Here is a 57671-nt window from a genome sequence, read left to right on the forward strand (position 1 = left end):
GAGGGCCGGCACGGCTGCCGGCCCTCGCAGGTGCTGCTCCTCGGACCCGCCCGGTCGCACGTACCGCGACCCGCGGGGTGGAGATCAGTGAGTGGTGGTGGTGGTGGTCTGCAGGTCCTTCTTGCGGGGCCAGAACTTCGCCCCCACCAACCCACCGGCCGCGGCGGCGATGAACGTCAGACCCAGGCCCAGCACCGCGTAGGAGGCGGCGGACTGCGCCGCCTCGCGGGCCTGGGTCTGTTCAGCCGCGGAGACGTCCGGCACGTCGGAGGCGTCGACCCCGGAAACCGCGCTGGAGACCGTCGCGGGGTCGATCAGCTGGGAGGCGATGTTGCCCGCGGAACCCAGGAGCGCCCCGCCGCCGAGCAGGGTCAGGGCCAGGAAGGCGACGATGCTCAGGGCCCACACGAGGATCCCGTGCAGCAGGCCCGAGCTCAACCCGCGCCACATGGCGGTCGCGGCAGCGGTCAGACCACCGAGGAACAACGCGCCCAGGGCGATCAGCCCCGTCACGACGCCGCCGGTGGTCCCCGAGACCCCGTCGGAGTCGAGGACACCGAGGGCGAGGAAGATCATCGTGCCGAGCAAGAAGGTGGGCAGGGCCACGACGACCCCCGCCCACACCGGGCCCCAGCGCACCTGGTCACCGCGCTGAGCCGGGACGTTGACGTTGATGTCGTGGTCCGCACCGAAACCCGCGCCGCTGCGGTGCACGGAGAGGCGATCGTCCGCCGTGGTGGTGGGGTGCTCGCCCTGCGCCGCGGTGGCGCCTGCGAGTTGGCTCGACCTGCTGTTGCCGGCGTCGTGACTGGGCGTCGTCATGGTCATTCTCCTCGTGCTTGTCGTGGTGGTCTCGTCCAGGCCTGCGGAGAAGTACCCCGAACCGATCAGGGCGGTAGTCGGTGCAAGCGGGTCGATGAACATCCTCGAGGGAGAAAAGCGTGGGAGCGAGTCGGGAACCGCTCCTGCACGCGTCCACGAACTCGCGCTTCCAGCGCTGGCGGAGCTCGACCCACCACACGACCGCCCCGCTCTGAGACGCCGGTGGGAGCCTGCGGGCGCAGTGGCCACAGCCACCGGGATCCCGTCGTTCCCGGGGCCCGTGGTGCGTGGGCGGACGCCATCCGGGTGACGAGCGGCCGAGGAACCGCCCTGCGGAGCCGTAGCGATCACCACCACCCGGCCCAGCGCGTGGGAACGCACCAGCGGCCGGCCCGGTGGAGTCGAGGATCCCACCGACTGGTGCACCCGCGGACCGCCGAGCACTACGACCACGCCCGTGAGCGGTGCCCGGCCCGCCCGCCCCCTCCCCCCGGAGGGCACGGGCGGGTCCGGCCGTGCTCCCCGCGCGTCCGCGCCTCCCCTCCGGGCGCGGTGGCGCGGGTCAGCCCCGGGTCGCGCCCGGGGACGTGCGCAGCGCGGCGCCGTCGCGAAGGTCGAGCACGCGCGGCGCGCTCGCGAGCAGCGGGGCGGTGCCGTGCGCGGCGTGCGCCGCTTCGAGGACGTCGGTGATCTCGCGGCCGATCAGCTCCTGCCGCTCCAGCAGGGCGTCGCGCAGCGCGGCCACGAGGTGGCGGTGCCGGTCGAGCAGCTCTCGCACGGCGTCGCGCTGCTCGGTGAGCAGCGCCTCCACCATCCGCCGGCCCTCGCTGTCGCCCAGGACGCGCGAGACGAGGTTGCCGTCGGCCAGGGCGCCGTTCTGCACGGCCGTGAAGGACACCAGGGTCCCGGCCATGCCGGCCGCGCCGACCATCTGCGCGGCCGTGGCGGTGGCCGCCTGCAGGTCGCCGGCGGGGCCGGTGGACACGTCGCCGAAGAACAGCTCCTCGGCGACCTGGCCGCCGAACGCGATCTGGACCATGGCGGCCAGCTCGGCGCGCGAGCGGGTGTAGACGTCCTCGGCGTCGCCGTGGGCGAGCAGCCCCAGGGCGTCGGCGCGCTTGACGATGGTGAGGATCTCCAGGCGCCGCTGCGGCGCCACGAGCCAGGCCACGGTCGCGTGGCCGGCCTCGTGGGTGGCGATGAGCCGCTCCTCGTGCTCGGTGTAGCCGACGGGCTGGCCCAGGCCCACCTCGGTGACCAGGCGGGCGTGCTCGACGTCGGCCCACGACATGCCCTGCGCGTCGCGGCGCACCGCGTTGACCAGCGCCTCGTCGAGGAGGTTCTCGATCATCACGGGGCTGTACCCGTTGGTGATGCCCGCCAGGGCGTCGCGGCGCTCGTCCTCGTCCAGCTGCGGCTCGTGGGCCTTGGCCGCCAGGAAGTGGTCGACCAGCTCGCGCCGGCCGGCCTTGTCGGGCAGACCGAAGGTCAGGCGCCGGTCGAAGCGGCCGGGGCGCAGCAGGGCGGGGTCGAGGGCGTCGGCGCGGTTGGTGGCGGCGATGACGAGCACCTCGGCGGGCTCGCTGCGCGGGCGGGCCAGGCGCCGGGAGGCGGGCAGGAAGCGGTTGACGACGTCCACGGCCCAGCCCTGCAGCCGCTCGCCGGTGGTGGGCTCGTCGAAGGACTGCATCTGCACGAGCAGCTCGTTGACGACGCCGCTGGCGCCCTCGCTGCTGGCCAGGCGCTCGACGCGCACGGGCGCCCCGGCGCCGGGCGCACCCATCGCCAGCCCGGTCAGGCCGCCGCACCCCAGCACGCCGGTGGCGGGGACCGGGGCGAGGGGGGTGGCGGCGGCCATGCCACCGCGGGCGGCGGCGATGGCGTCGATCTCCTCGATGAAGGCGATGGCGCCGCCCTCGGCGCGGGCCGCCTTGCGCAGCGCCCGGAAGTAGGAGCGCACCTTCCGCGCGGTGGCGCCGTACCACATGGACTGGAAGGAGGTGGCGGAGACGAACAGGAACGGCACGCCCGCCTCGTGGGCCATGGCCTTGGCCATGTGGGTCTTGCCGGTGCCGGGCGACCCCTCGAACAGCAGGCCGCGGCGCGGCCGGCCGCCCATGTCGCGGCGGAAGCTGCGCGCGGACAGGAACAGGTCGAGGCTGCGCTCGACGTCCTCCTTCACGGGCGCCAGTCCCTTGACGTCGTCGAGGGTGACGTCGATCTGCTCGGGCCGGTACACCACGTGCGGCGAGCGCCCGGCGACGAGGGTCTGCCCCAGCAGCACCGCGATGAGCACCGCGAAGAAGAGCCCGGACATCAGGTACAGCGGGTCGATCGAGGGCAGGGCCGGAAGCAGGGACCTGCCGGTGGCCAGCCTCACGGCCCCGGCGGCCAGCACGACGGCCACGGCCGCGGCCAGCGCGGCGGCGCGCCGGCGCCGGCGGCGCTCGCGCAGCCGGCCCACGTCCCCGGCGTCGCGACCGGCCCGCCGGGCGGTGGCGCCCCGGCTCGTCCCGGACTGCCCGCGCGGTGTCCCCACCAGGTCGGCCACGGCCGCTCCTCTCCTCGGGCGGCCCGGACGGCGTACCGGGCCAGGGCTCCACCCAACCCCCGCCGGGTCCGGCGCGCGCACCTCGGTGACCGGTTCGGAGGATCGGGTTCACCCGACCGGCGCAACGGAGCGTCCAAGTGCGATCACCGCTCGCCGCCCGGGCGCGGGGCTCAGGAGGTGGCGACGCCGGCGAAGAGGTCGGTCTCGCGGCCCTGCTCGTCGAAGGGGCCGGCGGCCACGCCGTGCACGAGGCGGAAGTGCTCGCGGGGCCCCAGGGCCTGCGGCACCCCGTTGGACAGGCGCATCGTGGGCACCTCGGCGTCCAGGTCGAGGGTGACCTGGGTGGCGTGGGCGCGCAGCGCGGCGATCTTCGCGGGCAGCTGCTCCCCGCCGTCGACGACGGTGCTCACCTGCGCGTCCGGCACGGCGACGGAGGGCAGCGGCCCCTCGGGGTCGGCGGCGCCGGGCGCGCCCGTGCGGGCCAGGCGGCGCAGCGCGTCGCGCGCCTCGCTCTCCGGCTGGACGATCTCGTACACCTTCGCCACCTGCCACGGCACGACGGGCGCGGGGTCGCCGTCGCGGCCCTCGCCGGCGGCCAGGACCAGCGCCCGCGCGGTGGCCTCGGCGACGCGCACGTGGTCGGGGTGGCCGTAGCCGCCGCCGGGTTCGTAGGTGACGACGACCTGGGGCCGCACCTCGCGCAGCACCTCGGCGATGCGCTCGGCGACCTCCTCGGGGTCGGCGGCGGTGAGCGCGCGCGGGTCGACGTCCTCGCCGGAGGCCGCGCGCCCCGGCGCGGCCCAGACCATCCCGGAGTCGCGGTAGCCGCTGCCGTCGGGTCGGGTGAGGAAGCGGTGGTCCTCCACCCCGAGGGCCTCCATGGCGGCGGCCAGCTCCCCGGTGCGGTGCTCGGCGAGCTCGTCGGGCGTCAGGTGGGCCAGTTCCGCCGGGATGACCTCGCCGAGCTCCCCGCGGGTGGCGGTCAGCAGCACGACCTGCGCGCCGGCGTCGGCGTAGCGGGCCATGGTCAGGCCCGTGCCGATGGACTCGTCGTCCGGGTGGGCGTGCACGAGCAGCAGCCGGTGCGGCTGGTCGAGGCCCTCCATCGACGCCAGCTCGGCGGGGTCCAGCTCGCGCGCGGCGTCGTCGACGAGCTCAGCGGCGATCTCCAGCGGGTCGCGCCCCGCGGTGGCGGCCCCGGCGGCGCCCTCGGGGGTGTCGTCGGGTTCCGCGGGGGGTTCGGGGATCGTCGTCATGCTCCAACCCTGTGCCGCGACGGCGCCCGGTGCAAGACGCATGATCGCGGCGCGGGGCGGCGGGGAGCCCACCGGGAACGCCGCGGGGCGGTGACCCGTCGTCCGGACCACCGCCCCGCGGCGCGCGGTGCGTCAGCCCTTCTTGGCCTTCGAGGCCGTCTTGGCGCGCGCGGACGCCTCCAGGACGACCTTGCGGATGCGCACGGCCTCCGGCGTCACCTCGACGCACTCGTCCTCGCGGCAGAACTCCAGCGACTGCTCCAGCGACAGGTGGCGCGGCGGGATGAGGCGCTCGAACTCGTCGGAGGTCGAGGACCGCATGTTGGTGAGCTTCTTCTCCTTGGTGATGTTGACGTCCATGTCGTCGGCGCGGGAGTTCTCCCCGACGATCATGCCCTCGTACACCTCGGAGGTCGGCTCGATGAACATCTGCCCGCGCTCCTGCAGGTTCGTCATCGCGAACGCGGTCGCGGCGCCGGCGCGGTCGGCGACCAGCGAGCCGGACTGGCGGGTGCGGATGTCCCCGGCCCAGTGGTCGTACTTCGCGAAGATCGCGTGCGCGATGCCGGTGCCGCGGGTGTCGGTGAGGAACTCGGTCCGGAAGCCGATGAGCCCGCGGGAGGGGACGTAGAACTCCATGCGCACCCAGCCGGTGCCGTGGTTGGTCATCGTCTCCATGCGGCCCTTGCGGGCGGCGAGCAGCTGGGTGACGGCCCCCAGGTACTCCTCGGGGCAGTCGATCGTCAGGTTCTCGAAGGGCTCGAGGGTCTTGCCGTTCTCGTCCTTGCGCAGGACGACCTGCGGCTTGCCGACGGTCAGCTCGTAGCCCTCGCGGCGCATCTGCTCGACGAGGATCGCCAGGGCCAGCTCGCCGCGGCCCTGCACCTCCCACGCGTCGGGGCGCTCGGTCGGCAGGACGCGGATCGAGACGTTGCCGACCAGCTCCTTCTCCAGGCGGTCCTTGACCAGGCGCGCGGTGACCTTGGCGCCCTTGACGCGACCGGCCATGGGCGAGGTGTTGATGCCGATGACCATCGAGATGGCGGGCTCGTCCACCGTGATGAGCGGCAGCGGGCGCGGGTCCTCCGGGTCGGCGAGGGTCTCGCCGATGGTGATGCCCTCGATGCCGGCCACGGCGACGATGTCCCCGGGGCCGGCCTTCTCGCCGGGCACGCGGGTGACGGCCTCGGTGACCAGCAGCTCGGTGACCTTGACGCGCTCGATGGTGCCGTCGTGCTTGCACCAGGCGACCTGCTGGCCCTTGACGAGCTCGCCGGAGAAGATCCGCAGCAGGGCCAGGCGCCCCAGGAACGGCGAGGCGTCGAGGTTGGTGACGTGCGCCTGCAGCGGGGTCTCGGGGTCGTAGACCGGCGCGGGGATGGTGTCGATGATCGTCTGGAACAGCGGGACGAGGTCCTCGGAGTCCGGCAGGCCGCCGTTCTCGGGCTGGTTGAGCGAGGCGCGGCCGTTCTTCGCCGAGGCGTAGACGACGGGGACCTCGAGCAGCTTGTCGGCGTCGATGCCCTCGACGTCGGCGGCCAGGTCCAGCAGCAGGTCGTACGTCTCCTCCACGACGGCGGCGATGCGCGCGTCGGGGCGGTCGACCTTGTTGACGAGGATGACGACGGGCATCCCGGCGGCCAGCGCCTTGCGCAGCACGAACCGGGTCTGCGGCAGGGGGCCCTCGGAGGCGTCGACGAGGAGCACGACGCCGTCGACCATGGACAGGCCGCGCTCGACCTCGCCGCCGAAGTCGGCGTGGCCGGGGGTGTCGATGATGTTGATGGTCATGCCGCCCTCGGGGGCACCCGGGCCGGCGTACCGGACCGAGGTGTTCTTCGCGAGGATGGTGATGCCCTTCTCGCGCTCGAGGTCGCCGGAGTCCATGACGCGGTCGGCGACGTCGGCGTTGGCCCGGAACGCGCCGGACTGCCAGAGCATCGCGTCCACGAGCGTCGTCTTGCCGTGGTCGACGTGGGCGACGATCGCGACGTTGCGCAGGTCGTCGCGGGTGCTCAGGGGCATGGTTGCTGCTCGATCCGGTGCAGAGGGGTGCGGACGCCCCAGTGTAGCCGCCAGGGGCGGCCCACCGGTTCGCCACGGTGATCCTTGCACTTTGCAACAAGGCTCTGACCTGCGAAGACGCTCATCGACTAGTGCGTTTGAACCACCGCTCGATGGGTAGGAAGAAGCATCTCGTGCCACCCTGTGGGTCATGTCCGCACCACCTGACCACCGATCGTCCACCTCCGGAGCGACCGACGAGCAGCCCTCCGCGGGCCACAGCCGCTACCCGGTCGACAAGGTCGTGTTCGGCGTCAGCGCCGTCGCGGTCCTGGTCTTCCTCGGTCTCGCCCTGGCCTTCCCCGAGGGCTTCGCCGACGTCTCCGGCGCGGTCCTGACCTGGCTGACCACCAACTTCGGCTGGGCCTTCGTGCTCGGCGCCACCGGCTTCGTGGCCTTCGCCGCCTGGCTCATGCTCTCCAAGCACGGCAGGACCCGCCTGGGTCGCGACGAGGACCGCCCGGAGTTCTCCACCGCCTCGTGGTTCGCCATGATGTTCAGCGCCGGCATGGGCATCGGCCTGCTGTTCTACGGCGTCAGCGAGCCGATCTCGCACACCCTCACCCCGCCCGAGGGCGGCATCGAGCCCGGCACCCTGGACGCCGAGCGCTACGCGATGATCTACGCGATGTTCCACTGGGCGCTGCACCCGTGGTCCATCTACGCCGTCGTGGGGCTCGCGCTGGCCTACGCCTGGTACCGCAAGGGCCGCACCGGCGGCTTCTCCGCCCCCTTCGCGCCGCTGCTGCGCGGGCGCACCGGCCCGGCGAAGGTCATCGACGTCCTGGCCATCTTCGCCACCCTCTTCGGCACGGCCACCTCGCTCGGCCTCGGCGCGGCGCAGATCAACGGCGGCCTGGACCAGGTGTTCGGCGTCGAGATCGACACCTCGACCCAGGTCTGGATCGTCGTGGTCCTCACCGCCTGCTTCGTGCTGTCCGCCTTCAGCGGCATCGAGCGCGGCATCAAGTGGCTGTCGAACACCAACATGGTCCTGTCGGTCCTGCTGCTGCTGTTCCTCTTCGTCGTCGGGCCGACGGTCTTCATCCTGAACCTGGCCCCCTCCACGGCGGGCAACTACCTCTCCCAGCTGCCGCGGATCTCCTTCCGCACCGGCGCCTACGGCGGCGACGAGTGGCTGAGCGGCTGGACGATCTTCTACTGGGCCTGGTGGATGTCCTGGGCGCCCTTCGTCGGCACCTTCCTGGCCCGCATCTCCCGGGGCCGCACCATCCGCGAGTTCGTGCTCGGCGTGGTCGCCGCCCCCAGCGCCATCGCCCTGGTCTGGTTCTCCGTCCTGGGCGGGACCGCGCTGTACGCGCAGTTCCAGGAGGGCGTCGAGATCAGCGAACTGGCGCAGGAGAGCCAGTTCTTCACCGTGCTGGGCTCCCTGCCCCTGGGCGCCGTCAGCTCGGTCGTGGTCGTGCTGATGATCGTCATCTACTTCGTCACCAGCGCCGACTCGGCGAGCATCGTCATGGGCTCGCTCAGCTCGAACGGCGCCGGCGAGCCGAACCGCTGGGTGACGGTCGCGTGGGCGCTGCTCACCGGCGCCACGGCCGCCATCCTGCTGGGTGTCGGCGGCTCGACCGGTGGCGGGATCCAGGCGCTGAAGAACGTCGCGATCATCGTGGCGGCACCGTTCCTGGTCGTGATGATCGGCCTGTGCGTGGCCCTGGCGAAGGACCTGCGCGCCGACCACCGCGAGCGGGTCGCCGACGCCGCGCACCTGGACGCGGCGCACCCGGACGCGGCGCGTGCGGGCACGGCCGCGGCGGAGGACGCCGGGCGCCGCTGACCGGGCCTCAGCCCGCCGTCGCGGCCAGCCGCTGCACGAGGGGCACGTCGCCCGGGAGCCAGTCGACGGACGACCACCGCCCCGGCGGCAGCCAGCGCAGCTCGTCGTGGTCCTGCAGCGGGGCGGGGTCACCGAGCGCCACGCGGGCCCACCACACCCGCATCACGAGGTCCCCGCCGAGCGGCCACGCGCCGCCGGCGGGGCCCGGGACCTCCGCGCCCAGCTCCGCGCCCACCCCCAGCTCCTCGCGCAGCTCCCGGTGCAGCGCGGCCGCGGGCTCCTCCCCCGGTTCCACCTTGCCGCCGGGCAGCTCCCAGCGGCCGGCGAGCGCCGGCGGGGCGCTGCGCCGGGCGGCCAGCAGCAGCCGCGGCGCCGCGAGGTCGTCCACCAGCGCCGCGGCCACGACGAGCCTCACGCGGGCCTCACGCGGCGTCCTGCTCGGGGAACGGCAGCGGCTCGGCGCCCCGCTGGGCCAGCAGGTCCTCGAGGACCTGCGTCTCGCTGCTCTGGCTGGCGAGGATCGCCTCGGCCAGCTCGCGCAGCTGTTCGTCCCCCACGAGCTCGGCGCCGGCCTCGGCCATCTGCAGGCCACCGGCGTGGTGGCGCAGCATCAGCTGCAGGAAGACGACCTCGAACTCCTCGCCGCTCAGCTGCGCCAGCCGGGCCATCTCCTCGGCGCTGGCCATGCCGGGCATGGTCACCACGCCCGCCTCCCCTTCCTGCTGCCCGTGCGCGGCGTGCTCCTCGGTGCCCGCCATCCACGCCATCGCCGGGGCGGACCCGGTGAGGGGGTGACCCCACTCGATCAGCAGCGCCTGCATGCGGCCCAGCTGGTTGCCCTGGGTGGAGGCGATGTCGACGGCGAGCTGGCGCACCTCGGCGGAGGGCGCCTCCTGGATCGCCTCGTAGGCCATCGCGATCGCCTGCTGGTGGTGGGTGCCCATGTCGCGGGCGAAGCCCACGTCGGCGGACTGCTCACCGGGGGCGTCCGGCAGGGCGCGGCCCGCGAGGACGCCGGCGACCAGGGCCACCAGCACGACGGCGACCAGGACGAGGACACGGCTGGCGCCGGGGCGGGTGCGGGGGCTCACGCGCTCAGCCCGTGGGGGTGCCCACGCCGTTGCTGCACAGCGCACCGGGCTCGGGCGTCTGCGCACCCTGCACGTACTCGGACAGGAAGGCCCCGATGCGCGGGTCGTCCGCGCTGTCGACCGTCAGCTGGTGGTTCCAGGCGGACAGCACGATCGGCGAGGGCAGGCCCTCGTACGGCGAGAGCAGGGTGTAGTCCCTGCCCTCCACGGTCTCGGTCAGCTGCTCCACCTGCTCGGCGGGCAGGTCGGACGCGTAGGTGATCCACACGGCGCCGTGCTCCATGCTGTGCACGGCGTTCTCGTTCGGGACCGGCGCGTCGTAGATCCCGCAGTTCAGCCAGACGGGGTCGTGCTCACCGCCCACCGGGGGGGTCTCCGCGTACGTCACCGGTTCCTCGGTGTGCTGGCTGCCGACGTAGTCGAAGGTCTGCACGGCCTCCAGCGACGGCGGGTCCGGCTGGGCCGCGATCACGGCGGCGACCCCGGCACCGGCGCCGAGCACCAGCACGGTGGGCACGGCGATCAGCGCGACCTTCCGCCGCCGGGCGCGCGCCCGCTCCGCCCGCTGCATGGCGGCCACCCGCGCCGCCCGGTCCCGGCCCGCGGCCGGCCCGGTGCGCTCGTCCTTCGTCTCGCCCATCGACTCCCTCTCCCCGTGAGCGCCCGGACGGCGCACCCTCCCAGGGTGCAACGCCGCAGCGGGTGCGGGGGTTCGGCCCCCGGCGGCGCGCCGACGTGATCCGTGACACGCACCACCGTCCGGGGAGGGCCCTCAGCCGTGGCCGGTGGTGCGCGCCCCGGCCCGGGTGCGCCTGCCGTGCTCCGGGCGGGCGGAGGCGGGCAGGCGGTGGCGGGGGTCGGTGCGCCAGTACACGACGGCGGCGGCGACGGCGACGGCCAGCACGGTCAGTGCGACGACGAACTGCATCCGAACACCGTAGCCCCGCGGCCGCACGGCGTCACCAGCACGCGCGGGGCACCGCGCTGCGCGGGGGCGGGCCCACGACCGGAGGACCGGGCTCGCGGGAGGACCGGACCGTCGGGGCCCTAGCCTCCTGCCGTGGCCAGCACGCACCCCGGTGAACCCGACCTGCACGTCTCCGACGTCGACGCCCGCCTGAACCGGCTGCGGGCGGGCGTGCTGGGCGCCAACGACGGCGTGGTGTCCGTGGCCGGCGTGTTGCTCGGCGTGGTGGCGGCCACCGAGCACGCCGGTGCGCTGGCCGCCGCGGGCGTGGCCGCCCTGGTGGCCGGGGCGCTGTCCATGGGCACCGGCGAGTACGTCTCGGTGAGCACCCAGTCCGACACCCAGCGGGCGCTGCTGGCGAAGGAGCGCCGGGAGCTGGCAGAGATGCCGGAGGAGGAACTGGCGGAGCTGACGGCGATCTACGAGGCCAAGGGCCTGTCGCCGCAGCTGGCGCGGCGGGTGGCGGTGGAGCTGACCGAGCACGACGCGCTGGCCGCGCACGCCGAGGCCGAGCTGGGGCTGGACCCGGAGGAGTTCACCAGCCCCTGGCAGGCGGCGGCCGCCTCGACGGTCGCGTTCACCCTCGGCGGCCTGCTGCCGCTGCTGGCGGTGCTGCTGCCGCCGCAGCCGGCCCGGGTGGCCGTGTGCGTGGCCGCGGTGGTCCTGGCGCTGCTGGTCACCGGGGCGGTCAGCGCCCGCCTCGGCGGCGCCCCGGCGCCGCGGGCGGTGGTGCGCAACGTGGGCGGCGGCCTGCTGGCGATGGCCGTCACCTACGGCATCGGCCACCTGGTGGGCGTGGCCCTGTGACGGGCGGTCGCCCCCGCGGTGGCCGCTGCCGGCCACTGCGGGGGTGCGCCGCTCAGGCCCCCAGCTGGATGTTCCCGCCGGGGATGGCCTCCAGCAGCGCCCTCGTGTAGGCCTGCTTCGGGGCGTCGAACACCTCGTCGGTGGTGGCCGCCTCAACGAGGCGGCCCTTCTCCATGACCACCACGTCGTCGGCGATCTGGCGCACCACGGCGAGGTCGTGGGTGATGAACAGGTAGGTCAGGCCCAGCTCGGCCTGCAGGTCGTTGAGCAGGGCGAGGATCTGCCCCTGCACCAGCACGTCCAGGGCGCTGACCGCCTCGTCGCAGACCACGACCTCCGGGTTCAGGGCCAGGGCGCGGGCGATGGCGACGCGCTGGCGCTGCCCGCCGGAGAGCTCGTTGGGGTAGCGGCGCAGCGCGGCGGCCGGCAGCGAGACCTTGTCCAGCAGGTCGCGCACCCGCGCCTCGCGCGACTTCGCGTCGCCCACGCCGTGCACCCGCAGCGGCTCCTCCACCGTGCGGAAGATGCTCCAGCTGGGGTCCAGCGACCCGTAGGGGTTCTGGAAGATCGGCTGCACCCGCCGGCGGAACCGGAAGAGCTCCTTGCGGTCGAGCTCGGTGAGGTCCACGCCGTCGAAGAGGACGGAGCCGCTGGTGGGCGGCAGCAGGCTGAGCACCATCTGCGCCACGGTGGACTTGCCCGAGCCGGACTCGCCGACCACCGCCGTCGTCGTGCCGCGGCGCACCGCGAAGCTGACGTCGTCGACCGCGCGCAGCGTCTCCCCGCGCAACCCCGAGCCGCGCAGGCTGAACTCCTTGACGAGGTTGCGGACCTCGATGACGTTCGGCGTGACGGTGTCGGCGCCCACCGCCCCGGCTCCCGCCGACGCGTGCGCGCCCCCGGCGGCGCGCTCGTGCGCCTCCAGCGCGTGCTCGCGGGCGTGCTCGACGACCTCGGCGCGGTGCGCGGACTCCAGGCGCCGGGAGGCCAGCGAGGGCGCGGCCTCCACCAGGCGCCGGGTGTACGGGTGCTGCGGGCGCTGCAGGATCTCCAGCGCCGGGCCGGACTCCACCACGCGCCCCTTGTACATGACCACCAGGTGCTCGGCGCGCTCGGCGGCCAGGCCGAGGTCGTGCGTGATGAGCAGCACGGCGGTGCCCAGCTCGGCGGTCAGGGTGTCCAGGTGGTCCAGGATCTGCCGCTGGACGGTCACGTCCAGGGCGGAGGTCGGCTCGTCGGCGATGAGCAGGCGCGGGCGCGAGGCCAGGCCGATGGCGATGAGGGCGCGCTGGCGCATGCCGCCGGAGAACTCGTGCGGGTACTGCTTGGTGCGCCGGGCGGCGTCGCTCAGGCCGGCCTCCTCCAGCAGCTCCACCGCGCGCTGCTTCGCCGCCGCGCCCTTGGCCAGGCCGTTGGCGGCCAGCGCCTCGCGGATCTGGAAGCCGATCGACCACACCGGGTTCAGGTTGGACATGGGGTCCTGCGGCACCAGGCCGATGTGCCGGCCGCGCAGCTGCACGAACTCCTTCTTCGAGGCGTGGGCGATGTCCTTGCCGTCGAAGAGGACCTGCCCCCCGACCACCCGGCCGTTGCCGGGCAGCAGGCCGATGACCGCCTGCGCGGAGGTGGACTTGCCGGAGCCGGACTCGCCGACGACCGCCACGGTCTGCCCGGGGTAGACGCTGAAGCTGGCGTCGCGCACGGCGTGGACGGTGCCGCCGCCGGAGGTGAAGTCGACCTGCAGGTCGCGCACCTGCAGCAGCGGGGTGCCGCGGTCCACGGGTCCGGCGGAGGTGGTGCTGGGCTCGGTCACCGGGTGCGGCCCTTCGGGTCGAGGGCGTCGCGCAGGGCGTCGCCGAGCATGAGGAACGACAGGACGGTCACCGACAGGGCGATCGACGGCCACAGCAGGATCCACGGGTCGGTGCGCACCGACGGCACGGCGTTGCTGATGTCGCCGCCCCAGGAGACGACGTTGCTGGGCAGGCCGATGCCCAGGAAGGACAGGGTCGCCTCGGCGGCGATGAAGGTGCCCAGGGAGATCGTCGCCACGACGATGACGGGGCCCAGCGCGTTGGGCAGCACGTGCCGCAGCAGCGTCGCGAAGCGCCCCAGGCCCAGGGACTTCGCCGCGGTGACGAACTCGTTGCCGCGCACCTGCAGCACGGAGCTGCGCATGATGCGCGCCACCTGCGGCCAGCCGAACAGCGACAGGGTCAGCGCGACCGTCCAGACGCTTCGGCCCTGCAGCGCCTGCAGCATGACGATGGCCCCCAGGATCAGCGGCAGCGCGAAGAACATGTCCACCACCCGCGAGAGCAGGGCGTCCAGCCAGCCGCCGAAGAACCCGGCCAGCGCCCCGACCGTGCCGCCGACCACGACGACGATGGCGGTCGTGAGCAGGCCCACGCTGATCGAGGCGCGGGCGCCGTGGACCACGCGGGCGTAGACGTCGGTGCCCAGGCGGGTGAAGCCCAGCGGGTGCCCCTGCGAGCCGCCCTCCAGCGCGCGGGCCAGCTCCTGGTAGCGCGGGTTCACCGAGGTGAACAGCGACGGGAACAGCGCCACCACGACCAGCAGCAGGATGATCAGCGAGGGCACGATGAACAGCGGCCGGCGGCGCAGCTGCTTCCAGGCGTCGCCCCACAGGCTCGCCGAGGGCGCGGACTCGTCGACGGCGTCGACGGCGGCCAGCGGCGTCTCCTCCAGGGGGGCGACGTAGTGCTCCTGCCCGGGGCGCGCGGTGGTCTCAGACATAGCGGATCCTCGGGTCCAGGACGGCGTAGAGCAGGTCCACGACGAGGTTGGCGAGAAGGTAGACGAGCACGAGCACCGTGACGACGGAGACCACGGTGGGCCCCTCGCTGCGGATGACGGCCTGGTACAGCAGCCGGCCGACGCCGGGCACGTTGAAGATGCCCTCGGTGACCAGGGCGCCGCCCATCAGCGCGCCGAGGTCCGCGCCCAGGAAGGTCACGACCGGGATGAGCGAGTTGCGCAGCACGTGCACGGTGACGACGCGCGGGCGCGCCAGCCCCTTGGCGGTGGCGGTGCGCACGTGGTCGGCGCTGAGGGCCTCGGCCACGGAGTTGCGCGTCAGCCGCAGCACGTAGGCGAACGACAGCGCCCCCAGCACCGCCCCGGGCAGCAGCAGCTCCGAGAAGGACGGGTCACCGCCGACGGTCGGGTCGACGATCCCCCACTTCACCCCGAACAGGTACTGCGCGGTGAAGCCGAGGACGAACACCGGGATGCCGATGACCACGAGGCTGAGGAACAGCACCGTGGAGTCGAAGACGCCGCCGCGGCGCAGACCGGCCAGGAAGCCGAACGCGATGCCGAGCACGGCCTCGATGGCCAGGGCGATCACGGCGAGCTTGATGGTGACCGGGAACGCGTCGGCCAGCTGCTCGATCACCGGCCGGCCGGAGAAGGACTGCCCGAAGTCGAGGGTGAAGATGCCCTTGATGAAGAGCAGGTACTGGACGATGAACGGCTCGTCCAGGTTGTACTGCTCCCGCAGCGCGGCGACGGCCGTCGGGCTGGCCGGGCGCTCGCCGAACAGCGCGAGGATCGGGTCCCCCGGGAGCAGGAACACGAGCGCGTAGATCAGCAGCGTCGCGCCGAAGAAGACGGGCACCATCTGCAGCAGACGGCGTCCGATGTACCAACCCATCACGAGCCTCCTCGGGGAGCCGGCCGTCCCTGGCCGCCCCCGGCCGTTGTCCTTGCCGGCGTCCTCGTGCGCACCACGCGCACGCGCGTCAGGGGTGGACCGGCCGGAAGCGGTCCACCCCTGAGCGCCGTGATCAGCTCTTGGTGATCTGGTAGTACAGCGGCACGCTGTTCCAGCCGAACTGGACGTTGCTGGCCGCCTCCGACGAGCCGCCGGTGACGTTGGAGTACCACAGCGGGATCGCGGGCAGGTCCTCGAAGAGGATCGACTGCGCCTGCTGCAGCAGCTCGTTCGCCTGCCCGGTGTCGGTCTGCGCAGCAGCCTGCTCCAGCAGCGCGTCGAACTCCGGGTTGCTGTAGTCGCCGTCGTTGGAGCCGGCACCGGTGGCGTAGATCGGCGCCAGGAAGTTGTACAGACCCGGGTAGTCCGCCTGCCAGCCGGTGCGGAAGGCGCCCGTGATGGTGCGGTTGGTGACGTCGGTGCGCAGCGCCGCGAACGTCGGGTACGGCGCGCCCTCGGCCTGGATGCCCAGGGTCTGGCGGATGTAGGCGGCGGTGGCGTCGACCCACTCCTGGTGCCCACCGTCGGAGTTGTAGGCGATGGTGAAGGTGCCGGTGTACGGCGCGATCGCGTCCGCCTGCGCCCAGAGGCGCTGGGCCTCCTCCGCGTCGTAGTCCAACACCTCGCTGCCCGGGACCGTCTCGGAGTAGCCGTCGATGACCGGGGACGTGAAGTCCTTCGCCGGGGTGCGGGTGCCCTGGAAGACCGTCTCGCAGATCTGGGCGCGGTCGATGGCGTGCGAGATCGCCTGCCGGCGCAGGGCGCCCTCCTCACCGCTGAAGTGCGGGAGGTTCTGCGGGATGGTGAACGACTGGAACACCGCCGAGGGCTGGTTGACGGCGCGCTCGCCCAGGTCGTCCTGGAAGGTGGCCAGCGCCGACGGCGGGATGTTGTCGATGACGTCGAGGTTGCCGGACTGCAGGTCGGCGTAGGCGGCGTCGTAGGTCTCGTAGAAGACGAACGCCAGCGAGTCGTTCTGCGCCTGCCGCGGGCCGGTGTACGCCTCGTTCGGCACGAAGTCGATGCGGACGTTGTGCTGCCAGGCGTCGGCGGCGGCCAGCTTGTAGGGGCCGTTGCCGATCGGGCTCTCGCCGAAGGCGTCCATGTCGTCGAAGGCCGAGGCGGGCAGCGGGTAGAACGCCGAGTAGCCCAGGCGCAGCGGGAAGTCGCTCTCCGGCTGCACCAGCGCCACGGTGAAGGTGGTGTCGTCCACGACCTGCAGGCCGGACATGGTCTGGGCGGTCGGCGGGTCGGCCTGGACCTCCTCGAAGCCCTGGATCGGCTCGAAGAAGTAGCTCGACAGCTGCGCGTTGGTGCCCAGGGCGCCGTAGTTCCAGGCGTCCACGAAGGAGCTGGCCGTGACCGGGGTGCCGTCGGAGAACGTCTGGTCCGGCTTGATGGTGATCGTGTAGTTCTGCCCGTCGGTGGACTCGATGGACTCGGCCACGTCGTTCTCGGGGGAACCGTCGGCCTGGTAGTAGACGAGGCCGGCCCACAGCGAGTCGAGCAGGCGCCCGCCGCCGACCTCGTTGGTGTTGGTCGGCACCAGCGGGTTCTGCGGCTCGGTGCCGTTGGCGATGACGTCGCCACCGGAGCCGGTGCCCTCGGCGCTGCCCTCGCCCTCCTCCTCGCTGCCGCCGCACGCCGCGAGGGTGCTGACGGCCGCGGCGCCCAGCAGGCCCGCCAGGCCGGCGCGACGGGTGATCACAGGACCGCGGGAGACGAGGCCGATGCGACGCACGAGGCCCTGCGCGTCGTCCTTGTCGAAGCTGCTCACGGTGGGACTCCTCCTAGCAAGCACGTCTGCTTGGGCACGTTGCCCAGGTACGGCGGCTCCTGCTGGGCAGGATGTCCACCACTAGCGGTCGGGCAGCACGTTAACACCCGTGGTCGCGGGTGTGGCGCGAACTCGCCCGATCGCCGTCGGTGCCCGGGCGGGCTGCCTCCCAGTGTCGCTCCCCGTGAGGGGTGCTGCACACCACGCCCACCCGGGCGCCCGGCGGCCTCGACGGCGGGTCAGACGTTGAAGCGGAACTCCACCACGTCGCCGTCGGCCATGACGTAGTCCTTGCCCTCGATGCGGACCCGGCCCTGCGCCTTGGCCTCCGCCATCGACCCCGCCGCGACCAGGTCGGTGAAGGAGACGACCTCGGCCTTGATGAAGCCACGCTGGAAGTCGGTGTGGATCACGCCGGCCGCCTGGGGCGCCGTGGCGCCCTTGCGGATCGTCCAGGCGCGCGACTCCTTCGGCCCGGCCGTCAGGTACGTCTGCAGGCCCAGCGTGGCGAAGCCCACGCGCGCCAGCTGGTTCAGGCCCGGCTCGTCCTGCCCGACCGACGCCAGCAGCTCGGCGGCCTCCTCGGCGTCCAGCTCGGCCAGCTCCGACTCCAGCTTGGCGTCCAGGAAGACCGCCTCGGCCGGTGCCACCAGGGCGCGCAGCTCGTCCATCCGGGCCTCGTCGCCCAGCACGGTCTCGTCGACGTTGAAGACGTACAGGAACGGCTTGGTCGTCAGCAGGCCCAGCTCGCGCAGCTGCGCCACGTCCACGTCGTCGGCCGCCGTCGCGGCCGACAGCGGACGCCCGGAGTCCAGGACCGCCTGGGCCGCCTGGGCCGCCTTCAGCACCGACGGGTCGGTCTTCTTGCCCTTGACCTCCTTCTCGAGGCGGGGCACCGCGCGCTCGAGGGTCTGCAGGTCCGCCAGCACCAGCTCGGTGTGCACGGTGGCGATGTCGTCGGCCGGGTCGACGGTGCCGGCCACGTGCACGACGTCGGGGTCGGCGAAGGCGCGGGTCACCTGGCAGATGGCGTCCGCCTCGCGGATGTTGGCCAGGAACTTGTTGCCCAGCCCCTCCCCCTCGCTGGCGCCCTTGACGATGCCGGCGATGTCGACGAAGGACACCGTCGCGGGCACCGTCTTCTCGCTGGAGAAGATCCGGGCCAGCTCGTCCAGGCGGGGGTCCGGCAGCGGCACCACCCCGACGTTGGGCTCGATCGTCGCGAACGGGTAGTTCGCCGCGAGGGCGTCGTTCTCCGTGAGCGCGTTGAAGAGGGTGGACTTGCCGACGTTGGGGAGTCCGACGATGCCGATGGTGAGGGCCACGGGGACAGCAGCCTACCGCCGCCCGGTCCCGCGCCCCGCCGGTGGGCGGGGCGCGGGGCCCGGGGCGGGGCTCAGCCCGCGGCGGCGGCCAGGAACCGGCGCAGCTCGCCCACGTCCGCGAAGGAGGTCAGCTGGGCGTCGGTGAACTGCACGCCGAACTCTGACTCCAGCGAGAACATGATGTTGATGTGCGCCAGGGAGTCCCACCCGGGCACGTCCGCGGCCGTCGTGGTCTCGCTCAGCTGGAGCTGCTCGTCGCCCAGGACGTCGCGGAAGACCCGCAGCACCCGCCCGTCGACGCCGTCCTCGCTCAGCAGCTCACCCGTCCGTTCGCTCACCGCGCCACCTCCTGCTCCTGCCGGCGCTGCGCCGGCACCTCGTCGCCGTCCGCGCCCGCGCTCGGGGCCGTGACGTCCACCTGCACCTCCATCAGCCCGGGGGTCTCCACCCGCTCGGGCACCGCCAGCACCCAGCTGGTCGAGCCCTCCCCCGCCAGGCCGTCGGCGCCCTCCTCGCGGCTGAAGCCCAGCCGCTCGTACAGCCCCGCCACCTGGGAGTTCTTCGCCGTGGGCACGTACGTGCCCCGCAGCCGCTCGCAGCCGGCGGCCCGCGCCTGCCGCACCAGCACGCCGAACATCTCGTCCTCCAGGGTGCGACCGATGACGCGGCAGCTCATCAGCCAGCTGTCCACCTCCAGCACCGGGCCGGACGGGTCCTGCACCCGCCGGGCGAGCAGCACGCCCACCACGCCGTGGTCGGCGAAGCGGTCGCGCAGGCGGACGACCTGGGCGCACCGGTCCGGGTCCACCGCGAAGGACTCCACGTCGGCCAGGGAGTGCCGGCGGGTCGTGAGGTTGAACTGGTTCGTCTTGCCCAGCAGCTGCGCCACGCGCGCGACGTTCGCCGGCCCCAGCGGCGCCACCTCGGCGCGCATGCCCAGCCCGCCCAGGTAGTCCTCCAGCGACCCGGCGGAGTCGCGCTCCCGGGCCGCGAGCGCGCGGGCGCGGTACTGCTCGGTGCGGGCGGCGTCCTCGGCCGTCAGCGCGTCGGTCTCGAAGAACGGGTAGCGCGCCAGCGCCGCGACGTACCCGGCCGGTTCGGTCGGCAGCGGCACCACGTCCACCGCCGGGACGAGCTCGCGCACCGCCTCGCGCTCGGCGGGGTTGTCGTCGACGAAGACCAGCGCGTCCTCGCCGATGCCCAGGGTCGCCGCGATGCTGCGCACCGCGGTGGGCTTGTCCTGCCAGCTGGCCTTGAGGACGGCGACGTCGTCCAGGCTCACGAGCAGGTCCGGGTTCTGCGCGAAGACCTCGCGCACGAGCTCCTCGTCGTTCTTGGAGCAGATCGCCAGGACCACGCCCTTGTCCTTCAGCGCCAGGACGTACCGCTGGAAGGCGCTGTACGCCTCGCCGGCGGCACCGGTGCCCAGGGTGATGCCGTGCACGCCGACCTCGCCCAGGACACCGCCCCACAGCGTGCCGTCCAGGTCCAGCACGAGGCACTTGCGCGAAGCGCCCAGCTGGGCGGCGAGCACCGCGGCGGTGTGCCGGGCCAGCAGCGGCACGCACGCCAGCGACACGGCCTGCTTGGCGGCGTGCACGTAGCGCGGGTCGGTCCAGGTCCGCTTGCCGACGTCCGAGGCGAGGCGCTCGCAGTCGACCAGCGCGACGCCCTGCCCGGCCGGCGAAGCGGCGACCTCCCCGAGGCGCTCGGAGAAGCGGCGCAGCAGCGAGCTGCGCGAACCGGGCACCCGCGCGGCGAGGTGACCCAGCGGCTCGTCGGGCGGCACGACGACGCCGTGCTGCACGACGCGGGCGCCGAAGCGCTCGCGGGCCAGGTCCCACAGGGACGTCCAGCGCGCCACCTCGGCCTCGACGGCGGCCCCCGGGTCGGCCACCGGCGGGTGCAGGTCGACCTCGGCGGCGTCCACGGCCAGGACGACGACGTCGGGGGCGAACTCGTGCAGGCCGCTGGTGGGGTCCAGCAGCTCCTGCCGGTAGAGGCCGTACCCGCACTCGTAGACCTCGACGTCCACCCCGGCCCGCGCGCACGCCAGCGGCAGCAGGCTGGTCAGCTGGGTGGTGGTGTAGCTGCCGAGCACGGCCACGCGCGCGCGCCGCGCCGGCGCGGGCAGGTCGGCGCGGTGGCGCTGCCACAGGCGCGCGGCCGCCAGCCAGCCGGCGAAGTCCTCGCCCGCGTCGATCGAGGCGAACGCCCACTGCACGGCGCGGCGCGCGTCACCCGCCCCCGACAGCGCCCGGGCCAGGTCCAGGCAGGCGCGCTGGGTGGGGACCTGCTGCGCGGACACGACCGCCAGCGCCCGGCCCACCGGGTCCTCGTCCCGCTCCCGCGGCTCAGCGGCGTCGACGTGGTCCATCGTGTTCCCCCCTGGTCGATCGGTGCCGATCGTCTGCATCGGTGTCGAGCGGTGCCGCGGGGGCGTGCCGGGTGCCCCCCACCCGTCGCGCACCGCCCCCCGCAACTCTCTCGTGGCGTCACTGTAGTGGAGGGCGTTCGGGGTGCACCGCGGATTCCTCCCCACCGGCGGGTCATGCAGGTCGACGCCGGGTGAACACTGATCGACGCGCCGCGACCACCGGGGGCGGGTTCCTCGTCCCCGGACGGCACGCACGCCGCACCGCGCACCACCTCGTCACGATGCGCACCGTGCTGACCACGCAGCGCGCAGAGAAGGGTGGGCGCGCATCACCCGGACGGAGCAGCACGGGCCGGGCCACCGGCGCCTGGCACAGTGCGGGCGTGGACGTCAGCCCCGCCGCCCTGCTGCTCACCGGCCTGCTGGTCGGCCTGCTCACCGGCCTCGCCCTGGGGCTGCTGCTCGCCCGGGCGCTGCGGCGCGCCGACGCCGCCGGCGCTGCGGCGGCCGTCGTCGAGCGCGACCTGCTGCGCGAGCGGGTGGCCGAGCTGACCGAGCGCGACGCGCGGGGGCGCGAGCTGACCGCGGCCGTGGCGCCGGTCGCCGACACCCTGGGGCGCGTCGAGGAGCAGGTGCGCACCCTGGAGCGCGACCGCGTGGAGCAGTACGCCCGGCTCACCGAGCAGCTCGCCGCCGTGGCCGCCGGCACGGACGCGCTGCGCACCCAGACGGCCTCGCTGGCCGGGGCGCTGCGCGCCTCCAGCTCCCGCGGGTCCTGGGGGGAGGTCCAGCTGCGCCGCGTCGTCGAGCACGCCGGGATGCTGGAGCGGGTGGACTTCACCCAGCAGGCCACCCTGACGACCCGCGACGGGCGCACCGTGCGCCCCGACCTCGTCGTCGACCTGCCCGGCGGCAAGCACGTCGTCGTGGACGCCAAGGCCCCGCTCGCCGCGTTCCTGCGCGCCAGCGAGCTGGACGAGGGCCCGGCGCACGAGGCGGCGCGGCGCGCGGAGCTGGCCGCGCACGCCCGGGCGCTGCGCGGGCACGTCGACGCCCTGGCGGCCAAGGACTACCCCGCGGCCGTGCGGGACTCCCCCGACGTCGTCGTCTGCTTCGTGCCCGGGGAGGCGTTCCTGGCCGCCGCCTGCGAGGCCGACCCGGCCCTGCTGGAGCACGCGATGAGCCGGCGCGTGGTGCTGGCCACGCCCACCACGCTGCTGGCGCTGCTGCGCACCGTGGCGCTGACCTGGCAGCAGGACGCCGTGGCGGGCAGCGCGCGCGAGCTGTTCGCCCTGGGCCGCGAGCTGCACGAGCGCCTCGGCACCCTCGGCGGGCACACCGCCTCGCTGGGCCGGACGCTGCACCGCGCGGTGGAGGACTACAACCGCTTCGTGGGCACCCTGGAGCGCCGGGTGCTGGTCACGGCCCGCCGGCTGCGCGACCTGGACCTCGCCGACGGCGATCTGCCGGAGGTGGGGCCGCTGGAGGACGCCGTGCGGCCGCTGACGGCCCCGGAACTGCTGGGGGACGGGCAGCAGCGCGAGGAGCGCGGGGAGCGCGGCCTCAGAGGGGGGTGAGCGGCAGGCTGCGGCGCTTGAGGTCGCGGCGCAGGTCCGTGGGCAGCGAGAAGACGAGGTCCTCCTGCGCGGTGGTGACCTCCTCCACGGAGCCGTAGCCGCGTGCCGCCAGGTGCTCCACGACCTCGCGCACCAGCACCTCCGGCACCGAGGCGCCGGAGGTCACCCCCACCGTGGTCACCCCCTGGAACCACGCGTCGTCGATCTCGGCGGCGGCGTCCACCCGGTGCGAGGCCCGCGCCCCCGCGTCGAGGGCGACCTCCACCAGACGCACGGAGTTGGAGGAGTTCGCCGACCCCACGACGATCACCAGGTCGGACTCGGCGGCGATCTTCTTCACGGCCACCTGGCGGTTCTGGGTCGCGTAGCAGATGTCGTCGCTGGGCGGGTCGGCCAGGTTCGGGAAGCGCTCGCGCAGCCGGCGCACCGTCTCCATCGTCTCGTCGACGCTGAGCGTCGTCTGGGACAGCCACACGAGGTTGTCCGGGTCGCGCACCTCGATGGTGTCGGCCACCTCGGGGCTGTCCACGACCGTGATGTGCTCGGGGGCCTCCCCCGCGGTGCCCTCGACCTCCTCGTGGCCGGTGTGCCCGATGAGCAGGATCTGCGCGTCCCGCTCGGCGAAGCGCACGGCCTCGCGGTGGACCTTGGTCACCAGGGGGCAGGTGGCGTCGATCGCCTTCAGCGAGCGCTCCTGCGCCTCGGCGCGCACCGCCGGGCTGACGCCGTGCGCGGAGAACACCACGTGCGCGCCCTCGGGCACCTCGGAGGTCTCCTGCACGAACACCGCCCCCCGCTCGGCGAGCGTGCGCACCACGTGCTTGTTGTGGACGATCTCCTTGCGCACGTAGACGGGGGCGCCGTACAGCTCCAGCGCCTTCTCCACCGCCTCCACGGCCCGGTCCACGCCGGCGCAGTACCCGCGCGGCGCGGCCAGCAGCACCCGCTTGCCGCCGTCCCACGCGGCGCGCTCGCCGGCCCCGGCCAGCGCGGCGGTGTCGTTGCAGTCGTCGGCGGCGGTCGCGGCGGGGGTGTCGAGGAGGGGCTGCGTCACGCCCCCATGGTAGGTCGGCCCCCGGGCGCCCCGCCCCCGCTCGGCGGGCGGGCAGGATGGGCCCGTGAGCGCGCCCCCGTCCCCGCAGCGGTCCCCGGCCGAACCGCCGCGCCGCCCCGGCACCGCCGGGGAGACCAGCGCGGAGCACCCGTGGCCGGTGCGGCTGCTGGCCTCCAAGATCGACGCCTACGTGGCCCGGATGCCCTGGACGTGGGTGGAGGGGCAGGTGGTGCAGGTCAGCGACCGCCCCGGCGCGCACGTGGTCTTCGTCACCCTGCGCGACACCGACACCGACATGTCCCTGCCCGTCACGCTGACCCGCCGGGTGCTGTCGCGGCTGCGCGACGTGCTGCCCGACGGCCTGCGCCACGGCGCGCGCGTCGTGGTGCACGCCAAGCCGGAGTTCTACGCGAAGCGGGGCAGCCTGAGCCTGGCCGCCGACGACGTGCGGCCCGTGGGCGTCGGGGAGCTGCTGGCCCGCCTGGAGCACCTCAAGCGCGTGCTGGCCGCCGAGGGCCTGTTCGACGCCGAGCGCAAGAAGCCGCTGCCGTTCCTGCCGCGCGTGGTGGGGCTGGTGTGCGGGCGCGCCAGCGCCGCCGAGCGCGACGTGGTGGACAACGCCCGGCTGCGCTGGCCGGCGGTGCGCTTCGAGGTGCGCGAGGTCGCCGTGCAGGGCCCGGCGGCGGTGACGGAGGTCAGCGCGGCGCTGCGGGAGCTGGACGCGCTGGAGGAGGTCGACGTCGTGGTCGTCGCCCGCGGCGGCGGCAGCGTGGAGGACCTGCTGCCCTTCAGCAACGAGGCGCTGGTGCGCGCCGTCGCGGCGGTGCGCACGCCCGTCGTCTCGGCCATCGGCCACGAGGTCGACAGCCCCCTGCTGGACCTGGTCGCCGACGTGCGCGCCTCGACCCCCACCGACGCCGCCCGCCGCGTCGTGCCCGACGTCGCCGAGGAGCTCGCCGGCGTGGCGCAGCTGCGCTCGCGGGCCCGGCGGGCGGTGGCGGCCCGCGTGGAGCGGGAGCGCTCGGGCCTGCTGGCGCTGCGCAGCCGCCCGGTGCTCGCGGCCCCGCACGTCCTCGTGGACGGCCCGGCCGCGGAGGTCGGGCGGCTGCGCGAGCGCACCCGCCGCGCCCTGGCCGGCCGGCTGGACCGGGCGGCGGTGGAGGTGGAGCACCTGCGCGCGAGCGTGCGGGCGCTGTCCCCGCGCTCGACGCTGCTGCGCGGGTACGCGGTGGTGCGGGCGGTGGGCGCGGACGGCAGCGCCCGCGTGGTGCGCGACCCCGCCGACGCGCCGGCCGGCACCGCGCTGCGGGTGCGCCTGGCCGACGGGGAGCTGACCGCGCGCGCCGGCTGAGCGGCGGCGGGGCCCCGGCTCGCACCCGGGGTGGACCTAGGGTCTGTGCCCGTGCCGACCAAGCGCGAGAAGCCCGAGCCCCCCGTGGACGCAGCTGCCGAGTCCCCCGCTGCGCCGCCCGACGAGACCCCGGCGCTGCCCGACGACATCGCCGCCCTGGGCTACGAACGGGCCCGCGACGAGCTCGTGGACGTGGTGCGCCGGCTGGAGGCCGGCGGCACCGGCCTGGAGGAGTCCCTGGCGCTGTGGGAGCGCGGGGAGGCGCTGGCCGTGGCGTGCGAGCGCTGGCTGGAGGGCGCCCGCGCCCGCCTCGACGCGGCGCGCCCGCCGGGCGGCGACGAGGGCTGAGCGGCCGGGGCGGGCGCGCCCCCGCTGGTCAGGGGGCGGGCGCGCCCCACGTGGCGCCCGCCGCCGCCCAGCCGGCCTCGGTGGCGCGCACCAGCTCGGCGAGCACGGGGTAGCCGGCCTGGCCGGCGGCGACCGCCGTGAGGCCGTCCTCGGTGCGCACCAGCGCGCGCCGCCCGCGGTCCTCCTGCAGCAGGCGCTCCCACTGCCGCCCGTCCACCTCGAGCGCGCCGTCCTCCGCCCCGCCGCCGGTCTGCGCCCGCTGCCAGGCGGCCGTGGCGTCGCGCGCGACCTCCAGGGCGACGTACTCGCCCTCGTCGGTGCGGTAGCCGACGTGCCAGGTCAGGACGCCGTCGGTGGATCGGTTGACCTGCGCGGAGGTGGCGGTCCACCCCTGCGGCACGGCAGGCACCGGGGGCGTGAAGGGCAGCTCGGCGCCGGCGCCTGCCGCGGTGCCGGCCACGTCGGCGGGCGGCTGCTGGATCGAGCCGGGGCGCGGCAGCGCCCACACCACCACCGCGACCAGGCCGAGGATCACGGCCATCGACAGCAGCATCGACTGCACGTTGCCGCCGCGCCGGGTCCGCGGCACGCCGCGGGGGTCCTCGCCGGGAGGTGCGGGTGCCTGGTGCGCGGGGGTGCTGCCGGTCGTGCTCACGGGCTCCATGGTGCCGGATACGCTGGCGCCCCGACGACGTCGACCGTGGAGGTCACATGTCCCAGAACGCCTCGCCCCAGCTGCCCGCGGCGCTCGCCGTCGGGACGGAGGCCCCCGACCGCAACCTGGCGATGGAGCTGGTGCGCGTGACCGAGGCCGCGGCGATGGCGGGCGGGCGGTGGGTGGGCCGCGGGGACAAGAACAAGGCCGACGGCGCCGCGGTGAACGCCATGCGCACCCTCATCGGCACCGTGAGCATGAACGGCACGGTCGTCATCGGCGAGGGCGAGAAGGACGACGCCCCCATGCTCTTCAACGGCGAGCGCGTCGGCGACGGCAGCGGCCCGGAGTGCGACGTGGCGGTGGACCCCATCGACGGCACGACCCTGACCGCGCGCGGGATGCCCAACGCGGTGGCGGTGCTGGCGGTGGCCGAGCGGGGCACCATGTACGACCCCAGCGCCGTCTTCTACATGGACAAGCTGGTGGCCGGCCCGGAGGCCGCCGACGTGGTGGACATCCGCCTGCCGGTGAAGGAGAACGTGCGCCGGCTGGCGCGGGCGAAGAACCGCTGGGTGGAGGACGTCACCGTCTGCATCCTGGACCGCCCCCGGCACGCGCAGCTGGCGCAGGAGGTCCGCGACGCGGGGGCCCGCATCAAGTTCATCTCCGACGGCGACGTCGCCGGCGCGGTGATGGCGGCGCGCGAGGGCACCGGCGTGGACCTCCTCATGGGCGTCGGGGGCACCCCCGAGGGCATCATCGCCGCCTGCGCGATGCACTGCCTGGGCGGCACGATCCAGGGGCGGCTGGCCCCGCGCGACGACGACGAGCGCCAGAAGGCGCTGGACGCCGGCCACGACCTGGACGCGGTGCTGAGCACCGCCGAGCTGGTCGCCAGCGACAACGTCTACTTCGTCGTGACCGGCATCACCGACGGCGAGCTCGTCGGCGGGGTGCGCTACCGCGGCGACACGATCAGCACCTCGAGCATCGTGATGCGCTCGAAGTCCGGGACGATCCGCCGGGTGGAGTCCGAGCACAAGCTCTCGAAGCTGCGCGCCTACTCGGCCGTCGACTTCACCGGCCCGCGCTGATGGCGCGCGCCCTGGTCGTCGGGGAGTCCCTCGTGGACGTGGTGCGCTCGGCGGACGGCACCGTCGCCGAGCACCCCGGCGGCAGCCCGCTGAACGTGGCGTACGGGCTGGGGCGGCTGGGGCACGAGGTGTCGCTGCTGACGCGCCTGGGCGACGACGAGCACGGCCGGCTGCTGGCGGGGCACCTGGCGGCCGGGGCCGTGTCGCTGGCGCCCGGGGCGGTGGACGAGCTGCCCACCTCGGTGGCGCGCGCGCAGCTGGACGAGCAGGGCCGCGCCTCCTACGAGTTCGAGCTGCAGTGGCGCCTGCCGGCGGCGGGTGCGGACGAGCGGCTGGACGACGAGGTGGACGTGGTGCACACCGGGTCCATCGGCGCGGCGGTCGCGCCGGGTGCGCGGCAGGTGCTGGAGCTGCTGCGCGCCCGGCGGCGGCGGGCCACGACCAGCTACGACCCGAACGTGCGCCCGGCCTTCCTGGGCTCCCCGGAGCAGGCGCTGCCCCTGGTGGAGGCGTTCGTCGAGAGCGCCGACGTCGTCAAGGCCTCCGACGAGGACGTGGCGTGGCTGTGCCCGGGCGAGGACGTGGTGGAGGTGGCGCGCCGCTGGCAGCGCCGCGGCCCGGCGCTGGTCGTGGTGACCCGCGGCGGGGACGGCGCGGTGGGCGTCGCGGGGGCGGGCACGTTGCGGGTGCCGGCGCCGCCGACGCGGGTCGTGGACACCGTCGGCGCGGGGGACGCCTTCACCGCGGGGCTGCTGCACGCGCTGGCCGAGCACGACCTGCTGGGCCCGGCGGCGGCGCGGCGGCTGCGGGCGCTGCGGCTGGACGCGCTGGAGGACGTGCTGCGCACGGCGGCGCAGGTGGCGTCGATCACGTGCTCGCGAGCGGGGGCGAACCCGCCCACGCGCGAGGAGCTGGCGGCCGGCTGACACCGGCCCGGCACCGCCCGCCGGTGATGCCCGGTCGGCATCGCACGATGCCGGAAAGCTCCTGGACAGGCATCGCACCGGCTTCCTACGGTGGCGGCACCGTCGCCGACGACGCCCGCCGTCCTCGGCTCCCCGCCGACCCGAGGAAGACATGACCACCAGCGACCTCACCGAGCCCGTCCTCGTGCCTCCGGCCTCCGCAGCCCCCTCCCCCGTCCTGGACCGCATCGCGTCCGTGACCCTGTCCTCGGTGGTGCTGCCGCTGACGACGGCGATCAGCGACGCCAAGGTGCTCACGGGCCGCCAGCGGGCCATGACGGAGGTCGTCTTCCTCTTCGCCGAGATCACCACCGAGGCCGGGCTGGAGGGCGTCGGCTTCGGGTACTCCAAGCGCGCCGGGGGCCCCGCCCAGTTCGCGCACGCGCGCGAGGTGGCCGCCGACCTGGTCGGTGAGGACCCCAACGACATCGCCCGCCTGTGGACGAAGCTGGTGTGGGCGGGCGCCTCGGTGGGTCGCAGCGGCGCCTCCACCCAGGCGCTGGCGGCGCTGGACATCGCGCTGTGGGACCTCAAGGCCAAGCGGGCCGGCCTGCCGCTGGCGAAGCTGCTGGGGGCCCACCGCGACTCGGTGCGCTGCTACAACACCTCCGGCGGCTTCCTGCACGAGCCGCTGGAGCGGGTGCTCACCAACGCCGACCGCACGCTGGCCGAGGGCATCGGCGGCATCAAGATCAAGGTGGGCCAGCCGGACGCCAAGGAGGACCTGCGCCGGGTGCGCGCGGTGCGCGAGCACATCGGCGACGACCTGCCGCTCATGGTGGACGCCAACCAGCAGTGGGACCGCCCCACCGCGCAGAGGGTGGGGCGGGCGCTGGAGGAGTTCGGCCTGGTGTGGATCGAGGAGCCGCTGGACGCCTACGACACCGAGGGGCACGCGCAGCTGGCGCGGTCGCTGGACACCGCGATCGCCACCGGGGAGATGCTCACCAGCGTCCGCGAGCACGTCGCCCTCATCGACGCCGGCGCGGCCGACGTCATCCAGCCCGACGCGCCGCGCATCGGCGGCATCACGCAGTTCCTGAAGCTGGCGACGCTGGCCGAGCACGCCCACCTGCAGCTGGCACCGCACTTCGCGATGGAGATCCACCTGCACCTGGCGGCGGCGTACCCCCTGGAGCCGTGGGTGGAGCACTTCGACTGGTTGCACCCGCTGTTCGAGGAGCGCCTGGAGATCCGCGACGGACGGATGCACGTGTCCGCCCGTCCGGGCCTGGGCGTGACGATCAGCGAGCAGGCCCGGGCGTGGACGGTGGACCGGGTGCGGGTGGACGCACCGCGCTGACGCGCGGGGCCCGTGCGCGGTCCGGGGGCCGCGCTCAGCGGCGCGGGGCCCGCGCGCGCCGGACCCACGCCACCGGCCGCCAGGTGCCGACCGCCTCGTGGACCCCGGCGGCCCGCCGCCCGGCCGCGCGCACGGCGCCGGCGCGGCGGGCGACGTCGGCGCGCACGACCTCGGCGGCGCCGCTGACCGCGTCCACGGAACGGCCCAGGCGCGCGGAGCGGTGCAGCTCGTCGCGGTAGGTGCGCCGCAGCAGCACCGCGCGGTCCAGCGCCGCCGGCAGCGGGCCGAGGCCGGCGGGGGCCAGGACGAGGCGCGCGGTGTGCCGCGTGGTGCGCTCCAGGCGCCGCTTGTAGGCCTCCTCGCCGCGCATCAGGTCCAGCTCGGCGTACCCGGACAGCAGGGCGCGGCGGCGCACGCGCAGCAGCAGCAGCGTCCCGGGGCCGGTGGCGGCGACGTCGGCGCGGTAGGACTGCACGTAGCCGTGCAGGGCGCGGGGGCCGGCCAGGCAGAAGGCGTACGCCACCAGCCGGCCGTCGACCCGCAGCCCGGACAGCTGCGCCACCCCGCGCGGGGCGGTGCGCAGGAACTGCGTCAGGGTGCGCCCGGACGCCCCGCGCCAGGGCTGGCGGCGGCGGGCGGCGCGCGGGTGGGCGGCGTCGACCGCCGCCAGTTCGGCCACGAGGGCCGCCAGCTGCTCCTCGGCGGCGCCGGGGTGGCTCTCGCGCAGCTGCGCGACGCCCTCGAGGAGGTCGTCGACGACGACGAGCTCGCCGCGCTCGGCCAGCCGGCGCCACTGGCGGCGCTCCTCGTGGCGGGCGTGCCGGCCCAGGTCGGCGTCGTGCTCGGCGACGGTGGCCGGCAGCCGCACGGCGTGGACGGTGGCCTGGCGCAGCCGGCGCGCGCCGTAGCCGCGGGCGGCGGCCCAGCTCGTGGCGGCCTCGAGCAGCGGGTCGTCCTGCAGCACCCGCTCCAGGTCGAGCAGGGCGCCGGGGACCTCGGCCAGGACGGCGTCGAGCACGGCGGCGACCAGCCGCAGGGACGGCACGGGGCTGTCCGGCTCGGTGAGCACGGAGGCGTAGTCGCTGCCGCCGGCGCCGAGGAAGGTCACCACGGGGCGGCTGCCGCCGGGGCCGGCGGCCAGCACCGCGAAGGCGCCGAAGGCGAGCAGGCGGCCCTGGCGGCGCACGCTGACGACCAGCGGGTCACCGGCGCCGAGGTGCTCGTGCACGGCGCGCGACCAGTCCGGGCCGCAGAACGGCGGGTGGCCGCCGCGCACGGCCAGGGCGCGCCACTCGGGGACGGGGGCGCCGTCGAGGGACCTGCGGACGGTGACCTGCAGGCCCTGCGCGGGGTCGTGGACCAGGGTCGGGCCGGGGCCGTCCGGGGAGCGCCCGGCGACGGGACCGCGGGGCGCCGGGGTGAGGGCACCGGTGAGCGCGTCGACCACTGCGCCACCCGCCTCCCGCCGGTCCCGGGCCGCCGGGAGGACGGCCTCGTGGCGGGAACCTTAACCGGGCGCGGCGGCACTGCGGGACGCCCGGCGGGTGGAGTTCCTGAACTCCTACCGTGCGTCGCCGGACGTCACGCAGTGTCGATGGATCGCGGGCCTCAGGCCGGGACGCGCTCCTGCTCCCCCTGCGCCCGGGCCCGCTCCAGCGAGCGCCTGCGCAGCGCCTCGGACTGCTCGGCGATGCGCCGGGCCTTCTCCTCGTCGCGCGTGAGGTTGGCGCCGCTGCCGGGGTCGAAGACGTGCATGCGCCGCGGGTCGAACCACAACCGGGCGCTGTCGCCGTCGCGCACGCCGCTCATGGCGTCCAGGGTGACGACGAGCTGGCTGCGCATGCTCTCCCCGTCCAGCTCGCGGTCCAGCTCGGCGAGCTGCTCCTTCGTCTCGGCGGCCGCCTCGAACGGCACGTAGGCGTACAGCTCGTTGCCCAGCCACTCGGTGACGTCGACCTGCGCCTCGAAGGTCACGGCCTCACCGGGCACGTCGGTGACGTCGGCGTCGTCGAAGTGCTCCGGGCGCACGCCGACGATGAGCAGCGCACCGTCGTGCTCGGGACCGACCACCGCCGGCCTGGGGACAGAGCAGAACGGCAGGTCCAGGCGGTCGCCGTTCACCCGGGCGGGCAGGAAGTTCATCGGCGGCGAGCCGATGAAGCCCGCCACGAACAGGTTGACCGGCTGCTCGTACAGCTCGCGGGGGCTGGCGACCTGCTGGAGGACGCCCTTGCGCAGCACCGCCACCCGGTCGCCCAGCGTCATGGCCTCGGTCTGGTCGTGGGTGACGTAGATCGTCGTGGTGGCCAGCGAGCGCTGCATGCGGGCGATCTCGGTGCGCATCTGCCCGCGCAGCTTGGCGTCCAGGTTGCTCAGCGGCTCGTCGAACAGGAACGCCTTGGCGTCGCGGACGATGGCGCGGCCCATCGCCACCCGCTGGCGCTGGCCGCCGGAGAGGTTGGCGGGCTTGCGGTCCAGGTGCTCGCCCAGCTCGAGCATGTCCGCCGCCCGCTGCACGCGCTGGCGCACCTCGTCCTCGGGCACCTTGCTGTGGTTGAGCTTGAGGGGGAACTCGATGTTCTCGCGCACCGTCAGGTGCGGGTAGAGCGCGTAGTTCTGGAACACCATCGCCAGGTCGCGGTCGCGCGGCGCCAGGTCGTTCACCCGCTTGCCGTCGATGAGGAGCTCGCCGTCGGTGATGTCCTCCAGGCCGACGATCATGCGCAGCAGGGTCGACTTCCCGCAGCCCGAGGGGCCGACGAGGATTATGAACTCGCCGTCGGCGATGTCCAGGCTGACGTCGTTCACGGCGGGGAACCCGTCGCCGTACTTCTTGACGATGTTCTTCAGCTCGATGCGTGCCACGGTGCAGCTCCTGTTCTCCGGGTCAGCCCTTGACGGCGCCGTTGGTGAGCCCGGCGACGATGCGCCGCTGGAACACCAGCGCGAGGGCGACGACGGGGATGGTGACGATGACGGCCGCCGCGGAGATCGCGCCGGTCGGCTGGACGAAGTAGCTGGAGCCGGTGAACGAGCTCAGGGCCGCGGGCACCGGCTGGGCGTCGGAGGTGGACGTCAGCGAGATGCCGAACACGAAGTCGTTCCACGCGATGAAGAAGGCGATGATGGCGGTGGTGAAGACGCCCGGAGCGGCCAGCGGGACGATGACCTTGCGGAAGGCCTGCCAGCTGGTGGCCCCGTCGACCTGGGCAGCCTGCTCCATGTCCCACGGGATCTCCCGGAAGAACGCCGACATGGTCCAGATGGAGATGGGCAGGGTCAGCGCCAGGTAGGGGATGATCAGGCCGGGGATGGTGTCGTACAGGCCGATCCGCCGCCACAGGTTGAACAGCGGCGTCACCATCGTGATGACCGGGAAGACAGCCACCGCCAGGGCGCTGGTGAGGATGATCCGCTTGCCGGGGAAGTTCAGCCGGGCGATGGCGTACGCGGCGAACATCGAGAGCACCACGGCGATGAGCGTCGCCAGCAGGCAGGTGATGACGGAGTTGCGCAGCGCCGGCAGGAAGAGGTCGGAGGCGGTGCCGCTGAAGATGCCCTGGTAGTTCTCCCACGTGACGTTGGTGGGCAGGAAGCTCCGGTTGGACAGGTCCGCCTCGGACTTCAGGCTCAGCGAGAGGATCCAGGCGACCGGCACCAGCGCGTACAGGACGATGAGGACCGCCCCGATGTACCAGAGCGTCTTCTCCTTGGTCGACAGCGCACCCATCAGTTCTCCCCCCTCGCTCGGGCCAGGTCCACCCTGAACACCTTGATGGCCAGGAAGCAGATCAGCAGGACGCACAGGAAGAGCAGCACGGAGACGGCCGACCCGAGGCCGATCTCCAGCCTGCTGATCGTCTGGTTGTAGGCCAGTGACGACACCGTCTGCGTGCCGGCGGCGCCGTTGGTCATGATGTAGACGTTGTCGAAGATGCGGAAGGCGTCCAGCGCGCGGAACAGCAGCGCGACCATGATGGACGCCTTCATGTTCGGCAGCGTCACCCGGAACAGCCGCTCGCGGGCCGTGGCCCCGTCGACCTTGGCGGCCTCGTGCATGTCCTCGGGGACCTGCGCCAGGCCGGCCAGCAGCAGCAGCGAGATGAACGGCGTGGTCTTCCAGATCTCCGACAGGCAGATGACGGTCAGCGCCGTCCACTTGTTGGCGAACCAGTCGAAGTCCTCCGGGATCCCCGGCACCACCGCGTTCATGAACCCGGTGGTCAGGGAGAAGGCGTACTGCCAGGCGTAGGCGGAGACGACCGTGATGATCGCGTAAGGGACGAGGATGGCGGTGCGCAGGACGGGCCGCAGGAAGCCGAGCACCTTGTGCATGACCATCGCCAGCGCGAAGCCGAGCACCAGTTCGACGGCGACCGTCACCAGGGTGATGAGCGCCGTGTTCGCCAGGGCCTCCCACCACAGCGAGTCGGTGAGGATGACGCCGTAGTTGCTCAGGCCGATGAACTCGCGGTCCGCGGGGGCGGTGAGCCGGTAGCTGAACAGCGAGTCGTAGACGGCCTGGACGATGGGGTACCCGGTGACGAGCACGAGGATGACGAAGGCGGGGCCGGCCAGGTACCAGCCCAGCCGGGCCTCCTGCCGCGAGCGGTCGGTGCCGCGGCGGCGCTTGGTGCGCGGCGAGTTCGCGAGCTCGACCTGCGGCGTGGTGACAGCGGTCACAGCAGCCTCTCCCCCCTGAGGACTTCGAGGACGAACCGCTCGGAGGTCTCCGGCGTCTCGTCGCTCACCGCGGACACCGGCTGCCAGGTGTACTGGATGCCGGTGCTGACCTCGTTGTAGTAGGCCGTCTGCGGCCGCGGGGCGGCCGTCTGCAGCGACTCGCGGATGACGTCGGCCATCGGGTACGCCTCGCGCACCTCGGGCAGGTCGTAGACCTCCAGGGCGGCGGCCGGGTTGCCGTCGCTGATCATGTACGCGGCCTGGTTCTCCGGCGAGACGATGCACTCCACGGCCTCCAGCGCCTCCTGCTGGTGCTCGCTGAAGGCGCCGACGCCCACGTTGATCCCGCCCAGCGGCGGGGCGGAGGGCTCCTCGGGGCTCATCCGGGGGTAAGTGGTCCAGGCGTAGTCCTCGAAGACCGCCGGGTCCACCGTGCCCTGCTCGGCACCCTGCTGGGCCTGGGCGTAGACGAACGGCCAGTTGGTCGCGAACATCAGCCCGCCCTGCTCGAACAGGTCGGCGGTGGCGGCCTCGTCGCGGTTGTCGATGCCGGGACCGGCCACGCCCGCGGCGGTGATGGCCTGCATGACGCCGGCGGCGGCCTGCCCGGCCGGGGAGTCGATGCCCAGGCTGATCTCGTCGACGGGGGCGTCGGGGTTCTCGATGATCTGCCCCCCGGCGGACTCGATCAGGGCGTTGACCCACACGGTCATGGACTCCGCGCGCTGGCCCTGCACCCCGATGGCGCTGTCCTGCGCGGCGGCGGCGTCGATGATCTGCTGCCACGTCCACGTCGCGGCCTGCGCGGGGTCCAGCCCGGCCGCGCGGGCCATCGACTCGCGGTACCACAGCAGCTGGGTGTTCGCCCAGAACGGCGCGGTGACCAGCTCGTCGTCCCAGGTGGCGCCCTGCACGGCGCCCTCGGCGATGCCGGCGGTCAGCGACTGCTGCAGGTCGTCCGGGATGGGGGCCAAGAAGCCCGCCTCGGCCGCCTCGGGCACGAAGACGGGGTCCAGGCTCATCAGGTCGATGGAGGAGTCCCCCCCGGCCAGGCGCCGCATGAGCTGCTCGCGCTGGGCGGCCGCGTCGCGCGGCAGGATGGACGTCTCGATGGTGTAGGCGCCGTCGGCCGCGGCGGTGCACCGCTCGGCGATGGCGGCCTGCCCCCCGGCGTCCGGGTTGGTGTACCAGGTGAGCACCGGCGGTCCCGAGGCCCCGGTGCCGTCTCCGCACGCGGCCAGACAGCTCGCCAGCACGACGCCGGCACTCACCGCCCCGACCCGGGTGCGCCACGCGCTGCTCACTCGCTCCTCCTCCGACGTCGTCGTCCGGCGGACCACCCGGCGGACGGGGACCCGCCCGCCGTGCGTGCGGCCAGCGTGCACCCGCTCCCCCCGGCCCGCACGCGCAGATCACCCGCGACCGCCCGCCTCCGCCGGATCGTGAGCGGACCGTGATCTGCGCGACAGCGCGGCACCGCCGCACCGGTGCCGCACCGGCTCCTTGGCAGGATGGGCCCATGGCCACTGACGACCGCACGCGCGAGGACAGCGCGCAGGGCACCGAGTACCGCGTCGAGCACGACACGATGGGGGAGGTCCGGGTCCCGGCCGCCGCCAAGTACCGCGCGCAGACGCAGCGCGCCGTGGAGAACTTCCCCATCTCGGGCACCCCGCTGGAGAGCGCCCACATCGAGGCGCTGGCGCGCATCAAGAAGGCCGCCGCGCTGGCCAACGCCGAGCTGGGGGTGCTGGAGCAGGACCTTGCGCGCGCGGTGGCGGATGCCGCCGACGAGGTCGCCTCGGGGCGCTGGGACGCCGAGTTCCCCGTGGACGTCTTCCAGACCGGCTCGGGCACCAGCTCCAACATGAACGCCAACGAGGTCATCGCCACACTGGCGACCGAGCGGCTGGGCCGCCCGGTGCACCCCAACGACCACGTCAACGCCTCGCAGTCCTCCAACGACGTCTTCCCCACCTCCGTGCACGTGGCGGCCACGTCGGCGGTCGTGAACGACCTGGTGCCGGCGCTGGAGCACCTGGAGGCCTCGCTGCGCCGCAAGGCGGAGGAGTTCGCCGGCGTGGTCAAGTCCGGGCGCACGCACCTCATGGACGCCACGCCCGTCACGCTGGGGCAGGAGTTCGCCGGTTACGCCGCGCAGGTGCGCCGCGGGGTGCAGCGGGTGCGGGCCACCGTGGGCCGCGTCGCGGAGGTGCCCCTGGGCGGCACGGCGGTGGGCACGGGGATCAACACCCCGCCCGGCTTCCCGCAGCGCGTCATCGAGCTGCTGGCCGCCGACACCGGCCTGCCGCTGACGGAGGCCGAGGACCACTTCGAGGCGCAGGGCGCCCGGGACGCGCTGGTGGAGCTGTCCGGGGCGCTGCGGGTCGTGGCGGTGAGCCTGACGAAGGTGTGCAACGACCTGCGCTGGATGGGCTCGGGCCCGCGCACCGGGCTGGGCGAGCTGCGGCTGCCGGACCTGCAGCCGGGCAGCTCGATCATGCCCGGCAAGGTCAACCCGGTGGTCCCCGAGGCCGCGCTCATGGTGTGCGCGCAGGTCGTGGGCAACGACGCCACCGTGGCCTGGGCGGGTGCGAGCGGCTCGTTCGAGCTGAACGTGCAGATCCCGGTGATGGCCCGCAACGTGCTGGAGTCGGTGCGCCTGCTGGGCAACGCCGCCCGCCTGCTGGCGGACCGCACGGTCGACGGCCTGGAGGCGGACGTGGAGCAGTGCCGGCGCTTCGCCGAGTCCTCCCCCTCCATCGTGACCCCGCTGAACCGGGTCATCGGCTACGAGGCCGCCGCGAAGGTCGCCAAGCACGCCGTGGCGCACGGGACGACGGTGCGCGAGGCCGTGGTGGCGCTGGGGCACGTCGAGCGCGGTGAAGTCAGCGAGGCCCAGCTCGACGAGGCGCTGGACGTCATGTCGATGACGGCGCCGAAGCAGCCGAAGCAGGCCTGACCCGCGCGGCGGGGGACGGGGCGGGGGCGCCCGGTGCGAGGACGCACGGGCGCTCCCCGACGCGGCGCGGCAGGAAATCTTCGGTAAGCGCTTGCCTCTCTGATTCGTTTCATCCTACGGTGGTCGGGTCAGCAGGACCCCGGTCGAGGTGGATCGCGAGGTGGTGTCGGTGAGCAGCACGGGGACGTCCTCCCCCGGCGGCTGGGCGGTCAGGGCGCACGACGCCTGCGACGCCCTCGTCTGGCTCGCCCTCGTCAACGTCCTGTGGCTGGCGGGCACCCTCGCCGGCGGCGTGCTCCTCGGCCTCGCCCCGGCCAGCGTGGCCGCGGCCGCCGTCAGCCGGCGCAGGCTGCGCGGGGAGGCCACCGGCACGGCGCGGGCCTTCGCCCGCACCTGGCGCGCGGAACTGGTCCGCTCCAACGCGGTCCTGCTGCCGGTGCTGCTGACCGGTCTGCTGCTGCTGGCCAACTGGCGGGTCTTCGCCGACCGCGAGGGCGCCGCCGCCGACGCGGTGGCCGCCGCCACCGTCCTGGCCGGGCTGGTGCTCGCCGCCGTCACCGTGGTCCTGCTGCCGCTGTACGTCCACTACGACCTGCCGCTGCGGCGCTACCTGCCCACGGCCGCCTCGTTCCTGCTGGCCAACCCGGTCGCGGCGCTGCTGCCGCTGCTGGGCGTCGTGGTCGTGCTGGCCGTGACGCGAGCCCTGCCCGGCCTGGCGCTCTTCCTCAGCGCCGCGGCCCTGCTGCACCTCGTGACCGCGCTCGCGCTCGGCACCTTCGAGCGCAACGACGAGCGCGTGAACGCCCGGGCCACCGCGGGCTGAGCCGCCCGCCGACCCCGCTCCCCACCACCCCCGCCGGCACCCGCCGGCCGCGCCCCCTGACGAAGGAGTCACCGTGCCCAGGACCCCCCGCACCATCGCCGCCGCAGCAGCGCTCGCCGCCGCGGCGCTCGTCGCCTCCGGCTGCTCCTCCTCCGACGCCTCCGGCGGTGAGGACGCCGCGCTGGACACCATCAGCATCCAGGCGCCGTTCCTGGGCGCGCAGCCGCCGCAGCAGGGCGACGAGATCGAAACGCGCCTGGAGGAGATGACCGGCAAGCAGATCGAGGTCACCTGGGTGCCGAACTCCTCCTACGAGGACAAGACGAACGTCACCCTCGCCGGCGACCAGATCCCCACGGTGATGGTCATCCAGGGCAAGACGCCCGGCTTCGTGAAGAACGCGCAGGCCGGCGCCTTCTGGGACCTCACCGACATCCTGGCCGACTACCCGAACCTCACCACGGAGAACCCGGAGGTGCAGGAGGCGGCCAGCGTCAACGGCACCGTGTACGGGATCTACCGCGCCCGCGACGTCATGCGCACCAGCGTCATCGTCCGCAAGGACTGGCTGGCCAACCTGGGCCTGCAGATGCCGCAGACCACCGAGGACCTGGCGAACGTCGCCCGCGCCTTCACCGAGGACGACCCCGACGGCAACGGCGTGGACGACACCTCCGGGATCATCGTCCCCAAGTGGCCCGGCGGCATCAACAGCAACAGCCCCTGGGACGTGATGGCGACCTGGTTCGGCGCCGGCAACGGCTGGACCGAGCGCGACGGCGAGCTCATCCCGAACTTCACCACCCCCGAGTGGATGGAGGCGGTGGACTACGAGAAGAGCCTCATCGACAACGGCTGGGTCAACCCCGACTACGCCACCCTCGACTCCGCCTCCTGGAACGACCCCTTCTTCCAGGGCAAGGGCGGGATCATCATCGACGTCCACTCCCGCGCCGAGCAGATCCGCAAGCTGTTCAAGCAGCAGGACCCGGAGAACTTCCAGGACTTCGTGGACTCCACCGGCAACCTCGTCGGCCCCGACGGCGAGATGCACGCCCACCCCACCACCGGCTACAGCGGCTTCCTGGTGATCCCGAAGTCCCAGGTGCGCACCGAGGAGCAGCTGCGCGACGTCCTGCAGTTCCTCGACACGATGGCGTCGAAGGACGCGCAGATCCTCGAGAACAACGGCATCGAAGGGGTCAACTTCACCGTCGTCGACGGCAAGGCCGAGGCGATCGACACCCCCGAGGCGCAGGCCCTCACCGAGTCCGTGCAGAGCTGGGCGCAGCTCGGCACCAACGTCGCCGGCTACGTCGCCTACGACCCGAAGATGGCCACCGAGTACGAGCAGACCGAGTACGACGAGCGCCGGGCCATCGAGGCGGCCGACATGGAGGACGCCGTCTTCGACGAGGGCGCCCCCTACGTCTCGGAGACCTACGTCCTCAAGGGCGCCCAGCTGGACAACATCGTCTCCGACGCCCGCCTGCAGTACCTGGCCGGCCAGATCGACAAGGCCGCCCTGCAGGACGCCATCGAGCGCTGGCGCACCAGCGGTGGTGACCAGATCATCGCCGAGATCAACCAGCTGGACCAGGAGAACTCGTGACGGCGATCCAGCCGCCCCCCACCAGGGGCGTCCGCGAGGCGGTCGGGGTCCGTGGCCCCGACCCCTCGCGGCGGGTGGCCGCCCGGGTCCGCCGGAACTCCTGGCTGTACCTGCTCCTGCTGCCGGGCGTGGCGTACTTCCTGCTGTTCCGCTACGCCCCGATGGGCGGGGCGATCATCGCCTTCAAGGACTACGTGCCGTTCCTCGGCATCACGGACAGCCCGTGGGTCGGCCTGGCGCACTTCACGGACTTCTTCACCAACCCGGACTTCCCACGGCTGCTGACCAACACGCTCGTCCTGGCGCTGCTGAACCTGTGCGTGGCGTTCCCGCTGACGATCGTCATGGCGCTGCTGCTCAACGAGCTGCGCCTGAACCTGCTCAAGCGCACGGTGCAGACGCTGGTCTACATCCCGCACTTCCTGTCCTGGACGGTGGTCGCGTCCCTGACCTACCTGCTGCTGTCGGTCGACGCCGGCCCGCTGCTGCAGCTGATCCATACGGTGACGGGCTCGGAGGTCACCCCGCTCACCGATCCGGAGTGGTTCCGGGCGATCATCGTCGCGCAGGAGGTCTGGAAGAACACCGGCTGGGGGACGATCATCTTCCTGGCCGCGCTGGCCACCGTCGACCAGGAGCAGTACGAGGCCGCCATCGTCGACGGGGCCGGACGCTTCCAGCGCGTCTGGCACGTGACGCTGCCGTCCATCCGCGGCACGATCGTCATCATGCTCGTGCTGGCCATCGGGCAGATCCTCAACACCGGGTTCGAGCAGATCTACCTCATGACCAACGCGCTGAACCGCAGCGTCGCCGACGTCTTCGACACCTACGTCTACTTCGTCGGCATCACCCAGGGCGCCTACAGCTACTCCACCGCCGTCGGGCTGTTCAAGGCCATCGTCGGCGTGGTCCTGGTGCTCGGTGCCGACCGCCTCGCCAAGAAGCTCGACGGATCGGGGATCTTCTGATGGCCCGTGAGCCCTACCGCTTCAACACCCCGGCCGGCCGGGCGTTCGACGTCGCGAACGTCGTCGTGCTCAGCGTGATCGGGCTGGTCGCGGTCCTGCCGTTCCTGTACGTGATGGCCGGCTCGTTCGCGACGGAGGCGGAGCTGTCCCGCCGCGCGTTCTTCGTGTGGCCCGAGGAGTGGACGCTGGAGTCCTACCGCTCCATCCTCTCCTCCCCCGCGTTCGTCCGCGCCATGATCACCACGGTGCTCGTCACCGTGGTGGGCACCGCGATCCAGCTCCTGCTGACGGTGACGATGGCGTACCCGCTGGCGAAGAAGTCCCTGCCGGGGCGCAACCTCGTGCTGGGCATGGTGGTCGTCACGCTCGTCTTCTCCGCCGGCATGATCCCCACGTTCCTCATCGTGCGCGAACTGGGGCTGCTGAACACCTACTGGGCGCTGGTCCTGCCCATGGCGATCAACCCGTTCAGCCTCATCATCATCAAGAACTTCTTCCAGGCGATGCCCCCGGAGCTGGAGGAGTCCGCCCGCATCGACGGCGCCACCGACGTCGGCGTGCTGCTGCGCATCGTGCTGCCGCTGTCCAAGCCGGTCCTGGCGACGTTCACCCTGTTCTACGCGGTGGGCATCTGGAACGACTTCATGTCGCCGCTGCTCTACCTGAACGACCCGGACATGTGGACGCTGCAGGTGTTCCTGCGGCAGGTGACGGCCGGCGCCGAGATGGCCTCCGGCGAGATCGACCCGAACTACGTCCCGCCGGAGCAGGGCATGAAGCTGGCCGTCATCGCGGTGGCGACGCTGCCGGTGCTGCTGTTCTACCCCCTGCTGCAGAAGCACTTCGCCAAGGGCATGCTCATCGGCTCGGTGAAGGGGTGAGCGCGCCGCAGCGGGGGCCGCTGCGCGTGCACCTGGCCGGCGACTCGACGGTGGCCGCCTGCCCGGCCGGCGAGGAGCCGATGTCCGGGTGGGGCGCCCACCTGGGGCAGGTGTCCGGCTGGGCGGTGCGCAACCTCGCCGTCGGCGGGGCGAGCACGGCGTCCTTCCGCGAGGAGGGGCGCTGGGCCGAGCTGCTGTCGCGCACCGTCGAGGGCGACGTGGTCGTGCTGCAGTTCGGGCACAACGACCAGAAGAGGCCCGGGGAGCTGGACGCCCGCGGCGGGTACAGCGCGAACCTCGCGGCGTTCGTCGCCGAGGTGCGCGACGCCGGGGCCCGGCCGGTGCTGTGCACGTCCGTGGCGCGGCGCCGGTTCACCGGCGCGGTGCTCGAGCCCACGCTGGGCGGGTACCCCGCCGCGGTGCGCGAGCTCGCCGCCCGCGAGGCGGTGCCGCTGGTGGACCTGGAGGTCTTCACCTCCTGGTGGTACGACCAGCTGGGGCCGCAGCGCTCGATGAAGCTGTTCGTGCACCTGGCCCCCGGGGAGCACCCGTGCTGGCCCGACGGCCTGGCCGACGACACGCACTTCAGCCACCGCGGTGCGCGCGGGGTCGCGGCCTACGTGGCGCGCGCGCTGCCCGCCGTCCTGGACGGGAAGGGATCGTGAGCACCACGACCAGCACGAGCACCACGACAAGCACGAGCACCACGACAAGCACGAGCACCACGACAAGCACGAGCACCACGACAAGCACGTACCGCAACCCGCTGCGCGGCGCCGGGGACCTCGCCGGCTGGGTGGCCGAGGGGCCGGTGGTCGCCGAACCCGGCCCCGACGGGACCGTCCTGACCAGCTCGGCCGCCGATCCCGACGCGGACTCCTCGCACTTCACGTTCTGGTGCCCGGAGGTCTTCGGGGACTCGGTGCGCGTCTCGGTGGGCTTCACCCCGCTGTCGGGCGAGGGTCTGGCGATGCTGTTCGCCGGGGCCGCCGGCACGGGCGGGCAGGACCTCTTCTCCCCCGCCCTGTCCCCGCGCGCCGGGCTGTACCCGCAGTACCACTCCTCGGACGTGCGGGCGGTGCACGTGTCGTTCTACCGGCGCAAGTGGGCGAGCGAGCGGCGGTTCCTGACGTGCAACCTGCGCAAGGCGCCGGGGTTCCACCTCGTCGCGCAGGGCGCGGACCCGCTGCCCCCGCACGACGACGCGGACGGCCCCTACCGGCTGGAGCTGGTCAAGGACGGCCCGCGGGTGAGGTTCTCGATCGACGGGCTGGAACTGCTGCGCTGGACCGACGACGGGGCCACCGGCCCGGCCGCCGGCGCCGGACGCGTCGGGTTCCGGCAGATGGCGCCGCTGGTGGCGCGCTGGAGCGACCTGGAGGTGGAGCAGGCGTGAGCCTGGACGAGGTGACCACGGCGAGCCCGGCCACGGCGGCGGGCGACGACGCGCGGGGCGGGGCGGTGCACGCGGTGCCGCTGCGCTGGATCGACGAGGAGGCCCCGGGCGGACTGCCCGGCGGGGCGACCCTGGGCGTCCCGCTGCCGCGGGGCCTGGTGAGCGGCACGCAGGGCCTGCGCGTCGTGGACGCCGCGGGGGCGGGGGCCCCGGCGCAGTTCTGGCCGCTGGCCACCTGGCCCGACGGCACCACCAAGTGGAGCGGGGTGGCGCTGCCGGCGACGACGGCCCCCTCCCCCGCGTACCGGGTGCTCGTCGCCCCCGGCACCCCCGACCCGCTGCACGACGCCGGGGCACCGGCAGTGCGCGTGAGCGAGGAGGGCGAGCGGGTCCTCGTCGACGCCGGAGGGCTGCTGCTGCGGGTGGCCCGCCGCGGCCCGGCGCTGTTCGAGTCGCTGGAGCTGGACGGCACCGTGGTGGCCAGGGGTGCGCGGCTGGTCAGCGAACTGGCCGCCGACCCCGCCGGGCACGAGCGCACGGCCTTCGACGGCGCGGTGGAGGAGGTGGCCGTCGAGCAGCGCGGCCCGGTGCGCGCCGTGCTGCGGCTGCGCGGGCACCACCGCGGCACCGACCCCGCCGGCGCCGAGCGCACCTGGTTGCCGTTCACGGTGCGCCTGGTCGTGCACGCCGGCGCCCGCAGCGTGGGCGTGGTGCACTCCTTCGTCTTCGACGGCGACGGCGAGCGCGACTTCCTGGCTGCCCTGGGCGTGCGGGTGGACGTCCCGCTGCGCGCCGAACCGCACGACCGGCACGTGCGCTTCGCCAGCGCCGAGGGCGGGGTGTTCCGCGAGGCGGTGCGCGGGGTGACCGGGCTGCGCCGCGACCCGGGCGAGGCGGTGCGCACCGCTCAGCTCGAGGGCCGGGCGACGCCGCCGGTGCGGACCTGGGCGGACCCGGTGCCGGCCCTGCTGCACCACGTGCCGGCCTGGTCGCAGTACCGGCTGCGCCAGCGCACCGCGGACGGCTTCGACATCGCCAAGCGCCTCGGGCCGGACCGCGGCTGGGTGGGGGCGGCGGCCGGCACCCGCGCCGCCGGGTACGTGTGCCTGGGCGACCCCGACGGCGCGCTGGCGGTGGCCGTGGCGGACTTCTGGCAGTCGCACCCGGCCGGCCTGGACGTCACGGGCGCGGCGGGGCGGGCCGGTGAGGACGAGGCGACGCTGACGGCGTGGCTGTGGTCGCCGGACGCCGCGCCGATGGACCTGCGCGCCTACAACGACGGCGCCTCCACCCCCGACCACGCCTCGCAGCTGGAGGCGCTGGAGATCACGTACGAGGACTTCGAGGAGGGTTTCGCCGACGCGCACGGCACCGGACGGACCTCGGAGCTGACGTTCACCGCGCACCCGGGCACCCCCTCGGCGCAGCGGGTGGCGCACGACGCCCGCGCGGCGGGTGCTCCCCCGCAGCTGGCGCCCACCCCCGCGGCGCTGCACGCGGCGGGGGTGTTCGGGGACTGGGCGCCGGTGGACCGCTCGACGCCGGCTCGTGCCGCGCTGGAGGACCGGCTGGAGTTCCTGCTGGACTTCTACCGCGACCAGGTGGAGCAGCGGCGCTGGTACGGGTTCTGGAACCACGGCGACGTCATGCACGCCTACGACGCCGACCGGCACGTGTGGCGCTACGACGTGGGCGGGTACGCCTGGGACAACTCCGAGCTGTCGCCGGACCTGTGGTTGTGGACGAGCTTCCTGCGCACCGGCCGCGCGGACGTGTTCCGCCTGGCACGCGCCATGACCCGGCACACCGGTGACGTGGACGTGTACCACCTGGGCCGGTGGGCGGGGCTCGGCTCGCGGCACAACGTGCAGCACTTCGGCTGCAGCGCCAAGCAGCTGCGCATCTCCAACCCGGCGTACCGCCGGTTCCTGCACTACCTGACGGCCGACGAGCACACCGGCGACCTGATGGCGGCACTGGTGGACTCCGACACCACGTTCCTGGCGCTGGACCCCACCCGCAAGGTCCGCGAGGACGCCGCCACGTACGCCCCGCGGCGCGAGGCGCTGGCGGTGGGCCTGGGCACGGACTGGGGGTCGCTGGCCGCGACCTGGCTGGCGGACTGGGAGCGCACCGGCTCGCCGCGCTCCCGGGACCGCCTGCTGGGCACGATGGCCGACATCGCCGCCCTGCCGCAGGGTTTCCTCACCGGCGAGGCGCTGTACGACCTGGACCGCGGGCGCTTCGACACCTCCCGGGACCGGATCGCGGTCTCGCACCTGTCGGCGGTGTTCGGCCTGGTGGAGGTCGCCAGCGAACTGGTGGACCTGACGGCCGGGACGGAGGTGGGCGCGGCGTTCGAGGCGGCGTGGCTGCGGTACTGCCGGCTGTTCAACGCCCCGCCCGAGGAGCAGGCCGCCGAGGTGGGGGCGCCGCTGTCGGGCACGCACCTGGAGCAGGCGCACAGCCGGCTGACGGCGTACGCGGCGGCGCGCACGGGCGACGAGCGCCTCGCGCGACGGGCGTGGGAGGAGTTCGAGCGCGGCGGGGAGTTCCTGCGGGCGGAGGCGTTCACCCGGCGCCGGCTCGAACCGCCGGAGGTGCTGGTACCCGTGGACGAGGCGCGCACGCTGTCCACGAACGACGCGGCGCAGTTCTCCCTGGCCGCGATCCAGAACCTGGCGCTGGCCGGGCACGCCCTGCCCTGAGCACCCCGGGGACGACGGAGGGCGCCGACCCCAGCGGGGTCGGCGCCCTCCGTGCGCGTCAGCGCGAGCGGTGCTCGATCAGCGCGAGTAGTACTCGACGACGAGCTGCTCGTCGCAGGTGACCGGGATCTGCTCGCGCACCGGCAGGGCGTTCACCTTGGCGGTGAGCTCCTGACGCTGCACGTCCAGCCAGCCGGGGATCTCGTTCTCGCTCCAGCCGCCCTCGGCGGCCACGATGAACGGGGTCTTGGCCTTGCTGCGCGGGGCGACCTCCACGACCTGGCCGGGCAGGACCCGGAAGGACGGGCGGTCCACGCGGCGGCCGTCGACGACGATGTGGCGGTGCACGACCATCTGGCGGGCCTGGTAGATGGTGCGGGCGAAACCGGCACGCCACACGACCGCGTCCAGGCGGGTCTCCAGGAGCTGGACGAGGTTCTGGCCCGTCTTGCCCGGCTTGCGCTTGGCGAGGTCGTAGGCACGGCGCAGCTGCGTCTCGCTGACGTCGTACTGGAAGCGCAGGCGCTGCTTCTCGCGCAGCTGCGTGGCGTAGTCCGACGCCTTCTTCTGCTTGCGGCCGTGCATGCCCGGCGGGTACGGGCGGCGGTCCATGTAGCGGGCGGCCTTCGGGGTGAGGGCCACCCCCAGGGCGCGGCTGATGCGCACCTTGGGACGCGCGTTGTTCATTCTTCCTCCAGATCGTAAGGTTAGCCTGACCTCAGTCGAGATGAGCTCGACGCGGCTGCTGCCGCGAGGTCAGGACGATCGCGCTCCGAGGAGGCACACGTGACCAGGTGGACCACGGCACCGGGCGAGCATTCGGAGCGCACCGGGTCCAACTCTACGGCCTGCGGGCCGGTGCCCTCGACACCGCAGGAGCTGCCGCGGCGCACCACGCCCGCGCAGTGGGCCCGCACGCTGGCCCGGGGCACCGCCCCGGGCACCCTGCACCTGCCCCGCTCCGCCGCGGCCGGCGGCTGCCCGCACCACGGCCCGGCGGCGCACGACACCGGCTCGCGCGGCGCGGGCCGCACCGACCCGCACCGGGTGCAGCACCTCACCGACCCCGCCGGCGGGCTGCTGCTGCTGGTGGGCACCGGCGACGCGCTGCACGAGCGGCTGGTGGAGCTGTCCGACGCGGCGAGCGGGGCACCGGCGGGAGCCTCGGGGGTCCCGGCGGTGCTGGACGTGCTGGACGTGCCGCCGGGGCAGGCGGCGCTGCCGCGCGCACGGCTGTGCGTGACCGGCTGGGTGGAGCGGGTGGACGCGGCCGGCCAGCGCGAGCTGGCGCAGGCGGTGGCGACGGTGCAGCCGCTGGGGGCGCTGCTGGACGTCGGGACGACCCGCGCCCTGTGGTGCCTGGAGGTCGCGGAGGTGCGCGTGACGACCGCCGAGGGCGTGCACCTGCTGGACGAGGAGGCCGTCGCGGCGGCGACCCCGGACCCCTTCTACGCCGACGAGGACGGCGTCGTGACCCACCTGGAGGCGGAGCACCGCGACGCGCTGGTGGCCTGGGTGCTGCGCGAGCTGGAGCCGGGCGAGGCGGCGCGCACCCGGGAGGTCTCGGTGGTGGGCCTGGACCGCTACGGCCTGGACGTGCTGGTCACCGTGGGCTCCGGCACCCGGGTGCTGCGCGCCGCCTTCCCGCGACCGGCGGGCGGGCCGCACGAGCTGCGCGCCGCTCTGTGCTCGGCGCTGGGCTGCCCGTGCGGCGGCCTGGTGGGCTGAGCGGGGCCCCGCACGGGCAGCGGACCGGGCCCGTCCGGCCCCGGCCGCCCGCTCAGCACCGGTCGGCTCAGTACCAGTTGTTGGCCTTCGAGTGCGACCACGCCGAGCACGGAGTGCCGTAGCGGTTCTCGATGTACTGCAGCCCCCAGCTGATCTGCGTGACGGGGTTGGTCTCCCAGTCCGCCCCGGCGGAGGCCATCTTGCTGCCGGGCAGGGCCTGCGGGATGCCGTAGGCGCTGGAGGTGGGGTTGTCCGCGTCCCACTGCCAGCCGCTCTCCTTGGTCCACAGCGAGTCCAGGCAGGAGAACTGCGACTCGCCCCAGCCGCGCTCGGCCACCATGGCGCGGGCGACGGACCTCGGGTCGCGCTGGGCGCTGCGGGCCGCTTCCGCGGCGGCCGCGGCGCGGGCCTGCTCGGCCAGTCGCGCGGCCTCGGCGGCGGCGGCCTCCTCGGCGGCCCGGCGGGCCTCCTCCGCGGCGATGCGCTCGGCCTCGAGGCGGGCGTCGGCGGCGGCCCGGTCCTGGCGCGCGGAGAACCAGGCGGCGGAGCGGGTGACCTGCAGCTGCTCGTTGGCGGCGGCCACCAGGTGGCCGGGCACCGCGGCCTCGGCCTCGGGGGCCGGTCCGCCGGTCAGGGCCACCACGCCGAGGACGGCGGCGCTGACGGCGACGACGCCGGGAGCGGCCACCCGCGAGAAGCGGCGGGTGCGGCCCGCACGGCGGGCCGCGCGGGCCGGGACGGCCCCCTGCGGCCGGGGGTCCTGCGGGGTGTCGTGCTGGGGGGTGCTCGGCAAACCGGGCCTTCCCTCGGTCGCCGGCCCACGCCCGGTCGAGTCGCGTCCACCCCGTCGGCGGGCCGCCGCCGCCTCGCGCTGGAGGGCGGCGGGCGTGGGGCCCGGTCGGCACCGCGCGCCGGCCGCTGGGCGGCCGGGCGCGGTGCTCGCGCGCCGGCGGGCGGAGCGCCGGCCGGCAGCGACGAGGTGCTGTCGGTCCGGAACGGTGCCCCGGCGCGGACGGTGGAGGCAAACCCGCTACCGCACTTTCGTGACGCTGAGGTAAAGCCCTTACAACGATCCGTAGATTTTCGTGAGGCTTCTCACACCTTGCCCCCCTCTCGGGGGGTTTGGTGCGCTCGGCGAACGGGAAAGCCGCCACCCTCCAACGACTCAGCGAATCTCCATGATCACGCTCCGAAGTCGTTCAGCAGCTCGGTCACCAGAGCGGCCACCGGCGAGCGCTCCGAGCGGGTCAGCGTCACGTGCGCGAACAGCGGGTGCCCCTTGAGCGCCTCCACCACCGCCGCCACGCCGTCGTGCCGACCCACCCGCAGGTTGTCGCGCTGGGCCACGTCGTGCGTCAGCACCACCTTCGACCCCTGCCCGATGCGCGAGAGCACCGTCAGCAGCACGTTGCGCTCCAGCGACTGCGCCTCGTCGACGATCACGTACGCGTCGTGCAGGGACCGGCCCCGGATGTGCGTCAGCGGCAGCACCTCCAGCATCCCGCGGTCCACGACCTCCTCCAGGACCGCCGGGGCGACCAGCGCCTCCAGCGTGTCGAAGACGGCCTGGCCCCACGGCCCCATCTTCTCGGCCTCGGTGCCCGGCAGGTACCCCAGCTCCTGCCCGCCCACGGCGTACAGCGGGCGGAACACCACCACCTTGCGCTGCTCCCGGCGCTCCATCACCGCCTCCAGCCCCGCGCACAGCGCCAGCGCCGACTTGCCCGTCCCGGCGCGCCCGCCCAGCGAGACGATGCTCACCGACGGGTCCAGCAGCGCGTCCAGCGCGATGCGCTGCTCCGCCGAGCGCCCCCGCACCCCGAACGCCTCCCGGTCGCCCTTGACCAGCCGCAGCTGCTTGTCCGCACCCACCCGGCCCAGCGCGTGCCCGCGCGGGGAGGACAGCACCACCCCGGTGTTCACCGGCAGTTCGCGCGCCTCCGGGTGCTCCACGGCCCCCGCCTCGTACAGGGCCGCGACCTCCTCGGCCGTCGCGGTCAGCTCCGCCACCCCCGTCCAGCCGGAGTCCGGCGCCAGCTCCGCGCGGTACTCGTCCGCGGCCAGGCCCACCGCGGAGGCCTTCACCCGCAGCGGCACGTCCTTGGAGACCACCGTCACGTCGTGACCCTCGTCGGCCAGGTTGCGCGCCACCGCCAGGATGCGGGTGTCGCCGGCAGTGGCCAGCGGGCCCGTGCGCAGCGCCGAGGGCAAGGAGGCGGCGTCGGTGTGGTTCAGCTCCACCCGCAGCGTGCCGCCCTCCTCCCCCACCGGCACCGGCCGGTCCAGCCGGCCGTGCCGAACCCGCAGGTCGTCCAGGCGGCGCAGCGACTCGCGCGCGAAGTACCCCAGCTCGGGGTGGTGGCGCTTGCCCTCCAGCTCGCCGACCACCACCAGCGGCAGGACCACGTCGTGCTCGGCGAAGCGGCTCAGCGCCGCGGGGTCGGACAGCAGGACGGAGGTGTCCAGGACGAACGTGCGGCGCGCGGGGCTGGAGCTGGTGACCACGGACGTCTCCCGTTTCCGGGGCCCGGGGCGAGCGCGCCCGGACCCCCTGGGTCAGCGGCGGACCGGGACCTCGGGCCACCCGCGCGGGAGACCCGGGACCGGGCCTCCCCGCTGCGCTGGACAGCACGCACGGCGACCTCCCGGACGGGCGGCGGGCGCCACCCGACACCGACGACGCTAGACCCGCACCCCCCGCGCGGCGGGCCGAACACGCCCACGGGCGCGCCCGTCCGGGTGAGCATCCGGTGACGCGCGGGCGACCGTCCGGCGACACCGGCGGGGTGAGCGCGCCGGGTCGCGCCGGCTCGCGCCGGCTCAGGTGCCGAAGCGGCGCTCGCGGGCGGCGTAGGAGCGCAGCGCCCGCAGGAAGTCCACCTTGCGGAAGTCCGGCCACAGCACCTCGCAGAAGTACAGCTCGGTGTGCGCGCTCTGCCACAGCAGGAACCCCGACAGCCGCTGCTCGCCGGAGGTGCGGATCACCAGGTCCGGGTCGGGCTGGCCCTTGGTGTACAGGTGCGCGGCGATGTGGTCCACGGTGAGCACGTCCGCCAGCTCCTCGATCGGCGTGCCCGCGGCGGCGTGCTCGCGCAGCAGCGAGCGCACCGCGTCGGCGATCTCCTGCCGGCCGCCGTAGCCGATCGCCACGTTCACGACCGCACCGGCCACGTCCGCGGTGGCCCGCTCCAGCCCCCGCAGGCGCCCCGCCGTCGCCTCCGGCAGCAGCTCCAGCGCACCCACGGGGTGGATCCGCCAGCGCCGCGCCGCGGCCAGGCGCGCCACGCAGTCCTCGACGATCTCGATGAGCGGCGCCAGCTCCGCCTGCGGCCGGAGCAGGTTGTCGGTGGACAACAGGTAGAGGGTGACGACCTCGATGCCCTCGTCGTCGCACCAGCCCATGAACTCCACGACGCGGTCGGCACCGGCGCGGTGGCCGTGCGCGCTGGGTGCGCCGAAGGCCTTGGCCCAGCGGCGGTTGCCGTCGAGGATGATCCCGACGTGGCGCGGCAGGACGGACGGGTCCAGCGACCGTTCCAGCCGCCGCCCGTACGCGCCGTAGAGGAGATCCCGGAAGGCCATCGGCGCTCACCGTATACCCGTGTCCCCGGGCACCGGCCAGATCACCGCACCCCGAACCTACGGTCGCGTAGCGTACGGTCTGGCCATGACCGTCCTCCCCGCTCCGCTGGTCGCCGCGGCGAAGCCCCGGTTGCGCGGCTGGCTGCACACCTGCGCCTTCCCCGCCGCGCTCGCCGCCGGGGGCGCGCTCGTCGCGCTGGCCCCCACCTCCGCCGCCCGGGCGGCCGCCGGCGTCTTCACCGGCACCGCCGCCCTGCTGTTCGGCACCAGCGCGGTCTACCACCGCGGGACGTGGTCACCGCGGGCGAACGCCGTGCTGCGCCGCCTGGACCACAGCAACATCTTCCTCATCATCGCCGGCACCTACACCCCGCTCGCCGTGACGACGATGCCCCGGGGCGAGGCCCGCTCGCTCCTGACGCTGGTGTGGGCGGGCGCAGCGGCGGGCGTGGCCTTCCGCGTGCTCTGGCTCAGCGCCCCCCGCTGGCTCTACACGCCGGTGTACGTGGCCCTCGGCTGGGTCGCGGTGGGCCACCTGGGCGACTTCGCGCGCGGCGGCGGCCGCTCCGTGGCGGCCCTGGTCGTGGCCGGCGGGGTGCTGTACTCCGCCGGCGCGGTCGTCTACGCGCTCAAGCGCCCGAACCCGAGCCCGCGCTCCTTCGGCTTCCACGAGGTCTTCCACGCCTGCACCGTCGCGGGCTTCGCCTGCCACTTCACCGCCATCGCGATCGCGACCGCCCAGCACCGCTGAACCCGCGCGCGCCCGGGGCCGGGCCCCCGCCCTCCCCCCCTGCGGTGATCAAGGGAGTTGCAACTTCCTTGATCACCGCAGGGGGGAGGGGGTCAGGACAGGCGCGCCCCGACCGCGGCGGCGAGTTCGGCCACGTCGGTGGTGGGCGCCTGGCACACCTGCCCGCGGCAGACGTAGGCGGCGGCCCGGCCACCCACGAGACCGCGCTCGGCCAGCAGGGGCGGGTCGGACTCCCCCGGCACGCCCCGCGCCACCACCAGACCCGGGGCGGTGCCGGCCAGGGCGGTGCGGTGCAGCTCGGCGGCGACCGGGTCGCCGGGCTCCCCGAGGACGGCGACCTCGCGGGGTCCGTCGCGCAGCGCCTCCGCGACCGCCAGTCCCCACCCGGCGAAGCGCGGCGCCTGCTCGGCGAGCGTCGACACCACGCCCAGGGAACCCACGGCCGCGTCGGTGAAGCGGGATTCCCCCGTCAGGGCCCCCAGGGACAACAGCGCCCCGGCGGCGGCCGTCCAGCCGGAGGGCGTGGCGCCGTCGGAGGGGTCGGAGGGGCGCTCGGCACCGGCGCGCGCGGCGTGCAGAGCGGGGTCGACGGCGTGCGCGGCGACGTCGTGGAAGCCGCCGCCCTCGGCGGCGAACTCGGCCAGCACCTCCTCGCCCACCTCGCGGGCCAGCGCCGCCCAGCGGTGCTCACCGGTGGCGGCGTGCAGGGCGAGCAGACCCTCGGCGAGGTCGCCGAGGTCCTCCAGCACGGCTGCCGGCTCGCCTACGACGCCGTCGCGGGACACCCGCCGCCAGCGGCCGTCGACGCGGTGCACGCGCACGAGGAACTCCGCGGCGGTGCGGGCCGCGAGCAGCAGGTCCGGGCGGGCCAGCAGCGCGCCGGTCTCGGCGAGCGCCGCGACCGCGAGCCCGTTCCAGGCGAGGACGACCTTGTCGTCGCGGGTGGGCTGGGGCCGGTCGGCGCGGGCGGCGGCCAGGCGTTCGCGCACCCGCAGCCAGCGCTCCAGGTCCTCGCCGTCGAGGGCGCGGGTGAGCTGCGCGGTGGAGGTGCCGTGCTCGAAGGTGCCCGCCTCGGTGACGCCGAGCAGTTCGGTGGCCCAGGGGCCGTCGTCGATGCCGAGGACCTCCACGAGGTCACCGGGCGTCCACACGTAGGTGGCGCCCTCGACGGCGTGCACGCGCCCGTCGGCGTCCAGGACGGGGGTGTCGGCGTCCAGCGAGGCGGCGAACGCGCCCTCGGGCGTCCCCAGGCCGGTGACGATCCACTCGCACGCCTGCTCCGCCACGCGGCGGTGTTCGGTGTTCCCGGTGGCGCGCCAGGAGTGCAGGTAGGCGCGGGCCAGCAGCGCGTTGTCGTAGAGCATCTTCTCGAAGTGCGGCACCACCCACGCGGCGTCCACGGCGTAGCGGGCGAAACCCCCGGCGACCTGGTCGCACATCCCGCTGCGCGCCATGGCCGTCAGGGTGCGCTCCGCCAGCCCCGCAGCGGTTCCGGAGCCGGTGCGGGCGCAGTGGCGCAGCAGGAACTCCACGACCATCGACGGCGGGAACTTCGGGGCGCCGCCGAACCCGCCGTGCACGGTGTCCTCCTCGCGCGCGAGGGCGGCGACGGCGGCGGTGAGGTCGTCGTCGGTGGGCGGGGCACCGCCGGAGGGGACGTCGGCCGAGCCGAGGGCCCGGGCGATGCGGGCGCTGGAACCGAGCACCTCCTCCCGCCGGTTCACCCAGGCGTCGGTGACGGCGGCGAGGACCTGGCCGAACGAGGGCACCTGCGGGTGCGGGCGCGGCGGGAAGTACGTGCCGGCGAAGAAGATCTCCCCGTCGGGGGTGCAGAACGTCGTCATGGGCCAACCGCCCTGCCCGGTCAGCGCGGTGGTGGCGGCCATGTGGACGGCGTCGACGTCGGGGCGCTCCTCCCGGTCCACCTTCACGCACACGAACCCCTCGTTCATCCGCGCGGCCGTGTCCGGGTCCTCGAAGGACTCGTGGGCCATGACGTGGCACCAGTGGCAGGCGGCGTACCCGGTGGAGACGAGGACGGGCACGTCGCGCCGGCGCGCCTCGGCGAAGGCCTCCGGCCCCCACTCCCACCAGTCGACCGGGTTGTCCCGGTGCTGCTGCAGGTACGGGCTGCGGGAGTGCTGCAGGCGGTTGGCCATGCGCCCACGCTGCCACAGGGATCGGGTGGTCACGACCCGCCGGCGTCACGCCCCGAGGCACCTGCTCGATCCCCACCACGACGCGATCCGCTCCCGATCGCGGGCGGCGTCGCCGGACCCTGGCGGCCGGGACGTGCTGGTGGCACGGGCGCTGGGCTCGCGTCCCACGGCTGTCGTCGGTCTCCTGACCGGCGAGTCGGCCATCAGCGCCGCACCCCCGGCCGAGCTGCACCCCGACGTCCTCGTCACCACCGACAGCGCGACCGGCGCTGAGCGACTGCGCCGCCTGCCCGTCCTGCACAGAGGCTTCGACGCACTGCCTCCCGATGAAGCCGTTGCCGCCGGTTACGGGCGACCGGCGGCCGCGGTCGTCGCCGCAGGCCGACAGCCGCGCGCCGGCGCTGCGGACCTGGGAGCGGAAGAACTCGCCGAAGTCGTCACCCTGTGATCGTGCGGGCGCCGACCAGCAGACGACTTCGCGCACATGGCCCGGTAGCCGTCGGTGCCGGTGGCGAAGCGCTGGCTCAGCAGGACGTGCTCCGCTTCGTCGACGACCTCGATCGTGGCCGAACGCTTGTGCGGATCCATCCCGATGACCACCGCCGAGACCACTGCCCGAGGTGCTGTTGATCTCCGTGTCCTCATCGCTGCCCCCGCCTCGTCCTGGCCTCTGATGGGGTGGGGTGGGCAGCACTACTTCGGGGTGACCGAGCAGACCTCTCTTGAGCCACTCCCCGCCAGCGGTGCCCGACGCGGCGCAGACCATGTGAGAACCACACCGGTGGAGCTGGTGGGCAGTCGATAAGGGAACGACACGTCGGGCACCTCGACACAGCCTGGCCGGGCTGTTGCCGTAGAAGAAGTGAACAAGTAGTCGATGAGCAAGCGAGCTTCCGGTCTCTGCTCGATTCCTCAAGCAATCACCCACCGCTACCCTTGATGACGAACAGCACGGACCCTTGGGATCACGTCGATCGAGCACGCGACGGGGTCGTGCCCCGGCGCTGAGCGGTGGCAGCGGGAGGGAGCAGCGGACGTGGTCGTCTTCACCGAGCGGTTGCGCTTTCCCGCCTGGTTGCGCGCCGCGCTCATCGCTCTGGGCGTGCTCGTGGCCGCGCCCATCGCCCTCTCGCTGCTGGGTCAGGACGCGGACCGCGACGACCGCATCGCCGGTGGCATCGCGATGATCAGCGTGCCGGTGCTGTGCACCGCGACCGCCTTCCTGCACAGCACCGTTCAGGTCACTCGCCCGGACGCAGCACCCGTCGACAGCGCCGAGCACGCCGTCAGCGGCCAGGGCGGGGCCGTGCTGCGCATCTCGCTCAGCGGCCTGTGGCGCACCAGCGTCCCGATCAGCCAGATCAGCACCGCCACGCGCGCCTCGCTCAGCGCAGTGCGTGCCGGCGGAGTGGGCATCCGCTTCCTCGGAGGCGGGCACTGGGCCCTATTAATGGGACACGGCGACGTCGTGGAGATCCACGTTCCCGATCGGCACCGGACCTACTCGATCAACACCCACCGCGCTGAAGAGCTCCTCCACGCGCTGCGCGATGCGGGCGTGCCGCAACGCTGAACCTTGCCTCTGCCCACCGAGGCACCTGGTCACCACCTCGACGGACGACCATCCGGTCATCCCGCGTTGTGGGCGTCGATCACGCAGGCTGGCAGCCCTCCCCGCTCTCCAACGCCGCGACATCAGGACACCGGTCATGGCTCCACTCCCCAGAGCCGAAGGAGTCCGCGGTGGCGTCGGTGAAGACCTCCACCCCGCCACCGGGCAGCACCCGGTAGTACGTCCTGATCGGATCCCCTTCCGTGGTCAGGGACGTCACCTGGACCTCCACCCCCTCGTGCTGCGCGCCCGCACCGAGTAGGCAATCCTGCAGAGCCGCCGGGACAGGCCGGCCCTGGGGGACGGTGATCGGCGCGCACTGCGGCAAGGCGGGACGCTCCCGGAACGCCGCCGGGGCTCGCCCGTCGGCGGTGAGCTGCCACACCACCCACGCGCCCGTCCCGACGGCGAAGAGCAGCAGGGCCACGCCCAGCACCGCGACGAGGGAGACGGGTCGTCTCGGCGGGGCATCAGCGACTCTGCTGTCCATCTCCGCATGATGCTCGCGCGCTGGCAGGTGGGGGGGATGGTTGGTCACCCCCGACTTCACGGTCATCCCGCTGTTCCGCGCGGTCAACGACCCAGCGATCATGTCGAAAAGCAAGCGATCGCTGAGCGCGGCGATCACCTGCATCACCCGATGCGAGGCGGGCGGGCATGCCACAGTGCAGATGTGGATCAAGCTCACCTCACCGACTCACACAACGTCGTCGTGGCCATGGACTACGGCCAGTTCGACCTGTGGACCGACTACTGGAGCGACGACCTCGACACCGAGGCTCTGCTGCAGCGAGCCCTCAAGGGCGACCACATCGCTCAGGAGCGCCATTGCCTGGTCATCACCTGCCCGCACCAGAACAACTTCGAGATGCCCTTGACGCTGGAGCGCTGGAGCGCGCCGGCTGAGGATGACCTGCAGGACTGGCAAGAAGCCTACGAAGCACACCTCAGCGTCAGCGAGTACGGCCTCTACTACCAGTCCCCGACCCTGGAAGGCACCCAGCTGCCCGTGCCCAGCGGGGAGTACCACGCGCTCATCACCGGTCGGCGCTTCATCACCCGCGGCTGGCCAGGCTCCACCACGCCCGGAGACGAATGGCGCATCCGCCTGTGGCCCTCCATCGGTCCCGCTTCAGCGCGCCGGCTGCTCGCCTGGACCAGCTGAGAACCCGACCGCACATCCGGTCATCCCGCCGTCCGGGCGGGCGACCGCGCGGTGCAGGCCTGCTCTTCACGGTCAGACGGTGATGCATCGGCTGCACGGACACCCGGTGGCCGGGTCCGCCGACGCCCAACGAATCCGGAAGGAGCCGGAGCAGGAGATGACAAGGCCCCGGGGGGTTTCCCTAGCCGAAGCTGGTACGCCGTGAATCCCGGGGCTCTCGTGCCTTCCAGTCTAGGATCGGCAACCGGCGGAGGCAAGCGACGGGCTGCCCGCAGGTGAGGAGCAGGGCAGCGTGGACTGGCGCGGAGTGACACCCGAAGTGATCACCGACGTGCAGGAGCTGCTGTCTGCTCCCCGCCTGACCCCCTACCGCCAGGCCACCGGTGGCGACCTGGCTGATGCGCTCACCCTCTACACGCTCAACGTGCAGCTCAGCGCCGCCTTCTACGAGTCCCTGCACTACTTCGAGGTCGGCCTGCGCAACCGCCTGGACCAGCAGCTGACCGCCTGGGCCGCCACCCTGGACCTCGCCCCATCCGCATCAGCCGGCTCCCACGACAGTGCCCAGGCACCCGGTGGCCGACGGGACGTCGCCCTCGGTCCCACCCCGACCGGGGAGCTGCCCTGGTACCGCCACCCGCAGGTGCCACTCTCCCTCAACGCCCGCCGCAAAGTCATGACCGCCATCAGGGCCGCCACCCGCGACGGACGCGAGGAGCTGCCGGGCCGGGTGGTCGCCGAGCTCACCTTCGGCTTCTGGTGGTCTCTGCTGGCCGAGGAGTACAACCGCAGCCTGTGGCAGCCCTGCCTGCGAGAAGCGTTCGCCCAGGTCCGCCGCCAGCGCCTGCACTCCGCCGTCGACGACCTGCGTCAGCTGCGCAACCGCATCGCCCACCACGAACCCATCCACGGCCGTGACCTGCACCGTGACTACACCCAGCTGCTGGACACTGCCGGCCGCATCACCCCACGCCTGCACTGGCTGATCGACACGACCAGCCGGGTACCGGCCCTCCTACCGGCACGCTGACCACGCTGGCCCACCGGCACCGGCACCGGCACCGGCACCGGCGATAGCAGCTGGATGTGGCCTGAGGGCACGCTCGAGCATGACCTCACCCTCAGCAAACCCTGACCACCTCCCCATCGCCCTGGGCGACGGGACCTGGCGCACCGACCCCCTACGCCTCGCCGTCGCCGCCTACCTCGCCCGCTACCGCGGCGAGACCCGCCGCCACGCCGACTCCGACCTGCGCGCCTACTTCACCTGGTGCCGACTCCGGCAGCTCAGCCCCCTCCAAGCCCGCCGACCCCACATCGAGCTCTACGTCCGCTGGATGCAGGAGACCCAGCACTTCGCCGCCTCCACGGTGTCGCGGCGGACGTCGGTGGTAGCCAGCTTCTACCGGACCTGCGTCATCGACGAGCTGCTGGAGCACTCACCGGCCGACTACGTCCGCCGCCCCAACGTCCCCCCGGAGTCACCCACCCTGGGTCTGTCCCACCTGCAACTGGAGGCGCTGCTCGCCACGTCGCGGGACTCGGCCAACCCGTGCGACTTCGCGATGGTCTGCCTGCTCGGACTGCTGGGCCTGCGGATCTTCGAGGCCTGCGGACTCGACATCGCCGACCTCGGTGAGGAGCACGGCCACCGGGTCCTGCGAGTGGTGGGCAAGGGCCACAAGGTCGTCCTCGTCCCTCTCGCTCCAGCGGTGGG

Annotated in this window: 51 protein-coding genes (1 of these 51 running past the window's edge); 23 read left to right on the forward strand and 28 right to left on the reverse strand. The window is 73.9% G+C overall.

Features of this window, described 5'->3' with window-relative positions:
- Positions 1–84: 84 nt before the first annotated feature.
- The 4 genes from ACRYM0_RS05665 to typA all read right to left on the reverse strand — a co-directional run bounded on the left by ACRYM0_RS05665 (position 85) and on the right by typA (position 6654).
- On the reverse strand, positions 85–822 hold the full coding sequence (locus ACRYM0_RS05665) for a permease (RefSeq protein WP_432502948.1): 738 nt from the start codon (positions 820–822) through the stop codon (positions 85–87).
- Positions 823–1384: 562 nt separating this feature from the next.
- Positions 1385–3373 carry an AAA family ATPase gene (locus tag ACRYM0_RS05670; RefSeq protein WP_432502950.1) on the reverse strand — a complete coding sequence of 663 codons (1989 nt, stop codon included), beginning with the start codon at positions 3371–3373 and terminating at the stop codon, positions 1385–1387.
- A 170-nt stretch (positions 3374–3543) separates the two neighbouring features.
- Positions 3544–4479, reverse strand: a complete 936-nt coding sequence (mshB, locus tag ACRYM0_RS05675) for an N-acetyl-1-D-myo-inositol-2-amino-2-deoxy-alpha-D-glucopyranoside deacetylase (RefSeq protein ID WP_432503057.1) — start codon at positions 4477–4479, stop codon at positions 3544–3546.
- Between the two features lie 282 nt (positions 4480–4761).
- On the reverse strand, positions 4762–6654 hold the full coding sequence (gene typA, locus ACRYM0_RS05680) for a translational GTPase TypA (RefSeq protein WP_432502952.1): 1893 nt from the start codon (positions 6652–6654) through the stop codon (positions 4762–4764).
- A 190-nt stretch (positions 6655–6844) separates the two neighbouring features.
- On the opposite strand from typA, the gene ACRYM0_RS05685 reads away from it, so the two are divergent.
- Positions 6845–8491, forward strand: a complete 1647-nt coding sequence (locus ACRYM0_RS05685; RefSeq protein ID WP_432502954.1) for a BCCT family transporter — start codon at positions 6845–6847, stop codon at positions 8489–8491.
- A gap of 7 nt (positions 8492–8498) precedes the next feature.
- Here ACRYM0_RS05685 and ACRYM0_RS05690 read toward each other — a convergent pair whose 3' ends face one another.
- The 4 genes from ACRYM0_RS05690 to ACRYM0_RS05705 form a co-directional block, all read right to left on the reverse strand.
- Positions 8499–8906, reverse strand: a complete 408-nt coding sequence (locus ACRYM0_RS05690) for an NUDIX domain-containing protein (RefSeq protein ID WP_432502956.1) — start codon at positions 8904–8906, stop codon at positions 8499–8501.
- Positions 8907–8913: 7 nt separating this feature from the next.
- Positions 8914–9582 carry a DUF305 domain-containing protein gene (locus ACRYM0_RS05695; protein WP_432502959.1) on the reverse strand — a complete coding sequence of 223 codons (669 nt, stop codon included), beginning with the start codon at positions 9580–9582 and terminating at the stop codon, positions 8914–8916.
- A gap of 4 nt (positions 9583–9586) precedes the next feature.
- Positions 9587–10222, reverse strand: coding sequence for a DUF3105 domain-containing protein (locus ACRYM0_RS05700; protein WP_432502961.1), 636 nt, complete (start codon positions 10220–10222; stop codon positions 9587–9589).
- A 132-nt stretch (positions 10223–10354) separates the two neighbouring features.
- The gene (locus ACRYM0_RS05705) at positions 10355–10510 is read right to left on the reverse strand and encodes a hypothetical protein (RefSeq protein ID WP_432502963.1); all 156 of its coding nucleotides are present in this window, start codon (positions 10508–10510) and stop codon (positions 10355–10357) included.
- Positions 10511–10642: 132 nt separating this feature from the next.
- On the opposite strand from ACRYM0_RS05705, the gene ACRYM0_RS05710 reads away from it, so the two are divergent.
- The gene (locus tag ACRYM0_RS05710; protein ID WP_432502965.1) at positions 10643–11356 is read left to right on the forward strand and encodes a VIT1/CCC1 transporter family protein; all 714 of its coding nucleotides are present in this window, start codon (positions 10643–10645) and stop codon (positions 11354–11356) included.
- Between the two features lie 52 nt (positions 11357–11408).
- On the opposite strand, the gene ACRYM0_RS05715 is transcribed toward ACRYM0_RS05710, so the two are convergent.
- The 7 genes from ACRYM0_RS05715 to ACRYM0_RS05745 form a co-directional block, all read right to left on the reverse strand.
- Positions 11409–13169 carry a dipeptide ABC transporter ATP-binding protein gene (locus ACRYM0_RS05715; RefSeq protein WP_432502967.1) on the reverse strand — a complete coding sequence of 587 codons (1761 nt, stop codon included), beginning with the start codon at positions 13167–13169 and terminating at the stop codon, positions 11409–11411.
- Positions 13166–14113 (reverse strand): ABC transporter permease, encoded by a 948-nt coding sequence (locus tag ACRYM0_RS05720; RefSeq protein WP_432484832.1) that lies wholly within the window; start codon positions 14111–14113, stop codon positions 13166–13168. The genes ACRYM0_RS05715 and ACRYM0_RS05720 overlap by 4 nt, the downstream gene beginning before the upstream one ends.
- A complete protein-coding gene (locus ACRYM0_RS05725) occupies positions 14106–15032 on the reverse strand; it encodes an ABC transporter permease (RefSeq protein ID WP_432502969.1) in 927 nt (308 codons plus the stop codon). The genes ACRYM0_RS05720 and ACRYM0_RS05725 overlap by 8 nt, the downstream gene beginning before the upstream one ends.
- A 133-nt stretch (positions 15033–15165) precedes the next feature.
- Entirely contained in the window at positions 15166–16797 is a 1632-nt protein-coding gene (locus ACRYM0_RS05730) for a peptide ABC transporter substrate-binding protein (protein ID WP_432503059.1), read from the reverse strand.
- A 311-nt stretch (positions 16798–17108) separates the two neighbouring features.
- Positions 17109–18194 (reverse strand): redox-regulated ATPase YchF, encoded by a 1086-nt coding sequence (ychF, locus tag ACRYM0_RS05735; protein ID WP_432502971.1) that lies wholly within the window; start codon positions 18192–18194, stop codon positions 17109–17111.
- A 71-nt stretch (positions 18195–18265) separates the two neighbouring features.
- Positions 18266–18532: an acyl carrier protein gene (locus tag ACRYM0_RS05740; protein ID WP_432502973.1), complete on the reverse strand. Its 267-nt coding sequence runs from the start codon at positions 18530–18532 to the stop codon at positions 18266–18268.
- On the reverse strand, positions 18529–20571 hold the full coding sequence (locus ACRYM0_RS05745; RefSeq protein ID WP_432502975.1) for an HAD-IIIC family phosphatase: 2043 nt from the start codon (positions 20569–20571) through the stop codon (positions 18529–18531). Before ACRYM0_RS05745 ends, ACRYM0_RS05740 begins: the two co-directional genes overlap by 4 nt.
- 383 nt (positions 20572–20954) lie before the next feature.
- Between ACRYM0_RS05745 and ACRYM0_RS05750 the strand changes: the two genes are divergently transcribed.
- Complete coding sequence (locus ACRYM0_RS05750; protein WP_432502977.1) at positions 20955–22148, forward strand: DNA recombination protein RmuC; 1194 nt, start codon at positions 20955–20957, stop codon at positions 22146–22148.
- Here ACRYM0_RS05750 and ACRYM0_RS05755 read toward each other — a convergent pair.
- Complete coding sequence (locus ACRYM0_RS05755) at positions 22135–23136, reverse strand: 4-hydroxy-3-methylbut-2-enyl diphosphate reductase (protein ID WP_432503061.1); 1002 nt, start codon at positions 23134–23136, stop codon at positions 22135–22137. The genes ACRYM0_RS05750 and ACRYM0_RS05755 overlap by 14 nt on opposite strands.
- Before the next feature lie 130 nt (positions 23137–23266).
- Between ACRYM0_RS05755 and xseA the strand changes: the two genes are divergently transcribed.
- Entirely contained in the window at positions 23267–24553 is a 1287-nt protein-coding gene (gene xseA, locus ACRYM0_RS05760; RefSeq protein ID WP_432502979.1) for an exodeoxyribonuclease VII large subunit, read from the forward strand.
- 135 nt (positions 24554–24688) lie between these two features.
- Positions 24689–24901, forward strand: a complete 213-nt coding sequence (locus ACRYM0_RS05765; RefSeq protein WP_432503063.1) for an exodeoxyribonuclease VII small subunit — start codon at positions 24689–24691, stop codon at positions 24899–24901.
- A 28-nt stretch (positions 24902–24929) separates the two neighbouring features.
- On the opposite strand, the gene ACRYM0_RS05770 is transcribed toward ACRYM0_RS05765, so the two are convergent.
- On the reverse strand, positions 24930–25556 hold the full coding sequence (locus tag ACRYM0_RS05770) for a DUF4245 domain-containing protein (RefSeq protein ID WP_432502981.1): 627 nt from the start codon (positions 25554–25556) through the stop codon (positions 24930–24932).
- Between the two features lie 56 nt (positions 25557–25612).
- On the opposite strand from ACRYM0_RS05770, the gene glpX reads away from it, so the two are divergent.
- The 3 genes from glpX to ACRYM0_RS05785 all read left to right on the forward strand — a co-directional run bounded on the left by glpX (position 25613) and on the right by ACRYM0_RS05785 (position 28921).
- Positions 25613–26653, forward strand: a complete 1041-nt coding sequence (gene glpX, locus ACRYM0_RS05775) for a class II fructose-bisphosphatase (RefSeq protein WP_432502983.1) — start codon at positions 25613–25615, stop codon at positions 26651–26653.
- A complete protein-coding gene (locus ACRYM0_RS05780; protein ID WP_432502985.1) occupies positions 26653–27579 on the forward strand; it encodes a carbohydrate kinase family protein in 927 nt (308 codons plus the stop codon). Before glpX ends, ACRYM0_RS05780 begins: the two co-directional genes overlap by 1 nt.
- A 151-nt stretch (positions 27580–27730) precedes the next feature.
- Positions 27731–28921, forward strand: coding sequence for an L-talarate/galactarate dehydratase (locus tag ACRYM0_RS05785; RefSeq protein ID WP_432502987.1), 1191 nt, complete (start codon positions 27731–27733; stop codon positions 28919–28921).
- Positions 28922–28955: 34 nt separating this feature from the next.
- Here ACRYM0_RS05785 and ACRYM0_RS05790 read toward each other — a convergent pair whose 3' ends face one another.
- The 5 genes from ACRYM0_RS05790 to ACRYM0_RS05810 all read right to left on the reverse strand — a co-directional run bounded on the left by ACRYM0_RS05790 (position 28956) and on the right by ACRYM0_RS05810 (position 34908).
- The gene (locus ACRYM0_RS05790) at positions 28956–30368 is read right to left on the reverse strand and encodes a GNAT family N-acetyltransferase (RefSeq protein WP_432502989.1); all 1413 of its coding nucleotides are present in this window, start codon (positions 30366–30368) and stop codon (positions 28956–28958) included.
- A gap of 161 nt (positions 30369–30529) precedes the next feature.
- Positions 30530–31786, reverse strand: a complete 1257-nt coding sequence (locus ACRYM0_RS05795) for an ABC transporter ATP-binding protein (RefSeq protein ID WP_432502991.1) — start codon at positions 31784–31786, stop codon at positions 30530–30532.
- Between the two features lie 22 nt (positions 31787–31808).
- Positions 31809–32651 (reverse strand): carbohydrate ABC transporter permease, encoded by an 843-nt coding sequence (locus tag ACRYM0_RS05800; protein WP_432502993.1) that lies wholly within the window; start codon positions 32649–32651, stop codon positions 31809–31811.
- Positions 32651–33604: a carbohydrate ABC transporter permease gene (locus ACRYM0_RS05805; RefSeq protein ID WP_432502995.1), complete on the reverse strand. Its 954-nt coding sequence runs from the start codon at positions 33602–33604 to the stop codon at positions 32651–32653. The genes ACRYM0_RS05800 and ACRYM0_RS05805 overlap by 1 nt, the downstream gene beginning before the upstream one ends.
- The gene (locus ACRYM0_RS05810; RefSeq protein ID WP_432502996.1) at positions 33601–34908 is read right to left on the reverse strand and encodes an extracellular solute-binding protein; all 1308 of its coding nucleotides are present in this window, start codon (positions 34906–34908) and stop codon (positions 33601–33603) included. Before ACRYM0_RS05810 ends, ACRYM0_RS05805 begins: the two co-directional genes overlap by 4 nt.
- A 215-nt stretch (positions 34909–35123) precedes the next feature.
- On the opposite strand from ACRYM0_RS05810, the gene ACRYM0_RS05815 reads away from it, so the two are divergent.
- The 8 genes from ACRYM0_RS05815 (at position 35124) to ACRYM0_RS05850 (ending at position 44957) form a co-directional block, all read left to right on the forward strand.
- Positions 35124–36566 (forward strand): class II fumarate hydratase, encoded by a 1443-nt coding sequence (locus ACRYM0_RS05815; protein WP_432502997.1) that lies wholly within the window; start codon positions 35124–35126, stop codon positions 36564–36566.
- Between the two features lie 169 nt (positions 36567–36735).
- Positions 36736–37389, forward strand: coding sequence for a DUF624 domain-containing protein (locus ACRYM0_RS05820; RefSeq protein ID WP_432503000.1), 654 nt, complete (start codon positions 36736–36738; stop codon positions 37387–37389).
- 73 nt (positions 37390–37462) lie between these two features.
- On the forward strand, positions 37463–39001 hold the full coding sequence (locus ACRYM0_RS05825; RefSeq protein ID WP_432503001.1) for an extracellular solute-binding protein: 1539 nt from the start codon (positions 37463–37465) through the stop codon (positions 38999–39001).
- Between the two features lie 74 nt (positions 39002–39075).
- Positions 39076–39972: an ABC transporter permease gene (locus ACRYM0_RS05830; RefSeq protein ID WP_432503065.1), complete on the forward strand. Its 897-nt coding sequence runs from the start codon at positions 39076–39078 to the stop codon at positions 39970–39972.
- Entirely contained in the window at positions 39972–40853 is an 882-nt protein-coding gene (locus ACRYM0_RS05835; RefSeq protein WP_432503002.1) for a carbohydrate ABC transporter permease, read from the forward strand. The genes ACRYM0_RS05830 and ACRYM0_RS05835 overlap by 1 nt, the downstream gene beginning before the upstream one ends.
- The gene (locus ACRYM0_RS05840) at positions 40850–41518 is read left to right on the forward strand and encodes a rhamnogalacturonan acetylesterase (protein ID WP_432503003.1); all 669 of its coding nucleotides are present in this window, start codon (positions 40850–40852) and stop codon (positions 41516–41518) included. Before ACRYM0_RS05835 ends, ACRYM0_RS05840 begins: the two co-directional genes overlap by 4 nt.
- Positions 41519–41619: 101 nt before the next feature.
- Positions 41620–42249: a DUF1961 family protein gene (locus tag ACRYM0_RS05845; RefSeq protein ID WP_432503067.1), complete on the forward strand. Its 630-nt coding sequence runs from the start codon at positions 41620–41622 to the stop codon at positions 42247–42249.
- Positions 42246–44957 (forward strand): exo-rhamnogalacturonan lyase family protein, encoded by a 2712-nt coding sequence (locus tag ACRYM0_RS05850; RefSeq protein WP_432503005.1) that lies wholly within the window; start codon positions 42246–42248, stop codon positions 44955–44957. Before ACRYM0_RS05845 ends, ACRYM0_RS05850 begins: the two co-directional genes overlap by 4 nt.
- Positions 44958–45035: 78 nt before the next feature.
- Here ACRYM0_RS05850 and rpsD read toward each other — a convergent pair whose 3' ends face one another.
- Positions 45036–45644 carry a 30S ribosomal protein S4 gene (rpsD, locus tag ACRYM0_RS05855; RefSeq protein WP_432503006.1) on the reverse strand — a complete coding sequence of 203 codons (609 nt, stop codon included), beginning with the start codon at positions 45642–45644 and terminating at the stop codon, positions 45036–45038.
- A 99-nt stretch (positions 45645–45743) separates the two neighbouring features.
- Between rpsD and ACRYM0_RS05860 the strand changes: the two genes are divergently transcribed.
- Complete coding sequence (locus ACRYM0_RS05860) at positions 45744–46685, forward strand: DUF2470 domain-containing protein (RefSeq protein ID WP_432503008.1); 942 nt, start codon at positions 45744–45746, stop codon at positions 46683–46685.
- 67 nt (positions 46686–46752) lie between these two features.
- On the opposite strand, the gene ACRYM0_RS05865 is transcribed toward ACRYM0_RS05860, so the two are convergent.
- The 3 genes from ACRYM0_RS05865 to ACRYM0_RS05875 all read right to left on the reverse strand — a co-directional run bounded on the left by ACRYM0_RS05865 (position 46753) and on the right by ACRYM0_RS05875 (position 50267).
- Positions 46753–47478, reverse strand: coding sequence for an aggregation-promoting factor C-terminal-like domain-containing protein (locus ACRYM0_RS05865; protein WP_432503009.1), 726 nt, complete (start codon positions 47476–47478; stop codon positions 46753–46755).
- 389 nt (positions 47479–47867) lie between these two features.
- Positions 47868–49190, reverse strand: coding sequence for a PhoH family protein (locus ACRYM0_RS05870; RefSeq protein ID WP_432503012.1), 1323 nt, complete (start codon positions 49188–49190; stop codon positions 47868–47870).
- A gap of 315 nt (positions 49191–49505) precedes the next feature.
- The gene (locus tag ACRYM0_RS05875; RefSeq protein WP_432503014.1) at positions 49506–50267 is read right to left on the reverse strand and encodes an isoprenyl transferase; all 762 of its coding nucleotides are present in this window, start codon (positions 50265–50267) and stop codon (positions 49506–49508) included.
- An 85-nt stretch (positions 50268–50352) separates the two neighbouring features.
- On the opposite strand from ACRYM0_RS05875, the gene trhA reads away from it, so the two are divergent.
- Entirely contained in the window at positions 50353–51018 is a 666-nt protein-coding gene (gene trhA / locus ACRYM0_RS05880; protein ID WP_432503016.1) for a PAQR family membrane homeostasis protein TrhA, read from the forward strand.
- Between the two features lie 92 nt (positions 51019–51110).
- On the opposite strand, the gene ACRYM0_RS05885 is transcribed toward trhA, so the two are convergent.
- Positions 51111–53177 carry a thioredoxin domain-containing protein gene (locus ACRYM0_RS05885; protein ID WP_432503018.1) on the reverse strand — a complete coding sequence of 689 codons (2067 nt, stop codon included), beginning with the start codon at positions 53175–53177 and terminating at the stop codon, positions 51111–51113.
- 25 nt (positions 53178–53202) lie between these two features.
- Here ACRYM0_RS05885 and ACRYM0_RS05890 point away from each other — a divergent pair, with 25 nt between their 5' ends.
- Together ACRYM0_RS05890 and ACRYM0_RS05895 are read left to right on the forward strand one after the other, a co-directional pair.
- Complete coding sequence (locus tag ACRYM0_RS05890) at positions 53203–53625, forward strand: PIN domain-containing protein (RefSeq protein WP_432503020.1); 423 nt, start codon at positions 53203–53205, stop codon at positions 53623–53625.
- Positions 53626–54213: 588 nt separating this feature from the next.
- Positions 54214–54750, forward strand: coding sequence for a hypothetical protein (locus ACRYM0_RS05895; RefSeq protein ID WP_432503022.1), 537 nt, complete (start codon positions 54214–54216; stop codon positions 54748–54750).
- A 79-nt stretch (positions 54751–54829) separates the two neighbouring features.
- Here the strand turns inward: ACRYM0_RS05895 and ACRYM0_RS05900 are convergent, their stop codons facing one another.
- A complete protein-coding gene (locus tag ACRYM0_RS05900) occupies positions 54830–55423 on the reverse strand; it encodes a hypothetical protein (RefSeq protein WP_432503025.1) in 594 nt (197 codons plus the stop codon).
- A 78-nt stretch (positions 55424–55501) separates the two neighbouring features.
- Here ACRYM0_RS05900 and ACRYM0_RS05905 point away from each other — a divergent pair, with 78 nt between their 5' ends.
- The 3 genes from ACRYM0_RS05905 to ACRYM0_RS05915 form a co-directional block, all read left to right on the forward strand.
- On the forward strand, positions 55502–55954 hold the full coding sequence (locus ACRYM0_RS05905; RefSeq protein WP_432503027.1) for a hypothetical protein: 453 nt from the start codon (positions 55502–55504) through the stop codon (positions 55952–55954).
- A 307-nt stretch (positions 55955–56261) separates the two neighbouring features.
- Entirely contained in the window at positions 56262–56984 is a 723-nt protein-coding gene (locus ACRYM0_RS05910) for an Abi family protein (RefSeq protein WP_432503030.1), read from the forward strand.
- A gap of 79 nt (positions 56985–57063) precedes the next feature.
- Positions 57064–57671, forward strand: partial view of a tyrosine-type recombinase/integrase gene (locus tag ACRYM0_RS05915; RefSeq protein ID WP_242125048.1) — the 5' portion only. Its footprint extends 328 nt past the window's final position; only the first 608 of its 936 coding nucleotides appear in the window; its start codon is at positions 57064–57066; its stop codon lies beyond the right edge, outside the window.

Source organism: Kineococcus arenarius subsp. arenarius (assembly GCF_050871845.1).
Taxonomy (GTDB): Bacteria; Actinomycetota; Actinomycetes; order Actinomycetales; family Kineococcaceae; genus Kineococcus.

Excerpts from the sequence above, each read along its gene's own strand:
- ACRYM0_RS05665 (WP_432502948.1), bottom strand. The coding sequence starts at position 822 with ATGACGACGCCCAGTCACGACGCCGGCAACAGCAGGTCGAGCCAACTC.
- mshB (WP_432503057.1), bottom strand. The coding sequence starts at position 4,479 with ATGGAGGGCCTCGACCAGCCGCACCGGCTGCTGCTCGTGCACGCCCAC.
- typA (WP_432502952.1), bottom strand. The coding sequence starts at position 6,654 with ATGCCCCTGAGCACCCGCGACGACCTGCGCAACGTCGCGATCGTCGCC.
- ACRYM0_RS05685 (WP_432502954.1), top strand. The coding sequence starts at position 6,845 with ATGTCCGCACCACCTGACCACCGATCGTCCACCTCCGGAGCGACCGAC.
- ACRYM0_RS05700 (WP_432502961.1), bottom strand. The coding sequence starts at position 10,222 with ATGGGCGAGACGAAGGACGAGCGCACCGGGCCGGCCGCGGGCCGGGAC.
- ACRYM0_RS05705 (WP_432502963.1), bottom strand. The coding sequence starts at position 10,510 with ATGCAGTTCGTCGTCGCACTGACCGTGCTGGCCGTCGCCGTCGCCGCC.
- ACRYM0_RS05720 (WP_432484832.1), bottom strand. The coding sequence starts at position 14,113 with ATGTCTGAGACCACCGCGCGCCCCGGGCAGGAGCACTACGTCGCCCCC.
- ACRYM0_RS05725 (WP_432502969.1), bottom strand. The coding sequence starts at position 15,032 with ATGGGTTGGTACATCGGACGCCGTCTGCTGCAGATGGTGCCCGTCTTC.
- ACRYM0_RS05745 (WP_432502975.1), bottom strand. The coding sequence starts at position 20,571 with ATGGACCACGTCGACGCCGCTGAGCCGCGGGAGCGGGACGAGGACCCG.
- glpX (WP_432502983.1), top strand. The coding sequence starts at position 25,613 with ATGTCCCAGAACGCCTCGCCCCAGCTGCCCGCGGCGCTCGCCGTCGGG.
- ACRYM0_RS05780 (WP_432502985.1), top strand. The coding sequence starts at position 26,653 with ATGGCGCGCGCCCTGGTCGTCGGGGAGTCCCTCGTGGACGTGGTGCGC.
- ACRYM0_RS05785 (WP_432502987.1), top strand. The coding sequence starts at position 27,731 with ATGACCACCAGCGACCTCACCGAGCCCGTCCTCGTGCCTCCGGCCTCC.
- ACRYM0_RS05800 (WP_432502993.1), bottom strand. The coding sequence starts at position 32,651 with ATGGGTGCGCTGTCGACCAAGGAGAAGACGCTCTGGTACATCGGGGCG.
- ACRYM0_RS05815 (WP_432502997.1), top strand. The coding sequence starts at position 35,124 with ATGGCCACTGACGACCGCACGCGCGAGGACAGCGCGCAGGGCACCGAG.
- ACRYM0_RS05835 (WP_432503002.1), top strand. The coding sequence starts at position 39,972 with ATGGCCCGTGAGCCCTACCGCTTCAACACCCCGGCCGGCCGGGCGTTC.
- rpsD (WP_432503006.1), bottom strand. The coding sequence starts at position 45,644 with ATGAACAACGCGCGTCCCAAGGTGCGCATCAGCCGCGCCCTGGGGGTG.
- ACRYM0_RS05875 (WP_432503014.1), bottom strand. The coding sequence starts at position 50,267 with ATGGCCTTCCGGGATCTCCTCTACGGCGCGTACGGGCGGCGGCTGGAA.
- trhA (WP_432503016.1), top strand. The coding sequence starts at position 50,353 with ATGACCGTCCTCCCCGCTCCGCTGGTCGCCGCGGCGAAGCCCCGGTTG.
- ACRYM0_RS05885 (WP_432503018.1), bottom strand. The coding sequence starts at position 53,177 with ATGGCCAACCGCCTGCAGCACTCCCGCAGCCCGTACCTGCAGCAGCAC.
- ACRYM0_RS05900 (WP_432503025.1), bottom strand. The coding sequence starts at position 55,423 with ATGCAGGTGATCGCCGCGCTCAGCGATCGCTTGCTTTTCGACATGATC.